This window comes from Lentibacter sp. (assembly GCF_029254145.1).
In the GTDB taxonomy this organism is placed as follows: domain Bacteria; phylum Pseudomonadota; class Alphaproteobacteria; order Rhodobacterales; family Rhodobacteraceae; genus Lentibacter.
Genome location: NZ_JAQWYD010000009.1, coordinates 1 through 49,640, shown reverse-complemented (window position 1 = coordinate 49,640; position 49,640 = coordinate 1). Strand labels below are relative to the sequence as shown.

Here is a 49,640-nt window from a genome sequence, read left to right as displayed (position 1 = left end):
CGTAGATATTTTCGACCTCATAGGCGAGGTGGCCAAAGTGGCGGCTGTCGTCTGGCAGAGCGTCATCGCCATCCCAGTTGTAGGTGAGCTCCACGGGGCATTCGTGCTGGCCGGGAGGGGCCATGAAGATCAGCGAGAAGCGGCCTGCTTCGCTGTCATAGTGGCGGGTTTTCTCAAGGCCGATCAGCTCGTAAAAGCGGATGGAAGCGTCAAGATCCTTCACGCGGACCATGGTGTGTAGATATGTGACCTGCATTTCGCGTCTCCTTTGATTGGAGGCAGTGTAACGCAGTCTGCGCAGGCCTCAAGACGAGACTTTTGGCGCGGCTAGAACGTTGATTTTATCCCGAGACTGAGGCCCAATTCTTGGGTGTCAAACAGCGTTTTGTTGGAGATGTTGCGTGTGGCGTTGAGCGTGAGTGAGGGGGAAAACCCCATGTAATCAATTTGTTCGAAGACAAAGTTTGCGCTCAGCGAGAGCTTTTGATCGCGGCGCAATGTGCTCCCGTAGCGCAGGCGGTCGTATTCGCGAAGCTGGAGTACGCCAGAGAAACTTGCCTGTGCGCCGAGCAGAGGCGCGGCGGGGAGATAGGCCAGCGAGAGTGTGGCCGCCGTGTGGGCCATATCCGAGGACGCGCTGTCAACCTTGGACAGAGCGGCACCATAGCGAAGCAGGCTGTCATTGGACAGCTTGCGGAGCGCAAAACCGTCAACCGTATAGGTGGTGTTGGAGCGCAGAGCGCTGTCATGGCGGGTCTGGTCTTGAAGGGAGATCCCGTAGCCGGCGAAGGCGAGGCGCTCGCTGGTAAAACCGCGTGACAGGTGCAGTCTTTGGCCTGTGGCGATACGCTCGCCGGCTTGCCATGCCTGGCTGAGCCCTATTTCTGCAGTTGTGCGGGCGCGTTCCTTTTTTGAGGCGAAGTCGATGCGCATGTGTACGTCAAGTGCAGTGAAGGCGTAGTCACTGCCGCTGGCTGTGGGCACGGCGCGCTGTGCGGCGGAGGAGAGCATATAGCGGCGCTCGTCGTAGCGCAGGCCGAAGCTGACGCGGCCCCATTCGGCGGGCTTGAGGCGGTGGGTGATGTTGAGCATGGTTCCAACTTCGACACCTGAAAGTGGCACGGCCGTTGGATCGACAAAGACCAGATCGCCTATGGTGTAGGTGTTGTCGTTGGGGCCACCGTTGACATTGGAGGTGGGGGCGAGGGCGAAATTGAAGCTGAGGCTCCACGGATTGGCAGCTTGAACGCGGCGGTACTCTTTGCGGGCGGCGGCTTCATAGCGGGGCTCATCCGTGGCCGTGCCAGCGCGGCGCAGCCAGAGCTGGGCTTGGCTGTATTTTTCTTCGGCTTTCAGAATACCTGACATCATGAAGGCTGCGGCGAAGCGCTCTTTTTCAACGTCTTTGGAGCGCCACGCGCGGCGTGCGGCAAACTTGGCCTGTGCGGGGCGGCCAAGGCTGCGCTCGGCTTCGGCGAGGACCATGAGGGCGATGTAGTCGCGGCTGTCTTTGCGCAAGAGGCCAAGAGCAAGCGCGCGGGCGGCCTGTGTCTCTCCTTGCTGTAGCAATCCAAGCGCAAAGCTGCGCGCCTCTGACGGGCTGAGGCGCTGTGGACTGTCTTGCGCCGACACATGCACAGGCACAGCTGCCAACACCAAAGCAAAGATGGCGGCGCCGTTTCTGATGTAAGTTAACACAGGCATGGCCCTAAGGGGTTGGAACCTGGTCTGTCAGCAGAACGCCAGTTTCGCGGGCGTCCCCGTCGCTTTCAAAGAGAATTTCTTCGATTGTTACTGTTCTGGTTGCGGTTGCCGGAATGCCTGAAGTGTCTGCCACAAGCAGGGGAACCTGGACGCCTGCATCGACCAAGTCAAAGATTGTGTCAAAGTCGTTTGCGCTTGTGGAGCCGTACCCCGAGACCTCACCAGAGGTTCCGGATGCCGCGTCGGCCCATGTGATGACTTCATAGCGGACAGTTTGGATTTCGGCTGTGCCCTCGAGATTGATATAGGCGCCGATCGAGCCCCCATCCGCGCCACCGATGAAGCCTTCTCAGATACCGTCTGAGCCGTTTGTCACTGCAATGCCGCCGTCAAAAGATAGCGTTGTGGGGTCGTATTGCACCACAGTCAGGGAGACAGTGGGCAGGTTTCGAGTGATGGCAGCGCCTGTTTCGGCGTCAGTGCGGATCCTGTTTCTGATTGTGCCTGCGATTGCACCTTCAAGGATTTCATCGCCCTCGCCATCGCCGTTTTCATCAAAGTCAAAAATGTCGAGGAGCAGGCGCACATCGCCAGTGACGATGTGAGTTCCTGATCTGTCGCCACGGTTGCGCACGCCACCATAGCTCCCGAGGTATACGTATTCTCCGACACCTCCAGGAAGCCTGTAAGTGTTGCGTTTGACGTTTGCGCCCGCATAGCCGTAATCGATCCAGTTTACGCCTGCGGCAGCGGCGACCTGCATATCTTCGTTTTGCATGAAAACTGCGAAGTGCTGGATCTGGCCTGTGGTGGCGGTTTGGATGGATTTGTAGAGTCCTACGCCACCTTGGGTGCGGTCGCTCAAGTAGCGCTGTGAGGGGCCGTCAAAGGGGAGGTTGTTGATCAAAATCACGTTGTCGTCGGCGTCATAGCGCACGTCATTCATTGTGAGCTTATCTTCAATATTGAACAAAAATTTGCTGTTGGCTGTGCTCGGATTGTCGTCTTCGACCACGGGCTCCTGAAACGGGTTTGTCCCGTCGCCGCTGCAGGCGCCAAGAAGGCAAAGTACGGCCAAACCAGAAACAAAACGATTCATAAAAACAGACCCTCGTAACACACTGGTGGCAAATTCACCCTTTGAGGCTTGGTTGTCAATCAAGCTGAGGGGGGGAGGGTTGATGAATTGTGACCCGTTGCATTTTGACGCTCTTTATAGTGCTTCAATGCTTGGAGTTCACAAGATATAGTCGCAAACGACTCAGACCCCATAAGAAGGATGCCCCCATGTCTCTGACCCCAGACCAGCAGGCCGAAATAGAGACATTGCGCAGTACATCTGTGCCGACGCTGCGCGCGGTCAGCGAGGGGATGGAAGCGCATCTTTACAAGGCTTACCCTGTGCTGGACCACGGATTTGTCCGCGTTATCGACTATATGGGCGACGATGCAGCGATCTGTCAGGCTGCGCGGGTCAGTTATGGCAAGGGCACCAAGTCTGTCCAGAACGATGAGGGGCTTATCCGCTATCTCATGCGCCACTGGCATTCGACGCCCTTTGAGATGTGCGAGATCAAACTGCATGTGAAGCTGCCTGTGTTTGTGGCGCGTCAGTGGATTCGCCACCGCACTGCGAATGTGAACGAATATTCAGCGCGCTATTCGATTCTTGACCGAGAGTTCTACATTCCGCAGCCCGAGCAGCTTGCGGCGCAATCTGTGATCAACAATCAGGGTCGCGGTGAGCCGCTTTCGGCGGAGGCTTCGGCGCGTGTGCTCGAAATCCTCAAGGGCGATGCGGCGCGCTGCTATGACCATTATGAGGAAATGATTGGCAAAGAGGGCGAGCCAGACAATCTTGCGCGCGAGCTGGCGCGGATGAACCTGCCTGCGAATATCTATACGCAGTGGTACTGGAAGGTCGATCTGCACAATTTGCTGCATTTTCTGCGTTTGCGTGCGGATGCCCATGCGCAATACGAGATCCGCGTTTATGCGGACGAGATTTGTAAAGTTGTCGCGGATTGGGTTCCTGCGGCCTATAGCGCCTTTGAAGACTACCGCATGGGCGGCGCAACGCTGTCGAGCAAGGCGCTTGATGTGGTGAAGCGGATGCTCAAGGGCGAGGATGTCACTCAGGAAAGCTCTGGTATGAGCAAAGGCGAGTGGCGCGAATTCCGCACGCTGTTGGACTGAAGAGGCTCTGATAAGGGCGCGAAGCCGCGCTTTTTATTTGACCTTTTGGCTGGGATTGGTAGCGTAAAGCCAAGCGTATAGTATATTTTGAACGAGGGATCTGTTATGAAAACCAAAGTAATTCTCGGCGCGGCTTTTGTGGCGCTGATGGGCGCACCTGCGATGGCCGGCAACGGCATGCCAACTTACCCTTATCATGCAGCCAACAACTGCCCAGGGGGGCTTTAGCCCATCGTAATGGGTGGGGTGATCTGCTGTGGCACACCCAATCAAAATGTGAGCTATTCTTCGATGATGGCGTATCCTGTGGCCAAGAAGAAAGTCCACAAGGTCTACAAGAAAAAGCATGTGCGCTACGTGCCGAAAGACACCTGCATCGAAGGCGAGAAGGGCTGCTACTAAAGCCGCCTAAGATATTCATTCAGCGGCGCGGAGGGGAAACCTTCCGCGCCGTTTTTGTATGGTTATAGGGGTTTGATGTCTGAGGCTATTTGGCGGCCATCGCGGCCTTCTTCCAGCTCGAAGCTGACTTTCTGATCATCTGCCAGACCTGTGAGGCCGGAGCGCTCAACCGCAGAGATGTGAACGAAAACGTCTTTGCCGCCATCTTCGGGTGCGATAAAGCCGTAGCCTTTAGTTGTGTTAAACCACTTCACGGTGCCATTTGGCATGCCGCTTCTCCTTCTTCCCTTTTACAGAGGCCTTTCGGGGCGGGCCTCATACACCTGTCGTCACTCACGATCTCGTGGTTCCGTCAGGGTGACTGGGCGGAAGTCAGAAATAGAAAGTCACTGTGTGAAGGGTTGCATATATTTTGTAAAAATCAAATGAAATGTGAGATTCGGAGAGGCGAGATGAAAATTTACGGGCTGAAAAACTGCGACACCTGCCGCAAGGCGCTGAAGGCATTGGCGGGGTCGGAGCTGATAGATGTGCGCGCTGATGGGATGCCTGAAGGGCTTCTGGTGCGGGCAGAAGCGGAGTTTGGGGCGGCCATCCTGAACACGCGCTCTACAACTTGGCGTGGCTTGAGCGACGCTGAGCGCGCGGGCGCGCCTCTTGATCTGATTGCAGCGCACCCTGCGCTTATGAAGCGCCCTCTGATTGAGGCTGAGGGTGTGCTTTATCTGGGCTGGGGCAAGGACACTCAGGCGGCGCTTGCGGGCTGATTGCGGGTGAGGAGGCGGTCAAGCGAGAGCCAGCCGCCGCCTTTGAACACCAGTGTCGCCAGAAGAAAGACCCAGAGTGCACGCTGATCAAGGATCAGACTGTCAGAGGCCTTGTCAAACCATGCGCCGAGCGTCCCTGCGTGCTCGATGCCACCGTGGCCGAAAAGATCGGTCAGAGACTGGACCACAACAAAGCCGATCATGCCAAGGGCGGCGAGGCGGGTGAGAAGGCCCAGAACAATCAGTGCGGGGAGAGCGAACTCTGCGATTGTGCCGCCTGTGACAACGGCCCAATGAAAGACCGTGAGCTGAGAGATGTCATAAGTCACAGCTTCCATCGCCTTGGGGAAGATCTGCGCATAGGCGCCCACCGAAGGGCTGAGAAAGCCGAAGAGGCCATCGCCAAGCTTGGTCAGGCCAGAGGCGATGAAGTAGTGCAGAAGCACAGCTGCAAAGGTGAGCCGTGCGAGGAGTGGAACAGCGCCACCGGCCATATGTGACACTGTTGATGAAAGTGAATTATGTATTTTTATCAATGTGTTCATCGGTCTTCCTTATAAAAAAGTTTAACAATAGATTCTGTTCTGAGCAGCAGCCCTAGCGTGGTACCGAGGTCAAAATCAGGCGCGCTTTCGGCGGCGTCGCCGAGAGACTGGCCTGCTTGCAGCGCAGAGATGAAAGCTGCGGCTCCGTCAGGGAGCAGATGCGGTATTGGGTCGTAGCCGATCCGTGTGATGAGGACGGATTGGGCCGCTGCAACGGGTTTGGGCGCGCCATCTTGAGTGTTGTAAAGCCAGAGCGCGTGAACGGGCCAAGGCGAGGCAAGCAAGCGTAGCGAGGGGGCGAGCGTGAAGCGGAGCTGCGAGAGCGCGTCGGGCGCGATCTGGCCCAAGGCTTCGGGCGCGACTGGGGTGTGATCGGCGGCGTGGTAACTCTCGCGCAGGGCGTATTCAAGCCGCGCGACATCAGGCAGATAGGCATATTTGGCGAGCGGTGGAAAGCTTGCAAGGAAGGCGGGAAAGCCCGCGCCATAGAGCATTATTAAAGGCGAGACGGGCGGCTCGCTGCGCATGTATTCGCGGGCGATGTTGCGGAAATTTTCCGTGCCGATGAGTTTGTCTACGACGGGAAAGCCCGCTTTGAGTGCATCAACCAGTGATACGGTGACATTGTTGCGGTAAACTGCAAAGCGCTTGCCTGCGGGCGCGCCCTGGCCGTCTGTGAGGCCATCAGGGACGGGCAGATCAGGCGCAAGGAGCGCTTGAGAAAAGCTGTGCTGGCTCATGCCGGTATGCTTTCGAGCGCAGATTTGGCGCGGGCGGCCTATGTGGCAAGCACGGGCCAGTCGGGGACATCATTGTCCCACTCCACAAGCAAGGGGCGCGGGCCAGAGCGGGCGAGTGTATACTCAAGCAGCGCCCAGACGGGATCGGTTATTTCGCGACCATGACTGTCTATGAGCAGGGGGCGACCTGCATCATCTTCGTCTTCATCATGGCCACCGAGATGAACTTCGCCAACTTTATCAAGGGGAAAGTCGTCTATGTAGGCTTGAGGAGATGTGCCGAGGTTGGTTGCGGAGACGAAGACGTTGTTGACATCAAGGAGGAGGCCGCAGCCTGTCTGTGTGGCGAGTTTGCGTAGAAAATCTGTCTCTGACATGTCGGAGGTGTCAAAGGCGAGATAGGAAGACGGGTTCTCCAGAAGCATCTGGCGGCCCAGCGTGCTCTTGCACTTGGTTGATGTGGCTTGCGACGCGCGTGAGGCTTGCGGCGTTATAGGGCAGCGGCAGAAGATCGTTCAGGAACGCGCTGTCATGGCTAGACCAAGCGAGATGCTCGGAGAAGCTGGCGGGATTGAGCCAGTCGCACAAGGCTTTGAGGCGGGCGAGGTGCGCGCCGTCAAGCGGGCCTTCGCCGCCGATGGACAGGCCGACGCCGTGAACCGAGATCGGGAAGCGGGCGCTAAGAGCCGCAAGCTGTGCAAGGGGACGTCCGCCGTCTCCCATATAGTTTTCGGCATGGACCTCAAACCAGCTTACAGGCCCAGCATTTTGCATGATCTCGGTGTAATGCTGTGGCTTATAGCCGAGGCCTGCGCTCAGGGGCAGGCGGGGGCTTTGGCTCTGATCTAACATGGGGTCTCTCCGACAGTCTGGGGTGGGAGGGCCGAGGGAGCCCTCCCGATCGTGTAAAAGCTGCGCTTATGCTGGCAGATCACGCTCAAGGGCTTCGAGTGAGCCTTTGCGCATTTCGCCATTCGCCATGGCGGGCAGTTCAATGTCCATGCATGTGCCTGCGTCAACGAGTGTCCAAGCGTTGCCATGGTAATCTACTGTTGATGAGCCTGCGCAGGTTGTGCCGGGGCCTGCTGCGCAATCGTTTTTGCCTGCCATTGAAACGCCGAAGCATTTTTCTTTTTCCATGGCGACAGCTGTTGTTGCGTGGGTTGAGAGGGCTGCGGCAACAGCGCCGACGAGGGCGGCAGATTTGATAAGTTTAGACATTGGGAACTCCCTTTACGTTAAAAACGGGCCGCGACAGTGCGGCTTCCTAACGGTAGCTGGGAGGGGGGCGATTGCGCCATTCACGGGCGCGTGTGTCGCGAGAAAGAGAGCCAACGTGACGCGTTTGGGGGGATTAGGCCCCTGAAAATACAAAAGCAGGCGTTTTTTGTAACGCCTGCTTTTGGTGTTTTGGACCAAATATTACAAAAGATCGGGGGGCGTGGCTGATTTGGCCAGCGTGCTCACGATATCATCGAGACTTGTAACACTTGTCTGCTTCTCGCCGAGGCGGCGCACAGTGAGTGTACGCTCTTCGACTTCGCGGTGACCGACGGCAAGGATGACGGGCACTTTGCCAAGGCTGTGCTCGCGGACCTTGTAGTTGATCTTTTCGTTGCGGATATCCAGCTCGGCGCGCACGCCCGCGGCCTTGAGCGCGGCGCAGACTTCTGCGGCATAGTCATCGGCATCAGAGACGATTGTCGCAACAACAACCTGACGCGGGGCAAGCCAGAAGGGCAGTTTGCCAGCGTGCTCCTCAATCAGAATACCGATGAAACGCTCAAAGCTACCGAGCGTGGCACGGTGCAGCATCACGGGGCGATGCTTGTCGCCATCCTTGCCAATGTAGGTTGCATCGAGGCGTTCTGGCAGAACGAAATCGACCTGATGCGTGCCACATTGCCAGTCACGCCCGATTGCGTCGGTAAGGACAAACTCAAGCTTAGGGCCATAGAACGCGCCTTCGCCCGGGTTCAGTGTTGGCTCGATTCCTGCGGCGCGGGTGGCTGACAAGAGCGCAGCCTCGGCCTTGTCCCAGACTTCGTCAGAGCCAGCGCGTGCTTCGGGGCGGTCAGAGAATTTGACAGAGAAGCTCTCAAAGCCGAGATCTTTGTAGATCATCGAGAGGAAATTGATGAAATCAGCTGTTTCGCTTTCGATCTGCTCTTCGGTGCAGAAGATGTGGCCATCATCCTGTGTGAAGCCACGGACCCGCATGATGCCGTGTAGCGCGCCTGAGGGCTCGTAGCGGTTGCAGGAGCCAAACTCGGCCATACGCAGCGGCAAATCACGGTAGGATTTGAGGCCCTGATTGAAAATCTGGACGTGACAGGGGCAGTTCATCGGCTTGAGGGCATTGGCCGCTTTTTCGCGGGCGTGCTCTTCATCGACTTCGACGATGAACATGTTCTCCTGATATTTCTCCCAGTGGCCTGAGGCCTCCCAGAGCTTGCGATTTACGAGTTGAGGCGTGTTGACCTCAACATAGCCACCAGCGCGCTGTTGGCGGCGCATATAGTCTTGGAGGGTTGTGTAAATGGTCCAGCCGTTGGGATGCCAGAAGATCTGGCCGGGAGCCTCTTCCTGCATGTGAAAGAGGTCCATTTCGCGGCCCAATTTGCGGTGATCGCGCAGGGCGGCTTCTTCGAGCATTGTGAGATAGGCTTTGAGCTTTTCTTTTCCTGTGAAAGCAACCCCATAGATGCGCTGAAGCATCTCGCGTTTGCTGTCACCGCGCCAGTAGGCCCCCGCAACGCTCATCAGCTTGAAGGCGTCGGCAGGAAGCTGGCCTGTGTGCTGCAGGTGTGGGCCACGGCAGAGGTCTTGCCACTCACCATGCCAATACATGCGCAGCGGCTCGTCGCCCGGGATGGCATCGATCAGCTCGACTTTGAACGGCTCGCCCTTGTCTTTGTAGTGCTGCACGGCTTTGTCGCGCGGCCAGATCTCTGTGCGGACTGTGTCACGCAGATTGATGATCTCTTTCATCTTTTTTTCGATTGCCCCGAGATCTTCAGGTGTGAAGCTCTCTTCGCGATCAAAGTCATAATACCAGCCATTGTCGATCACCGGGCCGATTGTCACTTTGACATCAGGCCAAAGCTCTTGCACCGCGCGGGCCATAACGTGAGCAAAGTCGTGGCGGATCAGCTCGTTGGCCTGATCTTCGTCTTTGAGCGTGTGGATGGCGATGTCGGCGTTGGCTTCAATCGGCCAAGCGAGGTCGTAATGCGCGCCATTCACAGTGGCCGAGATTGCCTTTTTGGCGAGGCTTGGCGAGATATCGGCGGCGACTTCGGCGGCGGTTATGCCTGCGGCGTAGTCGCGTGAATTGCCATCGGGAAGGGTTAGGGAAATCTGGCTCATGGCCTAGCTCCTCGTCAGTTTGGCGCCTACGAAAGCGCCCGGTTGCGGGTATGGTTCGCTGGGTAAGTGCGACACGAGGGCTGAATTGTCAAGCGCAAGCGGGGGGCTTGGCAGGGGAACGGCTCTGAGGCAGAGTGAGGCAGAAGAAGGAGCCTTTTCATGAGCCAAGCCCATTACTTTGACACGCCACAGGGGCGCAAGATTGCCTATCACAAAACCGAAGGGCAGGGGCCGTGCATTGTTTTTTGTGGCGGTCTCAAGTCGGACATGGAGGGCACGAAAGCTGTGCATCTGGAGGCATGGGCGCGTGATCGCGGGCTGGCTTTCTTGCGGTTTGACTATTCGGGGCATGGCGAAAGCTCGGGCGCTTTTGAAGACGGCTGCATTGGCGACTGGCATGAGGACACTCTGGCGATCCTTGAGGCGGTGACGGAGGGGCCTTTGTGTGTTGTAGGCTCGTCGATGGGAGGCTGGCAGGCGCTGCTTCTCGCGCGGGCCATTCCCCGGCGGATCAAGGGGCTTGTGACCATTGCAGCGGCGCCTGATTTTACTGAAGATGGCTATTGGGCGAATTTCACCGACGCGCAGAAGGCCGCGCTTGAGGCGGTGGGTCATGTGGCGCTGCCTTCGGACTACATGGAGCCTTACATTATCACCAAGCGGATGATCGAGGACGGGCGCAACCATCCGGTTTTGCGTGATCGTCTCGAGCTGCCTTTTCCTGTGCGCTTTTTGCAGGGTACGGCAGATACGGCTGTCAGCGTTGCGACGGCTGTGCGGCTGCTGGAGCATTCGGAGGGGCCGGATATAAGGCTCAATCTGGTGAAGGATGCGGACCACCGCTTTTCTGATGCAGTTTGTTTGACGCTTATAGAGAAGGCGGTTGCAGATGTGATCGCGGCTGCATGAGACGCTTTGGGAAATGGCTTGGGCGGGCGCTTCTGGGCTGTGCGGCGCTTGGCTCTCTGCTTTACTTTTTGGGGCCATATGAGCCTGTCGAGACCGATGTGAGCTTTGATGCGCAACGCTTTGGCGAAGGGGTTGAAGCGTATTTTGCAAGTGTCGAGAGCGCCTATGACGATATCACCGAGGGCGTGCAAAAGCGCGTGGTCTGGGCCGGAGAGGCGGAGGTGCGCACGCCGCTTTCTGTGCTGTATATCCATGGGTTTTCGGCAACTTCGGAGGAAATACGGCCTGTGCCTGACCGTGTGGCCACGGCCTTGGGGGCGAATCTTGTTTACACGAGGCTTACGGGCCACGGGCGTGGCGGGGCAGCTATGGCTGAGGCGAGCGCTGGCGACTGGATGCGCGACACTGCCGAAGCACTCGCCGCGGCACGGGCTGTTGGGGACGAAGTGATTGTGATCTCGACGTCAACAGGGGGCACGTTGGCGGCACTGGCCATGCTGGACCCTGCGATGCGGGAGGGCGTGAAGGGGGCTGTGTTTGTGTCGCCTAACTTTGGTTTGAACGACCCTTTGGCATGGGTTTTGACACTCCCGGCCGCGCGTTATTTTGTACCGCTGATTGCGGGTCAGGAACGCTCTTGGGCGGCTGCGAATGCGCAACAGGAAAAATACTGGAGCACGCGCTATCCGACCGTGGCTGTCTTGCCTATGGCGGCGCTTGTGAAGGAGGCCTTGGCGCGTGACTATTCGGGTGTGACTGTGCCTGCGTTGTTTCATTACGCTTCTGACGATCAGGTTGTGGATGCGGACGCGACCGCTTATTTTGCGGCTCATTGGGGCGGGGCTGTGAGCGAGGCTCTGCTCGCCGACGAGGCGCGCGTGGAAGACAGCCGTCATGTCTTGGCTGGTGATATTGTATCACCTGAGCAGACAGAAGTGGCATATGGTATAATATTGAATTGGATCAATGGCTTGTGAATTAAAGATAATGTGGGTAATCTGTGGAAAACTCCCCGGAGAGCGGGCTGTGTGATGCGACGTCCGCAGAGCATGTGGAGCCTTGAGACGCTGGGCCGCGTGAAGCTTTCCAAGTATTTCTACATGCGAGAATTTCTCTATTCCGAGATTGCCAATATCAATGGTTTGCAGAATATCCCTGACGACCCTGATCTTGCTGTCGCCAATGGGCGAGCGTTTTGTAGTGCGCTGCTTGACCCGCTGGAGGAGACGTTTGGCCGAGTGGCGCTGCGTTCGGGATATCGTTCGGCGGCGCTCAATCGGTTTGGAAATGAAAACAAGCTGAATTGTGCGCGCAACGACTTTCCGCAGGAGTGCCACATCTGGGATCGTGGCCGAGGCGCTGAGGCGGTCGCGGGGGCCAGTGTTGTGATCCCCTGGTTTGCAGAGCAGTATGAAAGTGGCCGTGATTACAGGGATTTGGCCTATTGGATCCATGACCATTTGGCCTATTCGGAGCTGTGGTTTTTTCCAAAGCTCTGCGCTTTTAATATCAGCTGGCGCCCGATGCCTTGGCGGATGATTTCGAGCTATATCACGCCTCAAGGTGGGCGGCGCGGCACGCTTGTAACGCGGGGTAGGGAACCTGACGAGAGTTTGGCCCAGCGGCAGGCGCGATACGCGGATTTTCCGCCCTTTTGCGGACTTGTCATTTGAGCGGTTGACCTTGGCAGGACTTCTGCCAATCTGCGGCCAGAAGGAGCCAGCCCTATGCGCGAGCCGTTGTTGTTTATCCCTGGTATGATGTGTGATGCGCGGCTTTTTCAGCCACAGATCGAGCATTTCAGCCGCACTCACAATGTGATGGTGGCCTGCACGACAGAGGGCGAGCGTATCGAGGAGATTGCCTCTACGATTCTGTCTGACGCGCCACAGAAATTTGCTCTGGCAGGGCTGTCGATGGGTGGGATTATTGCCATGGAAATCTTGCGCCGTGCGCCTGAGCGCGTGATGAGAATTTGCTTGATGGACACCAATCCGCTGGCGGAAACGCCACAGTCGGCGGCCGGGTATGAGCCGATGATTGTCGGGATCAAGTCGGGCCGGATGATGGATGTAATCCGTGGATTTTTGAAGCCTGAGTTCCTTGCGCCTGGCCCAATGCGGCCTGTTGTGCTCTCTACGGTGCGCGATATGGCGGAGAGCTTGGGGCCTGAAGTTTTCTTGCTTCAGATCAAGGCCTTACAACGCAGGCGAGATCAACAAGCTGTGCTGCGCAAGGCGAAAGTGCCTGCGCTTGTGGTCTGTGGAGCCTATGACGGGCTGACTTCAGTCAAGCGGCATGAATTTATGGCCGAGCTGATCCCTTATGCGAAGCTCGCGGTGCTGCAGGATGCTGGGCATTTGCCCACGCTGGAAGCGCCTGATCAGGTCAACGCTTTGCTCACAGAGTGGCTGCGCCAGCCATATGTGTTGCGCAGTTAAAAGAGGCGCCCCCATGTGCCGCCAAGGGGGCGTGTTACTGCGCCTGTGCCAAGCTTGAAGCGGGCGAGGTTTGCGCCGCTCTCTGTATCAACGAGGCCCAGTTCCATCTCTGATATGCGGTATGCGGGCAGCTCCTGAAAGGCTTTCCACATGAGCAGCCAATGCGCGCCGATCTTGCGCGCGTCGGGGCTCGTGTAGCCGATATGATAGGTGGCGCGGGGACCGTGCAAGGCAAAGAGCATGGCGGCGCGAGGTGCTTCTGGCCCGTTGAGGGAGAACAGGCGTAAGCTCTTTGGGCTTGCGGTGCTGAGGGCGCAGGTCAGGGCCGAAGGATAGCAGCGAAAGCGGCGTGTGCGGGCTTGGGCCGCCTCGGCTTCAAGCAACCAAGCGTCACGGTCAGGATCGAAGGCGCGGTGCGTCAGTGTGATGTGCTTGGGGCGCTCGGCTTCAAAACGCTCGAGGCTGCGCCGCCACTTGGGCTGCATGGCGGCGCGCTGAATGACGGGGTCGGGCGACAAGGGCAAGCTGGCGATATGAGCGGGCTTGATGAGCTGGCGGTAGCCGTTTTGCCGTAGGGCGGGGTGGGCGCTTTCGGCGTTGATGATACGGATGCGTTTTTTGGCGAGCTCTGCATAGGTTTCGGGAGCGTCATGCGGACGTGTGGCCAGTGATAGGCCAAAGCGGCGCAGGGCAAAGACCGACCCTGTGGGCATGGCAAGCCGCTTTGGCGGACGCCCCAAAAGGGCTAGCGCACCATTGAAGAGCTCGGATTGTTGGAAAGAATCTGCCTCTATCATGGCGCCGTTAAGCCAAAAGAAACCTAAATCATGGTTAACATCGCACTATGAGACGGAAAAACACAGTTTTTGGCCAAGATTTGCCAGCCCCGCGGCTGAACTCGCTTGGGGCAGCGCTGCTGGCTTTGGCCATTGCGCTGCCTTGCGGCGTGGTGTTGAGCTTGCTCGACTGGTTTGTCTTTTAAGCCGCGTTGGTGTTTGCAGCTTTTTTGCTAGCCTTTTGGGGCTTGGCGGGGGCTGCTGAATTCTCATCAATGAAGTTGAGCACGAGGGGGCGGATATTGTTGCGCCAGCTTTTGCCTGCGAAGATGCCGTAGTGGCCAGCACCTGGCTCTACGTGTGAGGCTTTTTTGCTCTCAGGCAGGCCTGTGCAAAGGGCAAGCGCCGCAATGCATTGTCCTGGGGCCGAAATATCGTCGTTTTCACCCTCGACTGTTTTGATGGCGACTGTGGTGATCTTACCCATATCGACTTTGTGACCCGCGACGACAAATTCGTTTTTGGCGATTTCGCGCTCTTTGAAGATGCGGTCCACGGTAGACAGATAGAATTCTGCGGTCATGTCCATGACAGCGAGATATTCGTCGTAGAATTTGTTGTGCTTGTCATGATCGCCAGCCTTGTCGTTGGCGACGCGGGCAATCTGATCGGAGAAGGCTTTGGCGTGTTTCTCGGCGTTCATGGAGATAAAGGAGGTGAGCTGCAGAAGGCCCGGATAAACCTTGCGGCCAACGCCCTTATATTTGAAGCCGACCCGCTGGATCATGCTTTCTTCGAGTTGGCCCATTGTGACGCGGCGGCCAAAGTCTGTGACGTCTGTGGGCGTTGCATCGGGGTCAACGGGGCCGCCGATGAGCGTGAGCGAGCGGGGCTGCGCTTCGGGCTCTTTCTCGGCGAGATAGGCTGTGGCTGCGAGTGTGAGGGGGACAGGCTGGCACACGGCGATCACATGCGTGTCGGGGCCAAGTTTTTTCATGAAGTCAACGAGATAGAGGGTGTAGTCCTCGATATCAAACTTGCCTTCCGAGACGGGAATGTCGCGGGCGTTGTGCCAATCTGTGATGTAGACTTCACAGTCGCGGATCAGGCTCTTTACGGTGGAGCGCAGGAGCGTGGCATAGTGGCCAGACATCGGGGCGACGATCAGTACCTGGCGGGGCGCTTTTTCACGGCCTGTCACGTTAAAGTGGATCAGATCGCCAAAGGCGCCTTCGACAATTTTCTCGACTTTGACGAGGTGGTCTTTGCCATCGTCGCAGGTGAAAGTGTCAATGCCCCAGTCTGGCTTGGCGATCATACGCTCGAAGCTGCGCTCTGTCACTTCGCCCCAAGCGGCGAGCCACTGAAAAGCAGGGTTTGGCGCGAGAGCAAAAGCGGGGTAAGATGCAAAGGATTGGGCGGTTGCGCCGAACCATTGGTTGGCATTGCGAAACGATTCCATGAAGTCGTAGCTGGCCATATAGCGCATTTGGGCGTCCTTTGTTTCTTGTGTGCTGACCTAGGGTCAGTCACTTCGTCGCGTTGTTAAGATCGTGGTAATAATTATGCTGCATTGCAGAAAAAGATAGGGGAATTTTGTTAAGATGACAACAAAAGATGATGTCTCGAGTGAAAATCTTGACAAAATGCAAGCTAATTTGCAGCGGGTTGAAGCGCTTACAGAGCGATTGATGTTGGCGATTAGCGGGCGGAAAGCCGTGAATCCGACCCTGAGTGGTCCTGGGACCGAGCTTTATGCGCAGGCTGCTGTGAACTATTGGGCGGAAATGGTGGGGAATCCTAAGCGGATTTATGAGCATCAGCTTGAATATTGGGGCAAATCTGTTCAGCATTTTGTTGCAGCTCAAGAAGCGTTCGCCACTGAAGGCTTCAAGGCGCCCGCAGATTATACAGGGGATGACAAGCGTTTTGGCAACCCTTTGTGGCAGACGCATCCGTATTTTAACTTTGTAAAGCAGCAATACCTGATCAATTCCGACGCAATCCGTAAGGCTGTTGACGATGTCGAGGATATGGACCCCAAAGACAAACGGCGGCTGAATTACTTTTCTGAGCAGATTATTGCGATGATGGCCCCTAGCAATTTCCTCGGGACGAACCCCGACGCGCTGGAGCGGGCCGTGCAGACAGAAGGCGAGAGCCTTGTGCGCGGGCTTGAGAACCTTGTGGCCGATATGGAAGCAAATGATGGCGAGCTTCTGGTCAAGCTCTGTGACGAGAGCGCCTTTGAGCTTGGGCGCAATGTGGCGACGAGCGAAGGCTCTGTTGTGTTTCGCAACGAGATGCTGGAGCTGATCCAGTATAAGGCCGCCACAGAAGAGGTGCATAAGACACCGCTGCTTATTTTCCCGCCATGGATCAACAAGTTTTATATTCTCGACCTCAAGGCCGAAAACAGCCTGATTAAATGGATCACCGAGCAGGGTTATACCTTGTTTGTTGTGAGCTGGCGCAATCCGGGCCGTGCCCAAGGGATCTGGGGCATGGAAGACTATATCGAGACGGGCTTTAAAGAGGCAATCCGCGTGACCAAAGAGATCACGGGAGAGAATCAGGTCAATGCTGTGGGATACTGCATTGCGGGCACGACGCTTCATCTGACGCTCGCGGATATGAAAGCCAAGGGCGATACATCTGTGAAGTCAGCGACTTTCTTCACGGCGCTCACTGATTTTGGCGAGCAGGGGGAGTTTACACCCTTCTTGCAGGATGACTTTGTGGATGGGATCGAAGAAGAGGTCGCCGACTACGGTGTTTTGCGCTCTGTGATTATGTCACGGACGATGAGCTTCTTGCGCTCTAATGATCTGGTGTACGGGCCAGCCATCAAGTCCTACATGATGGGAGAGACGCCGCCTGCCTTTGATCTGCTGTTCTGGAATGGTGATGCGACGAATCTGCCTGGAAAGATGGTCATGGAGTATCTGCGCGGACTTTGCCAGCAGAACGCTTTTGTCGGGGAGGGCTATGAGCTTCTTGGAGAGCGGCTGCATGTGCGCGATGTCGAGATCCCGCTCTTTGCCGTGACGTGCGAGACAGATCATATTGCCGCGTGGCGAGACTGTTACCGTGGGTTCGGGATGACAGGGGCGAAGGACAAGACCTTTGTTGTGAGCCAGTCAGGGCATATTGCGGGGGTGGTTAATCCGCCAAGCAAGAAGAAATACGGCCACTACACCAACGAAGAGTTGCCTGAGGCGGCGGCTGACTGGTGGGAGGGCGCAACGTTCCACGAGGGGTCTTGGTGGCCGCGCTGGGAAGGCTGGCTTGGCAAGCGCTCTGGCAAAATGATACCTGCGCGTGAATTGGGCGGAAATGGCTATGAGCCGTTGTGCGCCGCCCCTGGCACATATGTGAAGCTCAAACCTGAAGTCTAGGCTCTTCGGAGGCGGCTCTCGGCTGTGCTTTTGATGGCAAGCGATTCCATGAAGGTTTTGTAAAAATGCAATGCTGCGCTGCGGCTAAGGATTTTTTGCTAGCAAAATAAGGGGGTTACCCTAGGTCACTTTTTTATGCCGCAGTGCAGAAAAAGACTTGAATTGCTGCGATGCAGCATGTATATATTCCTCAGACGCGTAACCAACTCCTCGGGTCAAAGTAGAGTTGCCCGATTAACCTGATAGGATTTTAACATGGCTAAGGCACAAGATTTCACAGCGACACTCAAAGACATGATGGGCGCATTCCCTGTAGACACAGCCGCTTTTGAAGGCGCTTTCAAAAACCAAGCCGCGCTTGGCGAGAAGTTCTCTTCAGTTGCTCTGGAAGCTGCTGAAAAATCAGCCGCCATTTCAACAAAGTGGACATCTGAGACACTTGCCAAGCTTGGCGACATGTCAAAAGTAAAGGCCGAGCCTGCTGACTACGCAAAAGCGATCACAGACTTCGCCTCAGCCCAAGCTGAAGTTGCTTCAGAAAACATGGCTGCTTTCGCTGAAGTTGCGAAAAAAGTTCAAATGGAAACAGTTGAGCTCATGATGGCAGCTGGCAAATCAGCTTCAGAAGAAGCCACAACAGCTGTTAAAAAAGCGACTGAAGACATGACAGCCGCAGCGAAAAAAGCGACAGCTGCTGCAAAATAAGCTGACAGAGATAGAGCGCAACAGTCTCCTCCCATTCTGAAAGCGCTCCACTCTTGAGCGGGTCCTTAGCGGCCCGCTCTTTCTTTTTGTGATCGGCTGCCATAAGCTGCACTGCAGCGCGGCTCATTTGGGAGGATACAAGCGTGGACGAGTCTCAAAAACCATTGCTGATCAAGCGGTACGCAAGCCGCAGGCTTTATAATACCGAAACATCAGACTATGTAACGCTCGACGATATTGCGGCTTTTATCCGCGAAGGGCGCGAGGTTCAGATTGTGGATCTGAAATCAGGCGACGACCTTACACGGCAGTATCTCTTGCAGATTATTGCAGACCACGAGAGCCGCGGCGAGAATATGCTGCCTGTCTCTGTGCTCAACGACATTGTCCGTAGCTATACAAACCAAGCCACCCAGATGATGCCTGAGTTTTTGCAAGCCAGCTTTGATATGCTCCGTGAGGGGCAAGAAAAGATGATGAAAAACATGGGGACCATCAGCCCTATGGCCAAAGTTCCGGGTTTTGAGGCGCTCCAGGCGCAGCAAGAAGCCTTTTTGAAAGCGATGACGGGCGGCTTTGGTGGGGCCGCTGCGGCGGCAAAGCCGGAAGCAGCGGCGCCAAAAGACGACAGTCCTGACGATCTGGATGACATCAAAGCCGAGCTGGCTGCGCTTCAGGCCAAGCTTTCCAAGATGGGCAAGTAAGGCAAAATGGCTGACAACGCGGGGCGGATCACCCTTTGGGGGGTGGAGGTGTTTATTGCCACGGCAGAGGAACGCTCCATCACCGCGGCAGCGCGCCGCCTTGGTGCGAGTCCTTCGGCTGTGAGCCAGCAGCTGACCAATCTTGAGGGTGCGATGGGCGTTACGCTGTTGCAGCGCAACGCCCGACCCATTTTGTTAACGCCGGCGGGGGAGATTTTCCGCAGGCGGGCGCAGAATATCATGAACGAGGCCGAGCAGGTCCGTACAGAGCTTGCGATGAGTGATATGCGCGGGTTGACGCGGTTTCGCCTTGGGATGATCGAAGATCTGGCGGCAGATGTAACGCCCCAGCTTTTGTCGCAGATGGCAGATGAACTCACCACCTGCCAGTTTTTGCTGGAGACGGGGGCGAGCCATTTTCTGCATGATCAACTTGATGCGCGCGCCTTAGATGTCATTGTTGCAGCGGAGATGGGCGAGGCCTTGAGCGGGATGGAAGTCCACCCGCTTATGGAGGAAGGGTTTGTTGTTGCGGCTCCAAAAGGCGCGATTGACCGCAAGGGCGATGTGCTGCGCCAGCTGAAGCGGCTTCCGCTCATTCAGTATACGTCACGGCATCATATGGGACGTCAGATTGCCAGTCACCTGTCGCGCCAGAATTTGCGGATGTCCCATCGTTTCGAGCTTGATAGCTATCATGCCATTTTGGCGATGGTCGGGCAGGGTGCGGGCTGGACCATCCTGACGCCGCTGGCCCTGATGCGTGCGCGGCGTTTTGCACCCAAGATTGATGTCATGCCACTGCCGTTTGAGCCGCTCTCACGGCGGATCAGCCTGACGGCCCGCGAGGGCATTTTGCAGGATATGCCAGAGGGGGTCGCGCAGAAGCTGCGCCCGATCCTGCGCCAGACCATAATTGATCCGGCGCTGGAAGCGTTTCCTGAAACCAACGGTGTGATCAGCCTGCTTTGAGGGTAGGCTCTGCCTTGGCGTCTTGGGCTGCGGCACGGAGCGCATCGGCAATAAAGTCGAGCTCTTCGCGCGTGAGGCGGGCAGGAAGGCGTGTGTCACAGGCGCGCATAAGCATCTGACGGGTTTGCGGCAGCTCTGGTGTTTCGCCTTTGATGAATTTCCAGTTCCAGAAGGCGCGGGCGTTGTCCGTGCTCATCCCGAAAATCTGAACCTTTACGCCGCGTGCAGCGGCGGCGCGGGCAAAGGCTTCTGTCTCGCTGTCATCCATACTCACAAGGTTGAACTGGATACTATCGGGCGCGCGCTCTTCAGGGGCGAGCTTGGTGGGCACAGTCAACCAAGGGCTTTGGTCCAGCTTTGTGGCGACATAGTCATGATTGTTGCGGCCTTTGGTGACACGTTCCGTCACAAGCGGCAGCTGTGGACGGATGACGGCTGCGGAGAGATTGCTCAAGCGGAGATTGTAAAGTGGAAGACGGTTCTGCCAGCGCGCGAAGGCGGCTTCAAGGGCTTCATCGATCTCGCCATGCTTGCGCCAGTTGTGTTCATAGGCGCCAGACATGATTACGGCTTGGGCGAGCAGATCGGCATCATCGGTGATGAGAATGCCGCCTTCGCCAGCGTTGACGAGCTTGTAAGACTGGAAGGAAAAGCAGCCGATGCGTCCGAGCGTGCCGATGTTTTGGCCGTGCCATGTTGTTCCGAGGCTGTGAGCAGCGTCTTCAATGACGGGAATATTGCGTGCCTCACACAGCGCCATGATGGCGTCCATATCGGAGGTGTGGCCGCGCATATGAGAGATGATCACAGCACTTATATTGTCCGCAAGCTTGGCCTCGAAATCGGCCGTATCGATACGATAGTTCTCGCCGACTTCACACAGCACAGGCAGGCAGTCCGCATGGACAACAGAGGAGGGCACGGCAGCAAACGTAAAGGCAGGAATGAGCACGCGGGCGTCGCGTGGCAAGCCGAGTGCTTTGAGCGAGAGAAAGAGTGCAGCAGAGCATGAGGAAACAGCCAGTGCGTATTTTGCGCCAAGCAAATCTGCAAATTCTCTCTCCAGAAGCGCGACAGGAGCGTCTTCAGGGGCGGTGTAGCGAAAGAGGTCACCCGACGCGAGCAGGTGATCAATTTCGTCCCGCGCGGCGTCTGGGATGGATTCTGCGTCGTGAACGGATGGGGCGTTGGTCAACATATTCAGGATTCCCGAAAATTACATTCGTTAAAACTAAACTATTTTGCGATTCAAAAAAAGCCCAGATGCGCCCGTGCGACCCTATGTGCCTTTTTCTTTCTAAAAATGTCCTGGGGGAGTGCGAGGGGGCGAGCCCCCTCGCTGGGTCGGATTTTCGCGCAGCGAAAATCCGAAGTCTTAGACCTTTGGCACAATCAGAGTGAGACCATCCAGTGCCTGGGAGGCCAGTATCTGGCAGGAGAGGCGCGATGTTGGCCCGCGCTCGGCCTCGGTGGCATCCAGCATGGCATCTTCAAATTCGCCAGCGGCGCCGGTTTTGGAGCTCCATGCTGCGTCGACATAGACATGGCAGGTTGCGCAGGCGAGGCTGCCGCCGCATTCGCCAATCACGTTTGGCACATTGTTGGCCACGGCGGCTTCCATCATGTTGGTTCCGTCGCTGAGTTGCGCTGAGATTTCGCTGCCGTCGGGCAGTTTCCAAATGACATTCATTGCTTTTTTCCTTCAAACAAAGTGCACATAAAAGTCGCGCAGTGCGTCGCCTTCCAAGTCACGGGTTTTCTTGACCTCGTGTTCTTTCATATAGACGTGGTTGGCGCAGAGCATATCACCCACCGCGTTGCATAGTGCAGTGTCGGCCTTGAGGTCTGCTGTGGCGCCTTTGAGGTCGATCGCTGTGCTTTCCTTGGCGTCGGTCTTTTCAAAGCCGTCGCCTGTCTCCATCGGTGGCAAGCTGTAGCCGTTTTCCAGACCTAGAAGGCTTGCTTGCAAGACTGCTGCTGTCGCGGTGTACGGGTTTGAGGAGGCGTCGGCCATGCGGTGTTCAAGCCGCGCCTTGACCCCGCCTTCGGAGCTGATGCGCGTTGTGACGTTGCGATGATCCCCGCCCCAGTTTTTCCAGAAGCCCGAGAGCGAGCCTGGTTGGAGGCGTTGGTAGCTGTTGGCTGTGGGGGCGATGAGGCCTGCGAGGCCCTTATGGTGTTCAAGCAGTCCAGCAAGGCAGCTTCGAGCCAGATCGTTCATATGATCGGGGCCGCCCTTATCACCCGAAGAAAGCGCGTTTTTGCCGCTCTTGTCGGTGAAGGAGAAGTTGATGTGCATGCCCGAGCCGCCCGCTTCGGCCAGAGGCTTGGGCATGAAGCTGAGGAGGACGCCGTGCTCTAGCGCGATTTCACGGGCCATGAGGCGGAAGAGCACGATATCATCGACCGCTTTCACGGCATCGTCAAATGTCAGCACATATTCAAACTGTGGTGTGTCGAACTCTGAGGTGATCATTTCAATGCGGAAGCCAAGGCGCTCTGCTTCTTCCCAGATGGCATCATTGAAGCGTAGGGGGTCAGAGAAGGGGCCAGTTCCGTAGACGACACCGCCCGGGGCATCATAAGGAATGATGCGGCCCATCTCGTCGGTTTGAAGGGCGAAGCACTCAAGCTCGATACCGACTTTTGGTGTCAGACCTTTGGCCTCCCATGCGGCCACCGCCCGCTTGAGCGCTCCGCGCGGGCACAGGCCGAGGGGCGCTCCATCAATGTCGTAAAGGTCGCCAAGAACGATCTTGGTGTGCTCATCCCAGCTGTCTCGAATCTCTTCGGCCTTCCACTTCAGCTCCATATCGGGCAGCCCCTCCATCATCATGGCGCCAGGGGCATTGAGCAGATCCTTGTCATAATGCACCCCGAAGGTGGAGCGGCAAAACCGTGTGCTGCTGTCAGCGATTTTACTACCAGGCAAATATTTACCCCGCATGATCGAGAGGTGGTCACAGAACACAGCGCGTAAACGGTCTTTCATATTAAGTCTCCCTGATGGGCTTTTGCCCTTATTGATATTGATATTGCTATTCAGGCGCGCTTGATGCGCACAGGCAGTGATTTGATCCCGCCGACAAAGTTGGAGCGCAGGAACTTGTGTTCCCCGTCAGCTTCGATGTGGCTGAGACGTTTGGCAAGCTTTTGAAACAAGACCCGCACTTCGAGCCGTGCCAGCCACATGCCAAGGCAGACATGTGGGCCGCCTTGGCCGAAGCTGACGTGTCTGTTGTTTTCGCGGGCAAGGTTGACCCGCATGGGGGCGTCAAAGGCGGTTTCGTCACGGTTGCCTGAGGACCACCAAAAGAGGACTTTGTCGCCCTCTCGAATGGTTTTGCCATGGGCCTCATAGTCTTGCATCGCCGTGCGGCGGAAGTAGAGCGCAGGTGTGGCCCAGCGGATGATTTCGTCGGGGGCGGTGCTCCAGATATCGCCTGTTTGCATCTGGGCGAGCAGTTCGGGCTGATGACACATGGCCTGTATGCCCGCAGCAATAGAGTAGCGTGTGGTATCGTTGCCTGCGGCGACGAGCAAACAAAAGAAGTTGCGAAATTCTTCTTCAGTGATGGTGTTGCCGTCTTTGTCGGGCTGCAGGATCATGTGAAGCACGCCCTCTGTATCGCCCGCGGCCTCTTTCTGTTTCATGAGGTCTTTGGCATAGAGAAAGAGTTCTGCGCCCGCAGGGGAGTTGAACGGCATCATGCGAAACTCGTCGGTTTTCATTTTGTCGAGCACATGATCCGTAAAGTCGGGGTCTGTATTGGCGATAAGCGCATCTCCCTTTTCGACGAGCCAGGGCAGATCTTTTTCGGGCAGGCCGAGGATGCGGCCAAGCATTCGCATGGGCAATTCGCGGGCAATTGTTTTGGTGGCGTCAAAACTATCAACGCTGAGGGCCTCTTCGAGGATTTCGTCGCAGAGCAGGCCGATTTCTTCATCAAACTTTGCGATCACGGGCTTAGAGAAAGCCTTGGCGACTTTGATGCGCGTTCTCATGTGCTCTGGAGCGTCTGTTTCCTGAAATGTGCGCCGCGCGAGGTATTCCTCATAGGATTGATCTTCCATACGAATGCCGCGTGCGGAGGAAAAGACGCTGGTGTTGCGGTTCATTTCCATCATGTCTGCGTGTCGGGTGATCGACCAGTAGTTTTCGCCATCAGCGTAGTCTGTCCAGCTCACGGGGTCTTCATCACGTAGGCGCTTGAAGGTGTTGTGCGGTGCCCCTTGCTCAAATGTATCGTGGCTTGAAAGGTCGGCAAAGCCGTCATCTGTAGGGGTCCAGACCGTCATGGGGGCTACCTTACTTCGAGTTTCACTTGTTAAGTATATTATGAGGGGATATAAATATGTAAAGAAGAATCTGAACTGGAGCCGCCCGATGCGTATCGCTGTCTTGATGACAAACACCGACGAGAGTGAGTTTTCCAACAGATGGCCCAAGGATGGTGAGAAGTTTCCTGCCATGATGCGGCGTGTGCGCCCTGAGTGGGAGTATGTGGTTTATCCCGTTAAGGATGGCGTGTTTCCTGAGGCGCTGGCAGGGATTGAGGGGGTCCTGATCACTGGTTCGCCACATTCTGTGAACTCTGGCGACGCTTGGGTAGAGCGCTTGTTTGGGGTGATACGAGATATCTATGCCGCGGGTATTCCCATGTTTGGAGCCTGCTTCGGGCATCAGGCCATCGCCAAGGCTTTGGGAGGTGACGTAGAGGCGAATCCGAGGGGATGGGTCTTTGGCCTGGTCGAAAAACGCTTTGCTGATGGGCGCAGTTTGCCGCTCTATGCGAGCCACTCTGAGCAAGTGACCAAGATGCCGGAAGGCGCCGAGGTGATTGCTTCGGGGCCAGACTGTGATGTGGCCGGATTTGTTATGGGGCGGGGAATTATGACAACTCAGTATCATCCCGAAATGGAGCCTGCGTTTATTGCGGCACTGGTTGAACATCTGGCAGATGAACTGCCGAGCGATGTGACCGAGCGGGCGCGTGCCTCGCTTGTCAAAGAGGCCGATATGCAGGCCATGGCAGAACGTATTGCTCTTTTTTTAGAAGGCCAATCAGCTTAAGGCGGCCAAGAGGTCAAGTGCGGTGACATGGTCAAAACTGACGTGGCGCTCCATGGCGACTTCGGCCTCTTTTGCATCCCGTGCAAAGATCAGGGTCGCAATCGCGCGGTGCTCTTTGGCCGAGGTCGCAATAACGCCCTTATAGTGATAACGCGCGCGATAATAGGCCATGAGCTTGCGCGCATTGGTCTTGATCATATCCAGCAAGTAAGGGTTTCCAGCGGCTTCCGCGACGACGCGGTGAAAGTCCATGTTGAGTTGGTAATAAGCGTCAGGTGCGCCATCACCATGCTTTTGCGCATGGGCTTCGCAAGCGGCAACGGCTGCCTCCAATGCGGTGGCATGGGTTGCCGATAGACGCCGCGCAGCAAGCCCGGCTGCTTGGCCCTCCAGCTTGGCATGCACTTCTAGAATGGCGAGAAACTGCTCTAGAGTCGGGCGAAAGACAACCGCACCCTTGCGGGCCACGCGCTCGACCAGTCCTGACGCTTCCAGCTGGATGAGGGCTTCTCGAACCGGCGTGCGCGAGACCTCGTGGCGGGCCATGATTGCGGCGTCTTCAATAAAGTCGCCAGGGCGCAACGCCCCTGTTTCAATGTCGCGTAGGATCGCACTGATAATGGTTTCTGTTTGGCCTGCCATGTCGTGAGATTGACCGAAAAAACAGGGCAGGTCCAGCCTTAGGTATATTCAGGTGTCGTAAAAATATGTTCTTTTTCTTTCCCTCAATATCCTGGGGGTCTGGGGGCAAAGCCCCCAGTTGGTCGGATTTTTCCGAAGGAAAAATTCGAATTCAAATGCGCGCGCGCCATTGCCCTTCCAGATCGCGCATAGCCTTTGCAAAGACGCCCACATCGACGCCAACGGCCAGAAACTGCGCTCCCCAGTCGGCATACTCCTGCGTGGCGGTTTCGCTCACACCGAGGATGCCAGCGGCTTTGTCTGACCCTTTGATGCGACCAAGCATGTCTTTGATCGCAGCTTTGACATCCTCTGCGGCAGAGTTGCCAGGGTGCCCCATGTCTGCGGCGAGATCGGCGGGGCCGATGAAGACGCCGTCAACGCCCTCGACGGCCAGAATGGCATCGAGGTTTTCCATGCCGAGGCGGGTCTCGACCTGGACGAGCAAACAGACTTCATCGTTGGCTGTCCCTACATAATCTGTAATGGCGCCGAACTGTGAAGCGCGTGCGCCGGCAGCGCCTGCACCGCGGATGCCGTGAGGCGGGTAGCGCATGGCGCGCACGAGGGCTTTCGCCTGTTCTGCCGTGTCGACCATAGGCACAAGCACGGTCTGCGCGCCTGCATCGAGCACTTGCTTCACCAACCAGTCGTTGCCTGTGGGGATGCGTACGACCGCGTGGGAGTGTTTGTCTTCAAGGACTTGCAGCTGGGATGTGATCGTTTGCAAATCGTTCGGTGCATGTTCTCCGTCGATGACGACCCAATCGAATCCTGCAGTCGCGACCATTTCGATCGGGTAGGGATGAGCGAAGCTTGACCAGACGCCAAGCTGCTTTTTGCCCGCTTTGAGCGCGGCTTTGAAAGGGTTGTGAGGGGCTGGCATGGGTCTCTCCTTAAAGGGTCGCTGCGATTTCGGTGATGACATCATAGGCCATCATCACATCGTCACGGGTGGCATCAAACTGGCCTGCTTGAAAGCGGATCACAAAAGCGCCTTTCGTGCGGGTTTGGGTGATATAGATGCGGCCGTCGTCGTTGACCCGATCGACAAGGTTTTGGTTGAGTGCGTCAAGGTCTGTGGCGCTTTGGGGCGCGTAACGGAAGGTAAAGAGCGAAAGGACAGGGTCTGTGATGATTTCAAAGTCTGGCGCTGCACGAAAACGCTCGCAGAGCTCTTCGGACCATTTCACATGATTGCGCAACATGGTGCGTAGGCCTTCAAGCCCGTAGGTGCGAAAGAGAAACCAAAGCTTGAGTGCGCGGAAGCGGCGACCAAGGGGGACGGACCATTCAGAGTAGTTGATGATCCCGTCTTTGCCGTGCGTTTTCAGATACTCAGGCTGGATTGCCAAGCTGCGGGTCAGGTCTTCGGGGGCGCGCACGAAATGGGCGGAGAGGTCAAACTGTGTGCCCATCCATTTATGCGGGTTGAGCACGACGCTGTCGGCCTTTTCCACACCTGTCCAGAGCGAGCGGAATTCTTCACAAAGCATCGCCGAGCCCGCCCAAGCCGCATCGACATGGGTGTAAAGCTCATGCGTGGCGGCGACATCGCAAACGGCAGATACATCATCGCAGGCGCCTGTGCCTGTGCCGCCTGTGCAGGCGATGATGCCGGCGGGGAGGAAGCCTGCCGCAAGATCGGCTTTGATGGCGGCATCGAGTTTGGCGGGGTCCATGGCGCGCATAGGGCCCTGCGTTGGGATGCGGACAAGGTTCTCTTGTCCGATGCCCGCGATCCAGATTGCGCGGTCAACGGAGGTGTGCACCTCCTCGGAGGCATAGATGCGCAGGCGGGCTTGGCCTGTAAGGCCCCTCTGGTTGCCAGCCCAGTTGAGGGCTTTCTCGCGCATGGTGAGCACGGCGGCCAGCGTCGCGCCGCTGGCGCTGTCTTGGATGACACCGTGGAAGGCTTGCGGAAGGCCGAGCGCATCGCGCAGCCAGTCCATCATGCGTGTCTCCATCTCGGTGGCGGCAGGAGAGGTCTGCCAGAGCATACACTGTGGCGCCATCACTGTTGTGAAGAAGTCGGCCAGCACGGCAGCGGGGGAGGCGTTGGACGGGAAGTAGGCAAAGAAGCGTGGGTGCTGCCAGTGGGTGATGCCGGGCATAACGATGCGCTCGAAATCCTTGATTACATCCTCCACAGGCTCGCCCTGTTCTGGGGCGGCTGCGGCGAGCTGTGCCGCGATTTCGCCCGGCTTTGTCTGGGCGCGTACGGGGCGCTCTCGCAAGGAGCCGTGATACTCTGCGGCCCAATCGGCCACATAGCGGCCCCATTTTGGAAAATCTGTCCAGCGCATCTACGGCTCCCTCTTTTGTTAACAGGGTAACTGTATTTTTGGGGCTGACAAGTGGATTTTGAGAGCTATGGGGGCGACGCGCTGATCCGTATCGCCCCTTGCTGCTTTATTTTGTGCGCTTGGCGGCTGCGATGGCTTCGGAGAGTATGGCGCGCTCACCAATGTGGTTCGCCAGCAGCAGGATCAGGCGCGCGTTATAGGCGTCGCTTTCCTCTTTGCTGAGGCCTTCATGGGCGTTGAGCAATTCCTCATAAAAGTCATCGCCGCCTTTGATGTTGGGGGTCAGGGTCAATGTGCTCATGGGATTATTCCTTGCCTGTTGCGCGGCGTAGGGCCGTGCGGAAGAGGTTTTCATCAAAGCGGTCGCGGCGCGCAGCAACATGCTGATCGGGACGAATGAGATAAACGCCTGATTTGGCTTCGCCGAGATAGCGCGCTTTGAGTGCGCCTGTCGGGTCGTCTTTGGCCGAGAGAGCAAGGCGGGTCACTGTGATGCGATTATCTTCAAAGCTATCGGGCGCGTCTGCGTCGATCGTCAGGAGCGTGAATTTGCCGCCAAGCTTAGGGAGAAGGAATTCTGCCCCCAGCGGCGCATCGGGGCAGGGCGCGCCTGGGCGGGTGCGCTCGGGGCCATGGGAAAGACCATCGGCTGAGTTCAGTGGAGAGCCGTCATAAACGCAAGGGAGCGAGAGGCGGCCTGAATTGACCAGCGGGCGCGCAAACTCGTAGTGCTCGGACAGCTCCAGAACCGCGTTGCGGAAGATGTGGCTGGTCTCGCTTTTGGGTGTGATGAAGTCGGTCGCGCGGGTTGAGTTCAGGATATTTTCGTCAGCTCCATGGACGCGCTCTGTATTGTAGCTGTCGAGCAGGCTGTCGGGGGCTTGGCCATTGATCACAAGGCCAAGCTTCCAGCCGAGATTGTCGATGTCCTGCATGCCCGAGTTGGCCCCGCGCGCGCCGAAGGGCGACACCTGATGCGCCGCATCGCCTGCGAAGATCACCGGGCCGTGGCGGAACTTTTCCATACGCTTGCATTGGAACGTATAGATTGAGGACCAGACCATTTCATACTCGACCCCTTCGCCGAGGAAGGCATCGAGGCGGCGGCGGATGTTTTCTTCTTTTATTTCTTCTTTGCGGTCCACATCCCAGCCGATCTGGAAGTCGACGCGCCAGACATCATCGGGCTGTTTGTGCAAAAGCGTCGAGGCGCCCGAGCCGTGCGACGGCTCAAACCAGAACCAGCGCTCTGTCGGGAAGTTTTCGTTGATCATTTTGATATCGGCGATGAGGAAGCTGTCTTGAAAGACTTTGCCGGTGAAGTCATGGCCGAGCATGTTGCGCAGTGGAGAGTTCGCGCCATCGCAGCCGATGAGCCAGTCGGCTTCCATCGTATAGGGGCCATCGGGGGTCATGACCTCAAGCACCACGTGGTCGTCTTTGACCGTGACGCTATCAACGCGGTTTTTGCCACGGATTTCGACAGGCGCACCTGCTTTTTGCATTTCAAACAGCCGCTCGATCATAAAGCTTTCGAAATAGGGCTGCTGGAGGTTGATGAAGGCGGGGAATTCGTGGCCTTCTTCTGGCAAAAGATTGAATTCGAATACTTTGTCTTCTTTGTGAAAGACTTTTCCGAGGTTCCAGACTACACCCTTTTCGACCATGGGCTTGCCTGCGCCGTAGCGGTCGGCAATTTCGAGGGAGCGTTTGGCAAAACAAATCGCGCGGCTGCCCATGCCGACACCTTCGTGATCATCAAGCACGACGGCAGGGATGCCTTGGGCGCCCAGATCAAGCGCTGTCGCGACACCGACGGGGCCACCGCCCATGACCACAACAGGGTGGCGCACGGGCGCGCCTTTGTCTTGGTCGGCGTGGCGCTTGTATGGGTAGAGGCGGTAAGCGAGTGTATAGCGGTCATCAAACATGTCAGTCTCCTCCTATGACATGGGGGCGCGGTCTTATCGGTCTGTCTCTGGTATGCCAGCCTCACATGAGAGGCTGGCCCAAAGAGGCAGAGTGGATCAGCTTTGCAACTGTTCCCACATTTCGATGTCGCGTTTGTCGGTCCAGATGCGCGGGTGGTCCATGCCGCGGGCTTCGTCGTAGGCGCGGGCGACGTTGAAGGGCAGGCAGTGCTCATAGATCGCGTAGTCGGCGAACTTGGGGTCACATTCGGCGCGGCAGGCGTCCCAGGCCTCTTTGAGCGAGCCGCCGCGCGCGGCCACGCGGGCCACGGGGCGATAGGTGCTTTCCACAAAGTCGCGGGTGTTCTCGATGGCAGCGTTTACCATCTCCTTGCCGATGAGCGCGTCGCCACGTCCTGGCGCGATGGCGTCGACATCAAACCAAGCGATGTTGTCGAGCGTGTTGCCCCAATCGGCAAAGTGACCGTCGCCGCAGTAGCAAGCGGAGTGGTATTCCACGATATCGCCGGTGAACATGACGTTCTGGTCGGGCACATGGACGACAGCGTCGCCGGCCGTGTGGGCGCGCCCCAAGTGCATGATGTCAACGCGGCGCTTGCCGAGATAGACTGTCATGCTCTCGGAAAATGTGGTTGTCGGGTAGGTCAAGCCAGGGATGCTCTCGTGGCCTTCAAAGAGGCGTGGGAAGCGTTGGAACTCGCTGTCCCAGTCTTCCTGACCGCGCTCGACGACCATCGAGCGGGCTGCGTCTGACATGATGATTTCGGGCGCGCCATAGGCTGATGCGCCGAGCACGCGGACAGCGTGATAATGAGTTAGCACAAGGTGGCTGATCGGTTTGTCTGTGACGGAGCGGACTTTTTCGATCACTTTGTGAGCCAAGCGCGGCGTGGCTTGTGCCTCAACGATCATCACGCTCTCGTCGCCGATGATGACGCCTGAGTTGGGATCACCCTCGGCGGTGAAAGCCCAGAGGCCCTCGCCGACTTCGACGAAGGAGATTTGTTTTTCCGTCATGTCGCCTTGGGATGCGAATTTTTTAGACATTGGGTTTCCTTTTCAGATCGGTGTGCCTGTGGGCATTTTGGAGCCTTCGGCGAGAATATTTTAGCAATAAGAAAGCGTTAGCGTTTGTATGGGTCTGCGAGGGCGGGCAGGAGTGTTCCTGCGCATGTGCCAAAGCCAATGGTGTAGCCGTCGCCATGGGCTGCGCCGTAAAGGGTGAGCGTGTCGCCATCTTCCAAGAAGCTGCGTTCTTCGCCTGTGTCCAGCGTGATAGGCTCCTTGCCGCCCCATGAGAGCTCCAAGAGTGCGCCGCGCTGGTGCTTTTCTGGGCCGGAGATTGTGCCTGATCCCAAAAGATCGCCGGGGTTCATCGGGCAGCCAGATGTGGTGTGGTGCGCGAGTTGTTGGGCGGAGGAGTAATACATCTCCTTGTAGTTGGTCGTCGCGATGGTGCTCGCTTCTTTGCCCTCGGGGGCGAGGGTGACTGAGAGGTCGATGTCGTAAAGCATCGGGCCGCAGTCCTTGAGGTGCGGAAGCAGTTCTTTCTCGCGGGGCGGTGTGTCTGTGCGGAAAGGCTCGAGCGCGGCTTTGGTGACGATCCATGGGGAGATGCTTGTCGCGGTCGCTTTGGCCTGAAACGGGCCGAGGGGCTGGTATTCCCAGGCCTGAATGTCGCGTGCGGACCAGTCGTTGAGGAGGACGTAGCCGAAGATCATTTCGTCGGCCTCAGCGACGGTGACGGGGGCATCTGAAAATGTACCGACGATGGCACCCATCTCAAGCTCCAGATCAAAGCGCGCGGAAGGCGCCCAGCGGGGGGCGTCATCATTCGGACCATTGAGTTGGCCCCAAGGGCGGCGGATATCAGTGCCCGAGACAACAACCGAAGAGGCGCGGCCGTTGTAGCCGATGGGAATATGGAGCCAGTTGGGCGGCAGGGCGTTTTCCGCGCCGCGAAACATCGTGCCGACATTGGTGGCGTGATTTTTGGACGCGTAGAAATCGGTGAACTCGCTCACGAGGAAGGGAAGGTGCATGTCGGCGTCTGATTGCGCGACAAGCATGTCTGAAAGCTCGGCCTGATCAGGGGCGCCCTCGGCGAGAAGCTCTGTGAGGCGGGTGCGTAGGGCGGCCCAAAGCTTGGGGCCTTCTTCCATGACTTCGTTCCAGAAGGGCACATCAAAGAGTGGCGCATCAGTAAGAGCGATAAGGCCTGCTTCTTCGGCGGCGGCCACATCAAGGATCATATCGCCGATGGCGACGCCACAGCGTGGATCGCTGTCAGCTGTGGAAAAGACGCCATAAGGCAGGTTGTTTAGCGGGAAGGGGGCATCGGCTGTATTGGCCGAAGTGACCCAAGATGTGAGCAGTGACATTGGTATTCCTTATTTCTTGCCAGGCTTGCCATCGAATTTCTTTTCGATGTCAGTCCAGCAGTCGATGTAATCGTCTTGTAGCGGGGCCTCTTTGGCAGCGAAGGCAGTGAGGTGCTGCGGGAAGCGGGTTTCAAACATGAAGCTCATGGTGTTGTCGAGCTTCTCGGCCTTCAGCTCTGCGTTGGAGGCGCCTTCAAAGGCGTTTTTGTCGGGGCCGTGGGGTAGCATCATATTGTGCAGGGACATGCCGCCAGGAATGAAGCCTTTGGGTTTGGCATCATATTGACCGTAGATGTTGCCCATGAGCTCGGACATGATGTTCTTGTGATACCATGGAGGGCGGAACGTGTCTTCTGCCACCATCCAGCGCTCGCGGAAGAGCACGAAGTCGATATTGGCTGTGCCTTCTTGGCCAGAGGGGGCGGTGAGGACTGTGAAGATGCTTGGGTCAGGGTGATCAAACAGGATCGCGCCGACGGGGCAATATGTGCTGAGGTCGTATTTCACGGGGGCGTAATTGCCGTGCCACGCGACGACATCAAGGGGGCTGTGGCCGATTTTGGTTTCGTGGAACTGGCCGCACCATTTGATTGTGACCGTTGAGGGCGCGTCGCGGTCTTCAAAGGCGGCCACGGGCGTTTTGAAGTCGCGCGGGTTCGCCATGCAGTTCGCGCCGATGGGTCCGCGGCCCGGAAGCTCGAACTTCTGGCCGTAGTTTTCGCAGACAAAGCCGCGCGCTGGGCCTTCGAGGACTTCCACACGGTAGAGAAGGCCACGGGGGATGATCGCGATCTCTTGTGGGGCGAGGTCGATGATCCCCAGTTCGGTGGCAAATCTCAGGCGGCCTTCTTGGGGCACGATCAGCAGCTCGGAATCGGCTGAGTAGAAATATTGATCTACCATGCTCTCGGTGACGAGGTAGATATGGCTGGCCATGCCGACTTGTGTGTTCACATCGCCCGCTGTTGTCATGGTGCGCATGCCTGTGAGCCAATTGAGTGCTTCGCCTGCGTGGGTGACGGGATCCCAACGGTATTGGCCAAGGGAGATCACATCGGGATCCACATGGGGGGCGGATTTCCAATAGGGGAGATCAATCTTTGTATATCGGTGGGAGTGCTTGACCGAGGGGCGGATGCGATAACACCATGTGCGCTCGTTCTGATGGCTTGGCGCTGTGAAGGCTGTGCCAGAGAGTTGTTCGCCGTAGAGGCCGTAGTTGCATTTCTGTGGGGAATTCATGCCTTGGGGCAGGGCGTCGGGCAAAGCCTCGGTTTCAAAGTCGTTCCCAAAACCGGGCATGTAGCCTTTGTGAGGGCCGTCAAGCGAAGGGGCTTGTGTGAAACTGTGAGGAAATGTTTTTTTTGTCATGGCGCGCATCCTGTCGAATTTGGTTGCATAATTAACAGTTGATTTTGTAACTAACAACATAGGGAGACGCGCTATGACAAAAAAAGATGACTTTGATTTGCAGAATTTTCTGCCCTACCTGCTCAATCAGGCGGCAGAGGAAAGCAGTCTCGCGTTTCAGAATATCTATAAGGACCGTTACGGAATGTTGCGGACCGAGTGGCGGGTGCTGTTTCACCTTGGGATTTACGGGCGTCTGACCGCCAAAGAAATCTGCGAGCGCTCCAAGATGCACAAGACAAAGATCAGCCGCGCGGTGGCACGGCTCGAAGAGCGGCGCTTTTTGACGCGCGAGCGTGATGAGGCAGACAGGCGGCTGGAGTATCTGGAACTCACGAGTGCAGGGCGAGCGGCTTATACCGAGCTACGCGGTGTGGCTATCGACTATGATGCGGAGCTGGCGGCGACATTTTCTTCCGAAGACGTCACGGTGTTGCGTAAGCTTTTGCACCATTTGGCCAAGCTATGAGCGATCAGCTTAAAGGGCTGCTCATCACGATGATGGGCGTTTTGTTTGTTGTGCCTGACAGCTTGTTCATCCGGTTGATCGATGTCCCGCCTTTGGAGGTATCTTTCTGGCGGGGGTTGAGCACGGGGCTTTTGGTGATGATCTATGTGTTGATGACCACGGGTGCGCGCTCGGTTGGGGCAGCGCTGCGTGGCGGGCCCTATGCCTATGTCTATCTTATTGCGATGAGCGGCACGGGAATTCTCTTCACGCTGGCGGTGAGCCACACGAGTGTGGCCAATGTTGTCTTTATCATTGCCTCGATGCCTGTCTTCGCGGCTATTTTGAGCTTTGTCTGGATGGGAGAAGCGATCAGCCGCCGCATGATGGTCACCATGATTGCGGTTTTTGGTGGTCTTGGCATTATCACCTACAGTTCGGGTGAGACTCATGGCGCGAGCCTGAAGGGGGATCTTCTGGCGGTGTGCGTTTCGTTTGTTTTTGCCGTCGCTCTCACCGCGGCGCGACGGGTGCGCTCTGTCTCGATGGTTCCGATGTTGCCTGTGGCCTATTTGGTTTCGGCTTTGTGTCTGTCTCCGTTTGTTTTGCCGCTACAGCTTGAGGCCTCGCAATATTCCCTTGTGGCTCTGCATGGGCTTTTTATTGGGATCAGTTCGGTCGGACTGGCGCTGGGTCCAAGGTATATTCCGTCTGCCGAGGTGGCGCTTTTGATTTTGCTTGAGTCTGTGCTGGCGCCGCTTTTGGTCTGGTTTGTATTGGGCGAAGACCCAGGGGCTTATGCGCTTGTGGGCGGCGCTGTTGTAATCTCGGCTTTGGGGCTGTCAAACCTTGTGGTGCTGATGCGCAAGCGCGCTAAAGCGGACCCGATTGGTAGAGCCGCACCTTGAGGCCGCCGTGGGGCACGTAGGGGCCTGCCGAGAGAGTGAGGCCCGTGGCTTTGGCGAGGGACGCTTCAGTCGTGATGATCGCGACGCGCCAGCCCCTGAACTCGGTTTTGAGCGTTGTTCCCAGCGCAGCATGAAGCGCAAAGAGGGGCTTTTTGTTGCCGATGCGTGCCCCATAGGGGGGGTTGATGATCACGAGGCCAACAGGGCCGTCGGGGCGTTTGAGATCGGAAATAGAGGTGCAGGTGAAGCGTGTGAGGGCCGAGACGCCCGCCGCATCAGCGTTGCGGGTGCTCATGGCGATTGCCCCTTGGTCGCGATCTGAACCATAAAAATGCTGATCGGTGCTGCGCGGGGTTATGCTGCAGCGCAGGGCCTCCCATGCGGCAGCATCAAAGCTTGCGAGGCTTTCAAAAGCGAAGCTGCGCGCGCGTCCTGGGGCGAGGCCCATCGCGATCTCGGCGGCCTCGATGGGGAAGGTCCCTGAGCCGCACATCGGGTCAAGAACAGGCTCGGTTCCAGTGTACCCCGCTTCGCGAAGAAAAAGTGCTGCAAGCGTCTCGCGCATGGGAGCTTTGTTGACGGCCTCTTTGAAGCCGCGTTTGTGAAGGCTTTCGCCAGAGCTATCGAGGCTGAAGGTGACGAGGTTGTCATCGATACGCGCCTTCAGTGTGAGCGTGGCTTCGGGCGAGATGGGCGGACCGAGGCTTTCCTTGATCGCAGTTTCAATGCGCTGGGCGGCGGCGCCTGCATGATATATTTTGGAGCGCTTGTTGGTGCTCACCTCGATCCGAACAGGCACATCCGGGCGCAAAAACTCAGCCCATGGAAACTTGCGCGCGCGCTTGTCGAGCTGTGCGAGGTGAAAGGCTCGGAAGGAGCCGATGCGCACGAGCACACGGACGGCGCCACGCAGCATGAGGTTGGCGCGCCACACTTCAGGCCAATCGCCTTTGATCTCAACACCGCCAGAAATTGCGTTCGCAGGGGAAAAGCCATGCTCCAAAGCCTCTGATGCCAAGGCAGACTCCAGCCCTGGAGGGCAGATCAGGAAAATATCAAAAGGATCTGACACTTAGAAGTCGACGCTGACGTTTGGAAGCTTGAGTGATTTCATCATCTCGCGGAGCTCTTGGCGGGCGGCGATATTGGAAATGTTCAGCTTTTGAACGCCGACATCCTTCAGGTCGAGCAGGGTCAGGCCGCGCGGAAAGAGCTCGCGGAAAATAACGCGCTCATTAAAGCCCGGCGCAACGCGAAAGCCGATGCGTGCGGAGAGATTGTCAACGGCGCGTTCCATTTTCTCTTTGTTGACCATGCGCTGCGCGCCGAGGCGGTTGCGCATTACGATCCAGTCAATGGGCTTTAGCCCAGCTTGAGCCCGCAGTTTACGGGCGGACCAGACCATCTCGGAGTAGACCGAGGGGCCTTTGATCTTTTCGCCGTCGGCGTCGATGTGAGCGAGCAGGTCAAAGTCGATGAAGCTGTCGTTTAATGGGGTGACGAGCGTATCGGCGAGCGAGTGGGCCACTTGGCTGAGGCGTGTGTGCGAGCCTGGACAGTCAATCAGGATAAAGTCGTTGTCAGGCTCAAGCGTGGCGACAGCGGCCGAGAGACGGTGATCATAGATGTTTTCGCCTGGCTTGAGCGTCTCTTTGTCGATTTCTGGGAGCTCGTGGTACTCAGGCGTTGGCAGGTCAAGGCCTGCTTTGGCACAGAAATCCACACGGTTCTCAAGGTAGCGGCCAATCGTTTTTTGGCGCAAATCCAAATCGAGCACAGAGGTTTTGTGGCCCAAGCGAGCGAGCGCCGTGGCGATGTGCATGGAGACCGTTGATTTGCCGGCGCCGCCTTTTTCATTGCCGACGACGATGATGTGAGCCATGGCTCTTGCCCCTTAAATTCAGAGCGCTGTTGCGCTTTTGTCTATCTTGGATTGGTTATAAGCGGGGGAAAGCCAAAGGGGAAGCGTAAGAAGTACGTTGCGTCACAAGATTGAGGGCTTGGCTTGCTGATGTCTTGGCGCTAGCTTTTGCGTAGAAGGCCCGCGAACAGGGCTGCGAAATGGGAGAAAACGTAATGAACACAGTTGCAAAACTGGCGGCGGCAGCCGTTGCTTTGAGCTTTGCCACAGAAGCGGCAGCCACCGAGTGGAACGTATCCGTCTGGGGCAAGCGCCGTGCCTTTACCGAGCACGTCGAAAAACTGGCTGAGCTTGTCAGCGCAAAAACGGGTGGCGAGTTCACTATGAACGTCAGCTATGGCGGCCTCTCGAAGAACCGCGAAAACCTTGATGGAATTTCGATTGGTGCATTCGAAATGGCGCAATTCTGCGCAGGCTATCACCGTGACAAAAACCGTGTTGTGACAGTGCTTGAGCTGCCATTCCTTGGTGTTGAAAACCTTGAGCAAGAGCTTGCTGTTTCCAACGCGGTCTATGCACACCCTGCCGCGACAAAAGAGATGGCGCAGTGGAATGCCAAGCTTCTTATGACATCCCCTATGCCGCAGTATAACCTTGTTGGCACAGGCGAGCCTCGCGACGAGCTGGCGGAATTTGAAGGCATGCGTGTTCGTGCAACAGGTGGCATTGGCCAAGCTTTTGAAGCTGTTGGCGCGGTTCCGACATCAGTAACGTCCTCAGAAGCCTATCAGGCAATGGAATCTGGGGTTGTTGACACGGTGGCCTTTGCCCAGCACGCGCACCTGAGCTTTGGCACGATCAACGAAGCCGATTGGTGGACGTCAAACCTCAACCCGGGCACTGTGAACTGCCCTGTTGTTGTCAATATCGACGCCTATGAGAGCCTGTCGGATGAGCACCGTGCCGCGCTGGAAAGCTCGGTTCCTGAGGCGCTTGAGTTCTATCTCAGCAACTATGGTGAGCTTCTGAAGCGTTGGGATGCCGTTCTCGAAGAAAAAGGCGTGGAAAAAGTCGTGATCGCTCCTGAAGTGATTGCGGAGTTCCGTACCAAAGCTGCTGATCCGATCCGCGATGCGTGGATTGCAGATATGGAAGCCCAAGGCATTCCTGGCCAAGAGCTTTATGACCTTGTCATGAAAACTCTGGACGAAGCGAAGAGCGGAAGTTGATTTCTAGGCAGGGGGTTTTTGCCTCTTACCAAAAATCTGAAGGCTGCGCGACACCGCGCAGCCTTTTTGCGCAATTCACGCAATAGCACAAAAGGGAGAGTGAGATGGCCGGTTCAGCCGCCGTGCTGGAAGATTCCAGCTTACTGAGCAAATTGGACCGCATGTTGCTGCCTGTGGAGCGCGTTTGCGCGCTGCTGAGCGGCCTTGCGATTTTTTCATTGATGTTTCTGGCGGCGTATTCCGTTATCGCGCGCAAGTTTTTTGGCAGCCCCTTGCTGGGCTATGTGGATTATATCGAGGCAGCGATGCCTGTGATTGCGATTATGGGCGTGTCCTATGTAGCGCGGGACGGGACACATATCCGCATGGACATGCTCGTTAACGCGCTCAAGGGGCGGGTGCTTTGGTTCTTTGAGCTTATTTCTGTTCTTTTGATGCTCTTGCTTATTGTGGGTCTTACTTACGGCGCTTGGGAGCATTTTGACCGCTCATTTGATTGCGCTAGCCCATGGTGTTCACGTGACAGCTCGATTGATATCAGCCTGCCGATCTGGCCGAGCAAGCTTGTCGTTCCGATTGCATTTGGCGTGCTGATTCTGCGCTTGCTGCTTCAGGCTTGGGGCTATGGCCGCGCGCTTGTCTTGGGGTTGGAAAACCCTGTGGCTGTGCCTTTGTCGTTGACGATTGAGGAACAGGCGATGGCCGAGGCCAAACTTTTGGAAGGAGCCGACTGATGGAGCCGATTGAAATTGGTTTATACACATCCGCAGGGATGCTTGTGTTGGTTCTGCTGGGGATGCGGGTTGCTTTTGCGGCGGGACTGGCGGGCTATATTGGCCTGATCTGGTTGCGCTGGAACGGTTTTGACTATGATCCGGAACGCTTTTGGAAAGCGGTGGAGATCAGCACTAAGATTGCCGGACTGACGCCGCATTCGAAAGTCTCTGCACAGGTGTTATCACTGATCCCTGTCTTCATTATGATCGGTTATCTCGCCTATCATGCCAAGTTGACGACAGCTCTTTTTGAGGCCTGCAAGCGTTGGATCGCGTGGGTTCCGGGTGGGCTTGCTGTTTCAACCGTCTTTGCGACAGCGGGCTTTGCAGCTGTGTCAGGCGCCTCTGTGGCCACTGCGGCTGTGTTTGCGCGGATCGCGATCCCCGAGATGCTCAAGATCGGATATAACAAGCAGTTTGCGGCGGGTGTTGTCGCGGCAGGCGGCACTTTGGCCTCGCTTATTCCGCCCTCGGCGATTTTGGTGATCTATGCCATTATTGTTGAGCAAGACGTGGGTATGCTCTTGCTCGCAGGCTTTATTCCAGGTGTTTTCTCGGCGATTGTCTATGCTGTTTTGATCATTGGCATCGCGGTTGTGTTCAAGAATGTGGGCCCGCCTGTGACTGGGTTTACTTGGAAAGAGCGCTTTGAAAGCCTGCCACCAGCCTTGCCGATTGTGGCTGTGGTCGTGATCATTATTTTCTTTGTCTACAACCCGTTCGGGGACGCTTGGGGCACACCGACGGAAGGCGGCGCTGTTGGCGCGTTTATCGTCTTTCTCATGGCGCTCTATCGTGGGATGCGTTGGCCAAAGCTGAAGGAAGCACTGCTCGAAACTGCCAAGCTCACCGTGATGATCTTCACTATCATCTGGGGCGTGTTGATTTATGTGCGCTTCCTTGGCTTTGCTGAATTGCCCGACGCGTTTTCTAGCTGGATCACATCGCTTGAGCTCTCGCCCATGATTATTCTGATTTGTATCCTGCTGGCCTATGCCGTGCTCGGCATGTTCATGGATGCAATCGGGATGCTCTTGCTCACGTTACCTGTGGTTTATCCTGCAGTTATGGCGCTGAACGGGGGCGAGAATGTTGCCGCCGTTGATAGTGCCTTTGGGATGTCAGGGACGATGTGCGCGATCTGGTTTGGCATTCTGGTGGTCAAAATGGCGGAGTTCTGTTTGATCACCCCGCCAATTGGCCTCAACTGCTTTGTTGTTGCAGGGGTGCGTGATGATCTGACAGTTCAGGACGTTTTCAAAGGTGTGACGCCGTTTTTCATCGCTGATGCGCTGACCATTGCCGGGCTTGTAGCCTTCCCGGGGATTGTGCTCTGGTTGCCCTCTCTAGTGTGATGAGTGCCCCTTAATATGTGTAGACATATTATTTTTAAGTCGGTAACTCTTCCCCTAATCTAAGGGGGAGAGTTCTCATGACCACGATCGTTTTGACGCCTATGTCTGTCGGCTTTTCCCAGCTTGAACAGGTCTATCGGGGCGGCATTTCTCCCCAGCTTGATCCCATTTGTAAGGCGGCAGTGGAGCTGGCTGCGAGCCGTATTGCCGAGGCGGCTGCAGGAGACGCTGCTGTTTATGGTGTGAATACGGGTTTTGGCAAATTGGCGAGTGTGAAAGTCGCACCAGAGGATACGGCGCAGCTTCAGCGGAACTTGATCTTGAGCCATTGTTGCGGCGTGGGCGAAGCAATGCCTGAGGCCCATGTGCGCTTGATGATGACCCTCAAGCTTTTGTCTTTTGGACGCGGCGCTTCTGGCGTGCGGTGGGCGCTTGTGGCACTGTTGGAAGGGATGCTGCGCGAGGGTGTGACACCTGAAGTCCCTGCGCAAGGCTCGGTGGGCGCATCAGGCGACCTTGCGCCTTTGGCGCATATGACCGCAGCGATGATGGGTGAGGGCAAGGCGCGCTATCAGGGCGTTTTGATGGGCGCGGCTGAGGCCTTGGCCAAGGCAGGACTCGAGCCTGTGGAACTTGGTCCCAAAGAGGGCCTAGCCTGTATCAACGGGACGCAATTTTCCACGGCCTATGCGCTTGCAGGCCTCTTTGAGGGCTGGCGCGCCGCGCAGAGCGCTCTTGTGATTTCGGCGCTTTCGACAGATGCAATCATGGGGTCGACTGCGCCATTGCAGCCAGAGATTCATACGCTGCGCGGCCATGCGGGGCAGATCGAGGCGGCGGCTGCTATGCGAGCGCTTTTGGACGGCTCAGAAATCCGCGAGAGCCACCGAGAGGGCGACACCCGCGTGCAAGATCCGTATTGTATCCGCTGTCAGCCGCAGGTGACGGGGGCGGCGATGGATGTGATGCGCCAAGCGGCGAGCACGCTGATTGTTGAGGCCAATGCGGCAACAGACAATCCTTTGGTGCTGACGGAGGCAGGGCTTATTGTGTCGGGGGGCAACTTCCATGCCGAGCCTGTGGGCTTTGCTGCAGATATGATTGCACTCGCGCTCTCCGAAATTGGCGCGATTGCGCAGCGTCGTGTGGCTTTGATGGTCGATCCGACTTTGAGCTTTGATTTGCCGCCGTTCCTGACGCCCAATCCCGGGCTGAACTCTGGCCTGATGATTGCCGAGGTGACGACGGCGGCTTTGATGAGTGAAAACAAGCACCTCGCGAACCCGACTGTCACTGACAGCACGCCAACCTCTGCCAACCAAGAGGATCATGTCAGCATGGCAGCTCATGGTGCGCGGCGCTTGATGCAGATGGTGCGCAATCTTGAGCATATCTTGGGGGTTGAGCTTTTGTGTGCAGCGCAGGGTGTCGAGTTTCGTGCGCCTCTGGAGACGAGCGGTCCTTTGGCGGCTGTGATCAAGCGTTTGCGCCGTGACATCGCGAGCCTCACGGACGACAGGTATATGGCCGACGATTTGGCGCAGGCAGCGGCCCTTGTGGGCACAGGGGCTGTAACGCGCGCGGCGGCAACCGAGCTGCCAACGCTGGGCTAGATCACGGCTTTTTCGAGGATCGGCGCGTTCGCGGCGATGCGCTCGTAATGGAAGGCGCTGAGATCAAGGCTGCGGTAGCTTCCATAGGTCAACCATTCCGCTGTGCCCCGACCCATGGCTGGGGATTGTTGCAATCCGTGACCTGAAAAACCGTTGAGAAACAAAAAGTTGCTTATGTCAGGGTGAGGGCCAGTGATGGCGTTTTGGTCCAGCGTGTTATAGGCGTAATGGCCTGCCCATTCAGAAACAACCTTTATGGCCTCGAACTGGGGAATGCGTGTCGCGATCATTGGCCAAACATGGTTTTCCCAAAGACTGTGATCCATCGCGAAATCATCAAATGCGACAGCGGGGTCTTCTTCTGTATGGGCGCCTGCCATATAGGTTCCACCGCTAACTTCCCGCACATGCACGCCTGAGGGGTCAATCGTGAGCGGTAAGGGCTGCTCCAGAGGGTGTTCGGCGCGAAAGACCCATGTGAAGCGCTTGCGCGGCTCAACAGGCAGGCTGAGCCCAGCCATAGCGGCGGTGCGCGCGGCGCGGGGGCCTGTGGCGTTGACGAGCTGGCCACAAGAGACGGTCTGACCGGTGCTCAGAGTGACACTTTCTATGCGGTTACCTCTGGTGTTCTTGTTGAGGGCGGTAACCTCTGCTGCGATGTATTCTACTCCTGCCTCGCGGCCAATGCGCCGCTGCCAATCAAAGACGGCTTGGCCATCAAAGAAGCCCTCATCAACTGTGTTGATCGAGCCGAGAAGGATATCGTCGAGTGCATAAAAGGGATAGGCGGCTGCGATTTGTTCACGGCTCATAAGTTGCGTGGCTGCTCCTGCCGCTTGCTGGACCGCATGGTTGGTGCGCAGGGTGGTGGCCATTTCTTCAGTGTCTGCGAGATACATGTAGCCGAAGTTCTGGATGTCGAGCTTGGGAATGCGACTGTCGCTGAGGTATCTGCCGAGATTTTTCACATAGTCGGCAGCAAACTGCGAGATGCGCACGTTCAGCCCTGTCGAAAACTGCTGCCGCATACAGGAGTTTGTGTGGGAGGTTGAGGCGAACTCATAAGTAGGGTCGCGCTCAATCACCAGAACTTTGCCTTGAAAGTCCTTGTTTTGGCTCAAAAAGCAGGCCGTGGAGGCGCCCATGATGCCGCCGCCGATGATGATCACATCGTAGTTCCTGCTTTTTGGGGTATCTGTGCTCATGGGCATGTCTCTTGCGGTGTGGTTGTTTGCTCTGGCGCGCAGTTTTCGCAGATTTGACTGTGCGCGCAAGCTCTGTAAACACGAGAAACATTGCAAAGAACGTGCAAGGCCCTGGCATCTGAGATAAGAGGCGCTCAAGTTGAAATGAAGAAGAGCCTTTGCCAGCTTTGGCAAAAGGAAAAATCACCTTATGAGCAAAGACAACACTCTTGTGACCCAAGCTGCGCGTCTCTCCGTTGCACCCATGATGGACTGGACGGACAGGCATTGTCGTTTTCTGCATCGGCTCCTCTCGCGGGAGACGTTGCTTTATACCGAGATGGTGACTTCGCCTGCTTTGGTGCGGGGGCGGGCGTTTCATTTGCTGGCGCATAGCCCTGAGGAGCACCCTGTGGCTTTGCAGTTGGGCGGCTCTGATCCTGTTGAGCTTGCCGAAGCGGCGCGGATCGGAGCGGAGGCGGGATATGACGAGATCAACCTCAATGTCGGCTGCCCGTCTGATCGGGTCCAGTCAGGGACCTTTGGTGCGGTGTTGATGCGTCAGCCTGAACTTGTGGCAGAGTGTTGCGCTGCTATGCAGGCTGTTGTGGAGGTGCCAGTGACGGTCAAGTGCCGCATTGGTGTTGATGATCAAGAGCCAAAAGAAGTTTTGCCAGCCTTTCTGGAGACTGTGTCTGGCGCGGGCGTCACTCGATTTAGCGTTCATGCGCGCAAGGCTTGGCTCAAGGGGCTTTCGCCCAAAGAAAATCGCGATATTCCGCCACTTGATTATCCTCTCGTCTATGAAATGAAACAGAATTTTCCACATCTACACCTTTCTTTGAATGGCGGTGTGGCGACGTTGAAGGAAGCGGTTGAACATCTTGAAATGGGGATGGATGGCGTTATGATTGGGCGCTCTGCCTACCACCAGCCTTGGGATATTCTGGGCGATGCCGATGCCCTTATTTTTGACAAACAGAACCCTTTTGCCGACCCTGTTGAGGGCGTTGAAGCGATGTTACCATATGTTGAGGAGCATTTGAGCGAAGGCGGAAAGCTTGGCCAGATCAGTAAGCATATGCTTGGTCTCTTTGCGGGCCAGCCCGGGGCGCGGCTTTGGAGGCGGGTGCTCTCGGAAGGGGCACATAAAGAGGGCGCTGGCGTGGCCTTGATCAAAGAAGCGCTGGACGCGGTGCGCGTGGCGCGCGAGGGTGCGCTTGAGGCGCAAAAATAGGGACGGAATGATGCCAGAAACAGGTTTGCTTCTTCAGATGTTGGTGATGCTGTTGGCCATCGGGGCCTTTGCAGGGGTGCTTGCAGGGCTCTTGGGTGTGGGTGGCGGCATCATTCTCGTCCCGGCTTTTTTCTATGCATTTCAGGTACTTGGATATGATGGGCCGCAGCTTATGCAGGTCTGCTTGGCCACATCTCTTGCGACGATTGTCGTCACCTCGGTGCGCTCGGTTCTGAGCCACAACAAGAAGGGCGCTGTGGATTGGGACATTTTGCGCTCATGGGCCATCGGGATTGGTATCGGGGCCGTCTTCGGGATGCTGCTTGCCTCATCATTGCGCTCAATTACGTTGCAGGCGATTTTCGGCTGCCTTGGTGTTGTGATTGGACTTTATATGGGCTTTGGGCGCAGTCAGTGGCGGCTCGGGCAGGAGATGCCGAAGGGGGCAAAACGTGCGATGCTTTCGCCAACCGTCGGATTTCTTTCGGTGTTGATGGGCATTGGCGGGGGCAGTTTCGGGGTTCCTTTGATGAGCTTGTTCAATGTGCCCATTCACCGTGCTGTGGCGACGGCGGCGGGTTTTGGTGTGATTATCGCTGTGCCTGCGGTCATCGGATTCCTCTTTATAAGCATTGATGGCGCGCCGCCTTATACAGTGGGCGCTGTGAACTTGGTTGCCTTTGCTGTGATCGTGTCGATGACAATGATAACCGCGCCTTACGGGGTGAAGCTTGCACATGCGATGGACCCCAAGCCGCTCAAGCGTGTGTTTGCAGTCTTTTTAACCCTGGTTGCCTTGAATATGCTGCGTAAGGCACTGGGATATTGAGAGAATACCTTGAAAGAGGCTGGTTGAAATTCCCACATGATGACCGACTTCTGAACTGGGTCTCATCTGTGTCAGCGCCTGCTTGGACCGCTGTTGATGCCCCCGAAAATGCTCATTGGCATCAATGTGGGGGCACTTGGTTTGTCGGGGTAGACGCTTTGCCCAGCGATGGCATGGGTGCCGTTGAACCCGGCATGACGCTTGGCGGGACGGCGTATGAGTTTGCGACAAATCAGTTTGGCTCCTTGGCGCTGCATCCTGCCCAGCTTTCGGTGATCTATCCTGGTTATCCAAAACCTCGCGTGGGAGAGAGCGAAGCGGCGGGTCGATATCGGGTCAAACGCGATGCGGCGCATTTGGATGGGTTGAAAATGGAGCTGCCTGAGCGACAGAGGCGGATGGGGGAGTATCATGCTTGGGTGCTTGGCGTTCCGTTAAGCGAGAGTGCGGCGAGCCCTTTGGTTGTCTGGGAGGGGAGCCATCTCAAACTTGCGGCGATGTTGAGGGCGGCCTTTGAGGGCGTGCCTGAGGCCGAGTGGCATAGAGTTGATCTCACTGCGGCCTACACAGCGGTCCGCTCGGAGATTTTTGAGACATGTCAAAGGGTTGAGGTGCATGCAGCCGTCGGTGAGGCCTATCTTGTGCATCGTTTTGCTCTGCATGGTGTTGCGCCTTGGAGCGGGGTAGAGACTGCGCCGCGCATGATTGCCTATTTCCGCCCAGAGCTGACCGATCGGCGGCGCTGGCTGGAAGCGGATTAAGCCGACCCTAAGGCTGCGTCCCATATGGTTAAGGCGCTCAAAACACGCTGATTCTAGGGGGGTGATATGCGTGCACAACCCGTGCACACCCCGTGCACCGCCCTAAGCGGTAAACGTTAAGCGAAATTAACTTAATGCGGCGCGCGGTGCGTCTGCAAATTTCGGATATCGAAGGCTGTAAGAGTGGATGAGCGGGCTGCGACGCCTGCGCGGCCGTACTCTTGTGTTCAGCGGTTGAGGCGGGCTGCGCGTCCACCGCGGCGGCCTGTGGGGGCCGCTTCGCGGGCTGGAAGTTCGGCCATGATGGCGCGGCGCTCTTCGGGAGACATGCGCGACCAGCGTCCAATCTCATCAATCGAACGAGCGCAGCCTGTGCAGAGCCGCGTTTCGGGCTGCACCACACAGATCTGGATGCAGGGGCTGTCGATCTCGGCGCGTTGCCAGACTTTGGAGTTTTCGCTCATATCACTCTGCCTTCATATGCCCGAGACGGTCGAGCAGCCCTTGAAGGATATAGGAGGCGGCGACATGGTCGATAACCTCTGCGCGACGTTTTCGGGTCGTATCCGCCTCAAGCAGGGCTTTTTCTGCGGCAACCGTGGAGAGACGCTCATCCCAATAGGTGATCGGAAGGTCCGTCATGCGCGTGAGGGAGCGGGCAAAAGCGCGGGTCGATTGACAGCGCGCGCCTTCGGTTCCGTCCATGTTGCGCGGCAGACCGAGCACGAGCCCAGCGATGTTGCGCTCGGTGGCCACGGCGAGCATGGCCGTGGCGTCGGGGGTGAACTTTTTGCGGCGGATCGTTTCCAGCGGGCTTGCAGAGCTTCGGAAGGTATCAGACACGGCAAGGCCGATGGTCTTGTCGCCAAGATCAAGGCCCATGAGCGCCCCGTAAGCGGGCAGGGCGGCAACAAACTCTTCGGGGGTTTCGCAGATCACTGGTCGACCCCTGCGCGCGCCGCACCGCGACGGACCGTTTCAAGGGCGTCAGGCGTGTCTGCAAAGCGCTGTTGTGCCTCAAGCCAGATCGCGCGGGCGCGGCTCTCATCGCCCAAAGAACCATAGGCGCTGATCAGGCGCGCCCATTCTTCGGGGGTTCCGCCTTCTGTGGCGAGGCGGTCATTGAGGCGCTGGACCATGCTTTGGACCATTTCTTGGCGCTCTTCTGGTGTCATTTCGCCTGCGTTCTCAATGTCTTGAACCGTTGGGCCAGGCATGTCTGTTGCCATTTCGCTCGGTGCGGGCTGGGTGTAGTCGACGCCTGCGAGCCAAGCGATATCATCAATGCTTTGGCGGATCGGGGCGATCCATGGAGCCTCTTCGGGGCCTTCGTTGAGCAGCTGTGACCAGAGGCCAAAGGCGCGGTCGGGGCGGTCGTTTTGGAGCCACATCTGACCAAGGAAATAGCGCGCGACGGGGTCTGTACGGTCAGCGCGCAGGGCGCGGCGCAAAGCGGCCTCGGCTTCGGGAGAGACGTAGCCATCCGCTTCTGTGATATACATCTGCGCCATGGTCACGAAGTCACTTGCGCCCGCTGCCTCGCCTTTGAGGCGGATAACAGCACTTTGAGCGGCACGCGCAGCGGCGTAGTTGCCGAGGCGGGCTTCACTCTGGGCAAGGAACTGCTGGCCTTGAAGCTCGTCCGGACGGCTCGCCACGGCTTCGCGCAGGCGCTCTACCAGTTCAAGATAGTCTGCCTCTTGCTGCGGGGCGTTGCGCACTGGCAGGCGTGCAAGAAAGGCCTCGTGGCTGCTGCGGCTGCTGTAGAGTTCTTGGGAGGCTTGCAGGCGCGCCTTGTGAGGCAGATCGCCAAGACCAGGCGTACCAAGCTGTGTGTAGATGGCAACGCCACCCCCTGTGAGGAGGAGGGCAATGATAGCGGCGATGGCGATCGTCAGGCTGCGCGGCTGTTGGCTTGAGACATCGGCGATGGCCAGCTGAGCGTCGGCGGCCAGAACACGGCGGCCCACTTCGGTGCGGATGCGCTCGGCATCGGCCTCATTGATCACGCCGCGGGCAAGATCACGTTCCACTTCTTTGAGCTGGTCGCGATAAATGCGCAAGTCATAGGCGGCGGGGTGCTCGGCTTCGGCGCGGCGGGTGAGCAGCGCGAGGGCGAAGAGAGCGGCGATGAGCAGGGCCAGAGCGGCTGAGATGATCCAGAATAACATGAGCGGTATTTAGGGCGGCGGGGGGCGACTGGGAAGGGGGAATCGGATGCGCGCGCGATGATGTCGCAATTGTGAGGGATTGTGGCGCAATGTTGGGGGGATGCGGGGCGCTTTTGGGGCAGAGAGGATGTAAGCATCTAACACGATTGGATTCGAGCCATGAGACGGTATTCTGCATTTGCTGTGGCACGCGAGGCTGCGCGCTTTCATACAGGTTGGGAGCGCGCGTGGCGTTCACCACAGCCCAAGAAAAAGTACGATGTGATCATCGTGGGCGCGGGCGGCCATGGGCTTGCCACGGCCTTCTATCTTGGCAAGAACTTCGGGATCACCAACGTGGCGATCATCGAGAAGGGCTGGCTGGGCGGCGGCAACACAGGCCGCAACACCACGATTATTCGTTCCAATTATCTGCAGGACCCATCAGCGGCGCTTTATGAAAAGGCGCGTTCGCTGTATGAAACGATGTCTCAGGATCTGAACTACAACGTCATGTTCTCGCCGCGTGGTGTGATCATGCTGGCGCAGACCGAGCATGAGGTGCGCGGCTATAAGCGCACGGCGCATGCCAATATGTTGCAGGGCGTTGAGACGCGCTTCATCGGGCCGGAAGAGGTGAAAAAGCTTGTGCCGATCATTTCGCTTGAGGGGCCACGCTATCCTGTCCTTGGTGGCTTGTATCAGGCGCGCGGCGGCACAGGGCGGCACGATGCTGTGGCTTGGGGCTATGCGCGGGCCTGCTCGGATATGGGCATGGATATCATCCAGCAGTGCGAAGTGACGGGTGTGCGCTCATCGGGCGGCAAAGTCACGGGTGTGGACACCACGAAGGGTGCGATTGATTGCGACAAGCTTGGCCTTGTGGTTGCAGGGAACTCTGGCGCTCTGGCGAATATGGCGGGCTTCAGGCTTCCGATGGAATCGGTTGCGCTTCAGGCGCTTGTATCCGAGCCGATCAAGCCATGTATGGATGTGGTTGTTATGGCCAACACGGTGCACGGCTATATGAGCCAGTCCGACAAGGGCGAGATGGTCATTGGCGGGGGCACGGATGGCTTCAACAACTATACACAGCGCGGCTCGTTCCATCATATCGAGGAGACGGTGCGCGCGCTTGTGGAGACCTTCCCGATGGTGAGCCGCCTCAAGATGCTGCGCCAGTGGGGCGGGATCGTGGACGTCACTGGCGACCGCTCACCCGTGATTGGCAAGACGCCGCTGGGCAACTGCTTTATTAACGCAGGCTGGGGCACGGGTGGCTTTAAGGCCATTCCGGGCGGCGGCTGGGCGACGGCAGAGCTGATCGCCAAGGGCGAGCCTGGGCCTTTGAGTGCGGAGTTTGGTATGGAGCGCTTTATTGAAGGCCGCTTTATTGATGAATCTGTTGCGGCGGGGGTGGCACATTGATGGTTGCACCCCCCCCTAGCTCTCTATTTTTTCTTGGACTTGTTGGGTCGTTGAGTAAGAGCCGATGCAGCTGCAGTTTTCGCAGCAGGGCTAGACTTTGGATCTCTCAAAACCTTGCTTGCTGCACTTGCAGCTTTCTTACTTGTGACTTCGCTGTTCTTCTTCACCATTTAAATTTCCTAATCGTTAGTTTTGCACAGTCGGCAGCCAGTGTCTGCCTAGAGAAGAGAATAATGGTGGCACCTATCGATTTCAACTTTGTGGCTATAAAAAGATGCCCGCTCAACTCAGGAGTGCAGTTATGCTGATCCTTGAATGCCCCTATTGCGGCGTACACGCTGACGAGACAGAACTGTCACCCGGTGGCGAGGCGCATTTGACCCGCCATGGCCCCGAATCTTCAGACGACGATTTTGAGAGCTACCTGTTCCAGCGCGAAAACCCCAAGGG

53 protein-coding genes and 1 pseudogene are annotated in these 49,640 nt (G+C 57.1%); 25 read left to right on the top strand and 29 right to left on the bottom strand.

What is annotated here, in order from left to right:
- The 3 genes from P8O11_RS01240 to P8O11_RS01230 form a co-directional block, all read right to left on the bottom strand.
- On the bottom strand, window positions 1-256 hold a 256-nt coding region (locus tag P8O11_RS01240; RefSeq protein ID WP_300290811.1), incomplete at its 3' end, for a VOC family protein.
- A gap of 71 nt (window positions 257-327) precedes the next feature.
- Entirely contained in the window at window positions 328-1,698 is a 1,371-nt protein-coding gene (locus tag P8O11_RS01235; protein ID WP_300290808.1) for a hypothetical protein, read from the bottom strand.
- A 355-nt stretch (window positions 1,699-2,053) separates the two neighbouring features.
- Window positions 2,054-2,803, bottom strand: coding sequence for a hypothetical protein (locus P8O11_RS01230; protein ID WP_300290806.1), 750 nt, complete (start codon window positions 2,801-2,803; stop codon window positions 2,054-2,056).
- A gap of 188 nt (window positions 2,804-2,991) precedes the next feature.
- Here P8O11_RS01230 and thyX point away from each other — a divergent pair, with 188 nt between their 5' ends.
- The 3 genes from thyX (at window position 2,992) to P8O11_RS01215 (ending at window position 4,302) form a co-directional block, all read left to right on the top strand.
- Window positions 2,992-3,900: an FAD-dependent thymidylate synthase gene (thyX, locus tag P8O11_RS01225; RefSeq protein ID WP_089888182.1), complete on the top strand. Its 909-nt coding sequence runs from the start codon at window positions 2,992-2,994 to the stop codon at window positions 3,898-3,900.
- A 105-nt stretch (window positions 3,901-4,005) separates the two neighbouring features.
- Complete coding sequence (locus P8O11_RS01220) at window positions 4,006-4,128, top strand: hypothetical protein (RefSeq protein ID WP_300290803.1); 123 nt, start codon at window positions 4,006-4,008, stop codon at window positions 4,126-4,128.
- Between the two features lie 9 nt (window positions 4,129-4,137).
- Window positions 4,138-4,302 (top strand): hypothetical protein, encoded by a 165-nt coding sequence (locus P8O11_RS01215; RefSeq protein WP_300290801.1) that lies wholly within the window; start codon window positions 4,138-4,140, stop codon window positions 4,300-4,302.
- A 62-nt stretch (window positions 4,303-4,364) separates the two neighbouring features.
- Here P8O11_RS01215 and P8O11_RS01210 read toward each other — a convergent pair whose 3' ends face one another.
- Window positions 4,365-4,571 carry a cold-shock protein gene (locus tag P8O11_RS01210; protein WP_300290798.1) on the bottom strand — a complete coding sequence of 69 codons (207 nt, stop codon included), beginning with the start codon at window positions 4,569-4,571 and terminating at the stop codon, window positions 4,365-4,367.
- Window positions 4,572-4,754: 183 nt separating this feature from the next.
- Here P8O11_RS01210 and P8O11_RS01205 point away from each other — a divergent pair, with 183 nt between their 5' ends.
- Window positions 4,755-5,069, top strand: a complete 315-nt coding sequence (locus P8O11_RS01205) for an ArsC/Spx/MgsR family protein (RefSeq protein ID WP_300290796.1) — start codon at window positions 4,755-4,757, stop codon at window positions 5,067-5,069.
- On the opposite strand, the gene P8O11_RS01200 is transcribed toward P8O11_RS01205, so the two are convergent.
- The 5 genes and pseudogenes from P8O11_RS01200 to thrS all read right to left on the bottom strand — a co-directional run bounded on the left by P8O11_RS01200 (window position 5,048) and on the right by thrS (window position 9,723).
- Window positions 5,048-5,614, bottom strand: a complete 567-nt coding sequence (locus tag P8O11_RS01200) for a DoxX family protein (RefSeq protein ID WP_300290794.1) — start codon at window positions 5,612-5,614, stop codon at window positions 5,048-5,050. The genes P8O11_RS01205 and P8O11_RS01200 overlap by 22 nt on opposite strands.
- Complete coding sequence (locus P8O11_RS01195; RefSeq protein WP_300290793.1) at window positions 5,611-6,354, bottom strand: DUF2063 domain-containing protein; 744 nt, start codon at window positions 6,352-6,354, stop codon at window positions 5,611-5,613. Before P8O11_RS01195 ends, P8O11_RS01200 begins: the two co-directional genes overlap by 4 nt.
- Window positions 6,355-6,392: 38 nt before the next feature.
- A pseudogene (locus P8O11_RS01190) lies at window positions 6,393-7,206 on the bottom strand (DUF692 family multinuclear iron-containing protein).
- A 66-nt stretch (window positions 7,207-7,272) separates the two neighbouring features.
- The gene (locus P8O11_RS01185) at window positions 7,273-7,575 is read right to left on the bottom strand and encodes a DUF2282 domain-containing protein (protein ID WP_300290792.1); all 303 of its coding nucleotides are present in this window, start codon (window positions 7,573-7,575) and stop codon (window positions 7,273-7,275) included.
- Window positions 7,576-7,776: 201 nt separating this feature from the next.
- Window positions 7,777-9,723 carry a threonine--tRNA ligase gene (thrS, locus tag P8O11_RS01180; protein WP_300290790.1) on the bottom strand — a complete coding sequence of 649 codons (1,947 nt, stop codon included), beginning with the start codon at window positions 9,721-9,723 and terminating at the stop codon, window positions 7,777-7,779.
- Window positions 9,724-9,882: 159 nt separating this feature from the next.
- Between thrS and P8O11_RS01175 the strand changes: the two genes are divergently transcribed.
- The 4 genes from P8O11_RS01175 to P8O11_RS01160 all read left to right on the top strand — a co-directional run bounded on the left by P8O11_RS01175 (window position 9,883) and on the right by P8O11_RS01160 (window position 13,073).
- On the top strand, window positions 9,883-10,632 hold the full coding sequence (locus P8O11_RS01175; protein WP_300290787.1) for an alpha/beta hydrolase: 750 nt from the start codon (window positions 9,883-9,885) through the stop codon (window positions 10,630-10,632).
- Window positions 10,629-11,609 (top strand): alpha/beta fold hydrolase, encoded by a 981-nt coding sequence (locus P8O11_RS01170; protein ID WP_300290785.1) that lies wholly within the window; start codon window positions 10,629-10,631, stop codon window positions 11,607-11,609. Before P8O11_RS01175 ends, P8O11_RS01170 begins: the two co-directional genes overlap by 4 nt.
- Before the next feature lie 72 nt (window positions 11,610-11,681).
- Window positions 11,682-12,305 (top strand): hypothetical protein, encoded by a 624-nt coding sequence (locus P8O11_RS01165; RefSeq protein WP_300290817.1) that lies wholly within the window; start codon window positions 11,682-11,684, stop codon window positions 12,303-12,305.
- 54 nt (window positions 12,306-12,359) lie between these two features.
- The gene (locus P8O11_RS01160) at window positions 12,360-13,073 is read left to right on the top strand and encodes an alpha/beta hydrolase (RefSeq protein WP_300290783.1); all 714 of its coding nucleotides are present in this window, start codon (window positions 12,360-12,362) and stop codon (window positions 13,071-13,073) included.
- Here the strand turns inward: P8O11_RS01160 and P8O11_RS01155 are convergent.
- Window positions 13,070-13,870, bottom strand: coding sequence for a GNAT family N-acetyltransferase (locus P8O11_RS01155; protein ID WP_300290781.1), 801 nt, complete (start codon window positions 13,868-13,870; stop codon window positions 13,070-13,072). The genes P8O11_RS01160 and P8O11_RS01155 overlap by 4 nt on opposite strands.
- Window positions 13,871-13,917: 47 nt before the next feature.
- Between P8O11_RS01155 and P8O11_RS01150 the strand changes: the two genes are divergently transcribed.
- Window positions 13,918-14,055, top strand: a complete 138-nt coding sequence (locus P8O11_RS01150; RefSeq protein ID WP_300290779.1) for a hypothetical protein — start codon at window positions 13,918-13,920, stop codon at window positions 14,053-14,055.
- On the opposite strand, the gene phaZ is transcribed toward P8O11_RS01150, so the two are convergent.
- Complete coding sequence (gene phaZ, locus P8O11_RS01145) at window positions 14,052-15,338, bottom strand: polyhydroxyalkanoate depolymerase (RefSeq protein ID WP_300290777.1); 1,287 nt, start codon at window positions 15,336-15,338, stop codon at window positions 14,052-14,054. The genes P8O11_RS01150 and phaZ overlap by 4 nt on opposite strands.
- A 115-nt stretch (window positions 15,339-15,453) precedes the next feature.
- On the opposite strand from phaZ, the gene phaC reads away from it, so the two are divergent.
- From phaC to P8O11_RS01125, 4 genes are all read left to right on the top strand, one after another.
- Window positions 15,454-17,247: a class I poly(R)-hydroxyalkanoic acid synthase gene (gene phaC / locus P8O11_RS01140; protein ID WP_300290774.1), complete on the top strand. Its 1,794-nt coding sequence runs from the start codon at window positions 15,454-15,456 to the stop codon at window positions 17,245-17,247.
- Window positions 17,248-17,502: 255 nt separating this feature from the next.
- Entirely contained in the window at window positions 17,503-17,952 is a 450-nt protein-coding gene (locus tag P8O11_RS01135) for a phasin, PhaP (RefSeq protein ID WP_273496585.1), read from the top strand.
- 143 nt (window positions 17,953-18,095) lie between these two features.
- A complete protein-coding gene (gene phaR / locus P8O11_RS01130; protein ID WP_300290770.1) occupies window positions 18,096-18,656 on the top strand; it encodes a polyhydroxyalkanoate synthesis repressor PhaR in 561 nt (186 codons plus the stop codon).
- A 6-nt stretch (window positions 18,657-18,662) separates the two neighbouring features.
- Window positions 18,663-19,628 carry a LysR family transcriptional regulator gene (locus P8O11_RS01125; protein WP_300290768.1) on the top strand — a complete coding sequence of 322 codons (966 nt, stop codon included), beginning with the start codon at window positions 18,663-18,665 and terminating at the stop codon, window positions 19,626-19,628.
- Here the strand turns inward: P8O11_RS01125 and P8O11_RS01120 are convergent.
- From P8O11_RS01120 to P8O11_RS01105, 4 genes are all read right to left on the bottom strand, one after another.
- Complete coding sequence (locus P8O11_RS01120) at window positions 19,615-20,823, bottom strand: aminotransferase class I/II-fold pyridoxal phosphate-dependent enzyme (RefSeq protein WP_300290815.1); 1,209 nt, start codon at window positions 20,821-20,823, stop codon at window positions 19,615-19,617. The genes P8O11_RS01125 and P8O11_RS01120 overlap by 14 nt on opposite strands.
- 180 nt (window positions 20,824-21,003) lie before the next feature.
- Window positions 21,004-21,318, bottom strand: a complete 315-nt coding sequence (locus P8O11_RS01115) for a 2Fe-2S iron-sulfur cluster-binding protein (RefSeq protein WP_300290766.1) — start codon at window positions 21,316-21,318, stop codon at window positions 21,004-21,006.
- Window positions 21,319-21,330: 12 nt separating this feature from the next.
- Complete coding sequence (locus tag P8O11_RS01110) at window positions 21,331-22,620, bottom strand: glutamine synthetase family protein (RefSeq protein ID WP_300290764.1); 1,290 nt, start codon at window positions 22,618-22,620, stop codon at window positions 21,331-21,333.
- Window positions 22,621-22,670: 50 nt separating this feature from the next.
- Window positions 22,671-23,927, bottom strand: coding sequence for a cytochrome P450 (locus tag P8O11_RS01105; RefSeq protein ID WP_300290761.1), 1,257 nt, complete (start codon window positions 23,925-23,927; stop codon window positions 22,671-22,673).
- Between the two features lie 88 nt (window positions 23,928-24,015).
- Between P8O11_RS01105 and P8O11_RS01100 the strand changes: the two genes are divergently transcribed.
- Window positions 24,016-24,702: a type 1 glutamine amidotransferase gene (locus P8O11_RS01100; protein WP_300290759.1), complete on the top strand. Its 687-nt coding sequence runs from the start codon at window positions 24,016-24,018 to the stop codon at window positions 24,700-24,702.
- Here P8O11_RS01100 and P8O11_RS01095 read toward each other — a convergent pair.
- The 8 genes from P8O11_RS01095 to hmgA form a co-directional block, all read right to left on the bottom strand.
- Window positions 24,694-25,344 carry a GntR family transcriptional regulator gene (locus P8O11_RS01095; RefSeq protein WP_300290757.1) on the bottom strand — a complete coding sequence of 217 codons (651 nt, stop codon included), beginning with the start codon at window positions 25,342-25,344 and terminating at the stop codon, window positions 24,694-24,696. The two genes, P8O11_RS01100 and P8O11_RS01095, sit on opposite strands and share 9 nt — an antisense overlap.
- A gap of 151 nt (window positions 25,345-25,495) precedes the next feature.
- On the bottom strand, window positions 25,496-26,269 hold the full coding sequence (locus tag P8O11_RS01090) for an HpcH/HpaI aldolase/citrate lyase family protein (protein WP_300290755.1): 774 nt from the start codon (window positions 26,267-26,269) through the stop codon (window positions 25,496-25,498).
- A 10-nt stretch (window positions 26,270-26,279) separates the two neighbouring features.
- Window positions 26,280-27,689 (bottom strand): pyridoxal-dependent decarboxylase, encoded by a 1,410-nt coding sequence (locus P8O11_RS01085; RefSeq protein WP_300290753.1) that lies wholly within the window; start codon window positions 27,687-27,689, stop codon window positions 26,280-26,282.
- Between the two features lie 106 nt (window positions 27,690-27,795).
- Window positions 27,796-27,990, bottom strand: a complete 195-nt coding sequence (locus P8O11_RS01080; RefSeq protein WP_300290750.1) for a DUF2783 domain-containing protein — start codon at window positions 27,988-27,990, stop codon at window positions 27,796-27,798.
- Between the two features lie 4 nt (window positions 27,991-27,994).
- Window positions 27,995-29,620, bottom strand: coding sequence for an FAD-dependent oxidoreductase (locus tag P8O11_RS01075; protein ID WP_300290748.1), 1,626 nt, complete (start codon window positions 29,618-29,620; stop codon window positions 27,995-27,997).
- Window positions 29,621-29,716: 96 nt separating this feature from the next.
- Window positions 29,717-30,667: an MBL fold metallo-hydrolase gene (locus tag P8O11_RS01070; protein WP_300290746.1), complete on the bottom strand. Its 951-nt coding sequence runs from the start codon at window positions 30,665-30,667 to the stop codon at window positions 29,717-29,719.
- A 77-nt stretch (window positions 30,668-30,744) separates the two neighbouring features.
- Window positions 30,745-32,001 (bottom strand): fumarylacetoacetase, encoded by a 1,257-nt coding sequence (gene fahA, locus P8O11_RS01065; protein ID WP_300290744.1) that lies wholly within the window; start codon window positions 31,999-32,001, stop codon window positions 30,745-30,747.
- A gap of 9 nt (window positions 32,002-32,010) precedes the next feature.
- Window positions 32,011-33,372, bottom strand: a complete 1,362-nt coding sequence (gene hmgA / locus P8O11_RS01060; RefSeq protein WP_300290743.1) for a homogentisate 1,2-dioxygenase — start codon at window positions 33,370-33,372, stop codon at window positions 32,011-32,013.
- Between the two features lie 73 nt (window positions 33,373-33,445).
- Here hmgA and P8O11_RS01055 point away from each other — a divergent pair, with 73 nt between their 5' ends.
- Window positions 33,446-33,880, top strand: a complete 435-nt coding sequence (locus tag P8O11_RS01055; protein WP_089888231.1) for a MarR family transcriptional regulator — start codon at window positions 33,446-33,448, stop codon at window positions 33,878-33,880.
- A complete protein-coding gene (locus tag P8O11_RS01050) occupies window positions 33,877-34,767 on the top strand; it encodes a DMT family transporter (RefSeq protein WP_300290738.1) in 891 nt (296 codons plus the stop codon). Before P8O11_RS01055 ends, P8O11_RS01050 begins: the two co-directional genes overlap by 4 nt.
- On the opposite strand, the gene P8O11_RS01045 is transcribed toward P8O11_RS01050, so the two are convergent.
- Together P8O11_RS01045 and P8O11_RS01040 are read right to left on the bottom strand one after the other, a co-directional pair.
- Window positions 34,733-35,839 (bottom strand): class I SAM-dependent RNA methyltransferase, encoded by a 1,107-nt coding sequence (locus P8O11_RS01045; RefSeq protein WP_300290736.1) that lies wholly within the window; start codon window positions 35,837-35,839, stop codon window positions 34,733-34,735. The genes P8O11_RS01050 and P8O11_RS01045 overlap by 35 nt on opposite strands.
- A complete protein-coding gene (locus tag P8O11_RS01040) occupies window positions 35,840-36,649 on the bottom strand; it encodes a division plane positioning ATPase MipZ (RefSeq protein WP_300290734.1) in 810 nt (269 codons plus the stop codon).
- 194 nt (window positions 36,650-36,843) lie between these two features.
- Between P8O11_RS01040 and P8O11_RS01035 the strand changes: the two genes are divergently transcribed.
- From P8O11_RS01035 to hutH, 4 genes are all read left to right on the top strand, one after another.
- Window positions 36,844-37,857 (top strand): C4-dicarboxylate TRAP transporter substrate-binding protein, encoded by a 1,014-nt coding sequence (locus tag P8O11_RS01035; protein WP_300290732.1) that lies wholly within the window; start codon window positions 36,844-36,846, stop codon window positions 37,855-37,857.
- A gap of 104 nt (window positions 37,858-37,961) precedes the next feature.
- On the top strand, window positions 37,962-38,591 hold the full coding sequence (locus P8O11_RS01030) for a TRAP transporter small permease subunit (protein ID WP_300290730.1): 630 nt from the start codon (window positions 37,962-37,964) through the stop codon (window positions 38,589-38,591).
- On the top strand, window positions 38,591-39,988 hold the full coding sequence (locus P8O11_RS01025; protein WP_300290728.1) for a TRAP transporter large permease: 1,398 nt from the start codon (window positions 38,591-38,593) through the stop codon (window positions 39,986-39,988). The genes P8O11_RS01030 and P8O11_RS01025 overlap by 1 nt, the downstream gene beginning before the upstream one ends.
- A 77-nt stretch (window positions 39,989-40,065) precedes the next feature.
- Window positions 40,066-41,601 (top strand): histidine ammonia-lyase, encoded by a 1,536-nt coding sequence (gene hutH / locus P8O11_RS01020; RefSeq protein WP_300290725.1) that lies wholly within the window; start codon window positions 40,066-40,068, stop codon window positions 41,599-41,601.
- Here hutH and P8O11_RS01015 read toward each other — a convergent pair.
- Window positions 41,598-42,806 carry an FAD-binding oxidoreductase gene (locus P8O11_RS01015; protein ID WP_300290723.1) on the bottom strand — a complete coding sequence of 403 codons (1,209 nt, stop codon included), beginning with the start codon at window positions 42,804-42,806 and terminating at the stop codon, window positions 41,598-41,600. The two genes, hutH and P8O11_RS01015, sit on opposite strands and share 4 nt — an antisense overlap.
- A 190-nt stretch (window positions 42,807-42,996) precedes the next feature.
- On the opposite strand from P8O11_RS01015, the gene dusA reads away from it, so the two are divergent.
- The 3 genes from dusA to P8O11_RS01000 are packed head-to-tail and all read left to right on the top strand — an operon-like array spanning window position 42,997 to window position 45,612.
- Window positions 42,997-44,022 carry a tRNA dihydrouridine(20/20a) synthase DusA gene (gene dusA / locus P8O11_RS01010; protein WP_300290721.1) on the top strand — a complete coding sequence of 342 codons (1,026 nt, stop codon included), beginning with the start codon at window positions 42,997-42,999 and terminating at the stop codon, window positions 44,020-44,022.
- Window positions 44,023-44,032: 10 nt separating this feature from the next.
- Window positions 44,033-44,851: a sulfite exporter TauE/SafE family protein gene (locus P8O11_RS01005; protein WP_300290719.1), complete on the top strand. Its 819-nt coding sequence runs from the start codon at window positions 44,033-44,035 to the stop codon at window positions 44,849-44,851.
- A gap of 23 nt (window positions 44,852-44,874) precedes the next feature.
- Complete coding sequence (locus P8O11_RS01000) at window positions 44,875-45,612, top strand: hypothetical protein (RefSeq protein WP_300290717.1); 738 nt, start codon at window positions 44,875-44,877, stop codon at window positions 45,610-45,612.
- A gap of 227 nt (window positions 45,613-45,839) precedes the next feature.
- On the opposite strand, the gene P8O11_RS00995 is transcribed toward P8O11_RS01000, so the two are convergent.
- Genes P8O11_RS00995 through ccmI form a run of 3 tightly spaced genes read right to left on the bottom strand, consistent with a single transcriptional unit; the run spans window position 45,840 to window position 47,783 of the window.
- On the bottom strand, window positions 45,840-46,076 hold the full coding sequence (locus tag P8O11_RS00995) for a DUF1289 domain-containing protein (RefSeq protein ID WP_300290715.1): 237 nt from the start codon (window positions 46,074-46,076) through the stop codon (window positions 45,840-45,842).
- 1 nt (window position 46,077) lies between these two features.
- Complete coding sequence (ruvX, locus tag P8O11_RS00990; RefSeq protein ID WP_300290712.1) at window positions 46,078-46,551, bottom strand: Holliday junction resolvase RuvX; 474 nt, start codon at window positions 46,549-46,551, stop codon at window positions 46,078-46,080.
- Complete coding sequence (gene ccmI, locus P8O11_RS00985; protein ID WP_300290710.1) at window positions 46,548-47,783, bottom strand: c-type cytochrome biogenesis protein CcmI; 1,236 nt, start codon at window positions 47,781-47,783, stop codon at window positions 46,548-46,550. Before ccmI ends, ruvX begins: the two co-directional genes overlap by 4 nt.
- A 159-nt stretch (window positions 47,784-47,942) precedes the next feature.
- Here ccmI and P8O11_RS00980 point away from each other — a divergent pair, with 159 nt between their 5' ends.
- Together P8O11_RS00980 and P8O11_RS00975 are read left to right on the top strand one after the other, a co-directional pair.
- On the top strand, window positions 47,943-49,190 hold the full coding sequence (locus tag P8O11_RS00980) for a sarcosine oxidase subunit beta family protein (RefSeq protein WP_089888259.1): 1,248 nt from the start codon (window positions 47,943-47,945) through the stop codon (window positions 49,188-49,190).
- A 301-nt stretch (window positions 49,191-49,491) separates the two neighbouring features.
- The coding region (locus tag P8O11_RS00975; protein ID WP_300290813.1) for a sarcosine oxidase subunit delta at window positions 49,492-49,640 on the top strand (149 nt) is incomplete at its 3' end.

Excerpts from the sequence above, each read along its gene's own strand:
- P8O11_RS01230 (WP_300290806.1), bottom strand. The coding sequence starts at position 2,803 with ATGAATCGTTTTGTTTCTGGTTTGGCCGTACTTTGCCTTCTTGGCGCC.
- thyX (WP_089888182.1), top strand. The coding sequence starts at position 2,992 with ATGTCTCTGACCCCAGACCAGCAGGCCGAAATAGAGACATTGCGCAGT.
- P8O11_RS01220 (WP_300290803.1), top strand. The coding sequence starts at position 4,006 with ATGAAAACCAAAGTAATTCTCGGCGCGGCTTTTGTGGCGCTGATGGGC.
- P8O11_RS01215 (WP_300290801.1), top strand. The coding sequence starts at position 4,138 with ATGGGTGGGGTGATCTGCTGTGGCACACCCAATCAAAATGTGAGCTAT.
- P8O11_RS01210 (WP_300290798.1), bottom strand. The coding sequence starts at position 4,571 with ATGCCAAATGGCACCGTGAAGTGGTTTAACACAACTAAAGGCTACGGC.
- P8O11_RS01205 (WP_300290796.1), top strand. The coding sequence starts at position 4,755 with ATGAAAATTTACGGGCTGAAAAACTGCGACACCTGCCGCAAGGCGCTG.
- P8O11_RS01200 (WP_300290794.1), bottom strand. The coding sequence starts at position 5,614 with ATGAACACATTGATAAAAATACATAATTCACTTTCATCAACAGTGTCA.
- P8O11_RS01195 (WP_300290793.1), bottom strand. The coding sequence starts at position 6,354 with ATGAGCCAGCACAGCTTTTCTCAAGCGCTCCTTGCGCCTGATCTGCCC.
- P8O11_RS01185 (WP_300290792.1), bottom strand. The coding sequence starts at position 7,575 with ATGTCTAAACTTATCAAATCTGCCGCCCTCGTCGGCGCTGTTGCCGCA.
- thrS (WP_300290790.1), bottom strand. The coding sequence starts at position 9,723 with ATGAGCCAGATTTCCCTAACCCTTCCCGATGGCAATTCACGCGACTAC.
- P8O11_RS01175 (WP_300290787.1), top strand. The coding sequence starts at position 9,883 with ATGAGCCAAGCCCATTACTTTGACACGCCACAGGGGCGCAAGATTGCC.
- P8O11_RS01170 (WP_300290785.1), top strand. The coding sequence starts at position 10,629 with ATGAGACGCTTTGGGAAATGGCTTGGGCGGGCGCTTCTGGGCTGTGCG.
- P8O11_RS01165 (WP_300290817.1), top strand. The coding sequence starts at position 11,682 with ATGTGGAGCCTTGAGACGCTGGGCCGCGTGAAGCTTTCCAAGTATTTC.
- P8O11_RS01160 (WP_300290783.1), top strand. The coding sequence starts at position 12,360 with ATGCGCGAGCCGTTGTTGTTTATCCCTGGTATGATGTGTGATGCGCGG.
- P8O11_RS01155 (WP_300290781.1), bottom strand. The coding sequence starts at position 13,870 with ATGATAGAGGCAGATTCTTTCCAACAATCCGAGCTCTTCAATGGTGCG.
- P8O11_RS01150 (WP_300290779.1), top strand. The coding sequence starts at position 13,918 with ATGAGACGGAAAAACACAGTTTTTGGCCAAGATTTGCCAGCCCCGCGG.
- phaZ (WP_300290777.1), bottom strand. The coding sequence starts at position 15,338 with ATGCGCTATATGGCCAGCTACGACTTCATGGAATCGTTTCGCAATGCC.
- phaC (WP_300290774.1), top strand. The coding sequence starts at position 15,454 with ATGACAACAAAAGATGATGTCTCGAGTGAAAATCTTGACAAAATGCAA.
- P8O11_RS01135 (WP_273496585.1), top strand. The coding sequence starts at position 17,503 with ATGGCTAAGGCACAAGATTTCACAGCGACACTCAAAGACATGATGGGC.
- P8O11_RS01125 (WP_300290768.1), top strand. The coding sequence starts at position 18,663 with ATGGCTGACAACGCGGGGCGGATCACCCTTTGGGGGGTGGAGGTGTTT.
- P8O11_RS01115 (WP_300290766.1), bottom strand. The coding sequence starts at position 21,318 with ATGAATGTCATTTGGAAACTGCCCGACGGCAGCGAAATCTCAGCGCAA.
- P8O11_RS01110 (WP_300290764.1), bottom strand. The coding sequence starts at position 22,620 with ATGAAAGACCGTTTACGCGCTGTGTTCTGTGACCACCTCTCGATCATG.
- P8O11_RS01105 (WP_300290761.1), bottom strand. The coding sequence starts at position 23,927 with ATGACGGTCTGGACCCCTACAGATGACGGCTTTGCCGACCTTTCAAGC.
- P8O11_RS01100 (WP_300290759.1), top strand. The coding sequence starts at position 24,016 with ATGCGTATCGCTGTCTTGATGACAAACACCGACGAGAGTGAGTTTTCC.
- P8O11_RS01095 (WP_300290757.1), bottom strand. The coding sequence starts at position 25,344 with ATGGCAGGCCAAACAGAAACCATTATCAGTGCGATCCTACGCGACATT.
- P8O11_RS01090 (WP_300290755.1), bottom strand. The coding sequence starts at position 26,269 with ATGCCAGCCCCTCACAACCCTTTCAAAGCCGCGCTCAAAGCGGGCAAA.
- P8O11_RS01085 (WP_300290753.1), bottom strand. The coding sequence starts at position 27,689 with ATGCGCTGGACAGATTTTCCAAAATGGGGCCGCTATGTGGCCGATTGG.
- P8O11_RS01080 (WP_300290750.1), bottom strand. The coding sequence starts at position 27,990 with ATGAGCACATTGACCCTGACCCCCAACATCAAAGGCGGCGATGACTTT.
- P8O11_RS01075 (WP_300290748.1), bottom strand. The coding sequence starts at position 29,620 with ATGTTTGATGACCGCTATACACTCGCTTACCGCCTCTACCCATACAAG.
- P8O11_RS01070 (WP_300290746.1), bottom strand. The coding sequence starts at position 30,667 with ATGTCTAAAAAATTCGCATCCCAAGGCGACATGACGGAAAAACAAATC.
- fahA (WP_300290744.1), bottom strand. The coding sequence starts at position 32,001 with ATGTCACTGCTCACATCTTGGGTCACTTCGGCCAATACAGCCGATGCC.
- hmgA (WP_300290743.1), bottom strand. The coding sequence starts at position 33,372 with ATGACAAAAAAAACATTTCCTCACAGTTTCACACAAGCCCCTTCGCTT.
- P8O11_RS01055 (WP_089888231.1), top strand. The coding sequence starts at position 33,446 with ATGACAAAAAAAGATGACTTTGATTTGCAGAATTTTCTGCCCTACCTG.
- P8O11_RS01050 (WP_300290738.1), top strand. The coding sequence starts at position 33,877 with ATGAGCGATCAGCTTAAAGGGCTGCTCATCACGATGATGGGCGTTTTG.
- P8O11_RS01040 (WP_300290734.1), bottom strand. The coding sequence starts at position 36,649 with ATGGCTCACATCATCGTCGTCGGCAATGAAAAAGGCGGCGCCGGCAAA.
- P8O11_RS01035 (WP_300290732.1), top strand. The coding sequence starts at position 36,844 with ATGAACACAGTTGCAAAACTGGCGGCGGCAGCCGTTGCTTTGAGCTTT.
- P8O11_RS01030 (WP_300290730.1), top strand. The coding sequence starts at position 37,962 with ATGGCCGGTTCAGCCGCCGTGCTGGAAGATTCCAGCTTACTGAGCAAA.
- P8O11_RS01025 (WP_300290728.1), top strand. The coding sequence starts at position 38,591 with ATGGAGCCGATTGAAATTGGTTTATACACATCCGCAGGGATGCTTGTG.
- hutH (WP_300290725.1), top strand. The coding sequence starts at position 40,066 with ATGACCACGATCGTTTTGACGCCTATGTCTGTCGGCTTTTCCCAGCTT.
- P8O11_RS01015 (WP_300290723.1), bottom strand. The coding sequence starts at position 42,806 with ATGAGCACAGATACCCCAAAAAGCAGGAACTACGATGTGATCATCATC.
- dusA (WP_300290721.1), top strand. The coding sequence starts at position 42,997 with ATGAGCAAAGACAACACTCTTGTGACCCAAGCTGCGCGTCTCTCCGTT.
- P8O11_RS01005 (WP_300290719.1), top strand. The coding sequence starts at position 44,033 with ATGCCAGAAACAGGTTTGCTTCTTCAGATGTTGGTGATGCTGTTGGCC.
- P8O11_RS00995 (WP_300290715.1), bottom strand. The coding sequence starts at position 46,076 with ATGAGCGAAAACTCCAAAGTCTGGCAACGCGCCGAGATCGACAGCCCC.
- ccmI (WP_300290710.1), bottom strand. The coding sequence starts at position 47,783 with ATGTTATTCTGGATCATCTCAGCCGCTCTGGCCCTGCTCATCGCCGCT.
- P8O11_RS00980 (WP_089888259.1), top strand. The coding sequence starts at position 47,943 with ATGAGACGGTATTCTGCATTTGCTGTGGCACGCGAGGCTGCGCGCTTT.